This window comes from Agrobacterium sp. CG674 (genome assembly GCF_053521645.1).
Genome location: NZ_JBNWDZ010000010.1, coordinates 1 through 55562, shown reverse-complemented (window position 1 = coordinate 55562; position 55562 = coordinate 1). Strand labels below are relative to the sequence as shown.

General features: G+C 56.6%; 64 protein-coding genes and 1 tRNA gene (1 of these 65 running past the window's edge). 62 read left to right on the top strand and 3 right to left on the bottom strand.

Annotation, left to right across the window (positions count from 1 at the left end; all coding sequences use genetic code 11):
- From ACQZ51_RS21030 to ACQZ51_RS20990, 9 genes are all read left to right on the top strand, one after another.
- Nucleotides 1–2511, top strand: partial view of a phage tail fiber protein gene (locus tag ACQZ51_RS21030; RefSeq protein ID WP_448780249.1) — the 3' portion only. Its footprint begins 468 nt before the window's first position; 2511 of the gene's 2979 nt are visible here — the last part of the coding sequence; its start codon lies off the left edge, out of view; the stop codon is at nucleotides 2509–2511.
- Nucleotides 2511–3614, top strand: coding sequence for a hypothetical protein (locus ACQZ51_RS21025; RefSeq protein ID WP_448780247.1), 1104 nt, complete (start codon nucleotides 2511–2513; stop codon nucleotides 3612–3614). The genes ACQZ51_RS21030 and ACQZ51_RS21025 overlap by 1 nt, the downstream gene beginning before the upstream one ends.
- Before the next feature lie 94 nt (nucleotides 3615–3708).
- Nucleotides 3709–4461, top strand: coding sequence for a PhoH family protein (locus tag ACQZ51_RS21020; RefSeq protein ID WP_448780245.1), 753 nt, complete (start codon nucleotides 3709–3711; stop codon nucleotides 4459–4461).
- 90 nt (nucleotides 4462–4551) lie between these two features.
- On the top strand, nucleotides 4552–5295 hold the full coding sequence (locus ACQZ51_RS21015) for a hypothetical protein (RefSeq protein ID WP_448780243.1): 744 nt from the start codon (nucleotides 4552–4554) through the stop codon (nucleotides 5293–5295).
- Between the two features lie 96 nt (nucleotides 5296–5391).
- A complete protein-coding gene (locus ACQZ51_RS21010) occupies nucleotides 5392–6738 on the top strand; it encodes a DnaB-like helicase C-terminal domain-containing protein (protein WP_448780241.1) in 1347 nt (448 codons plus the stop codon).
- 2 nt (nucleotides 6739–6740) lie between these two features.
- Nucleotides 6741–7883 (top strand): hypothetical protein, encoded by a 1143-nt coding sequence (locus ACQZ51_RS21005; protein ID WP_448780239.1) that lies wholly within the window; start codon nucleotides 6741–6743, stop codon nucleotides 7881–7883.
- Between the two features lie 101 nt (nucleotides 7884–7984).
- Nucleotides 7985–8509, top strand: a complete 525-nt coding sequence (locus tag ACQZ51_RS21000; RefSeq protein ID WP_448780237.1) for a WGR domain-containing protein — start codon at nucleotides 7985–7987, stop codon at nucleotides 8507–8509.
- Nucleotides 8509–9066, top strand: a complete 558-nt coding sequence (locus tag ACQZ51_RS20995; protein ID WP_448780235.1) for a hypothetical protein — start codon at nucleotides 8509–8511, stop codon at nucleotides 9064–9066. Before ACQZ51_RS21000 ends, ACQZ51_RS20995 begins: the two co-directional genes overlap by 1 nt.
- Nucleotides 9067–9076: 10 nt before the next feature.
- Nucleotides 9077–10588 (top strand): ATP-dependent DNA ligase, encoded by a 1512-nt coding sequence (locus tag ACQZ51_RS20990; protein ID WP_448780233.1) that lies wholly within the window; start codon nucleotides 9077–9079, stop codon nucleotides 10586–10588.
- 383 nt (nucleotides 10589–10971) lie between these two features.
- On the opposite strand, the gene repC is transcribed toward ACQZ51_RS20990, so the two are convergent.
- Together repC and ACQZ51_RS20980 are read right to left on the bottom strand one after the other, a co-directional pair.
- Nucleotides 10972–12087, bottom strand: a complete 1116-nt coding sequence (gene repC, locus ACQZ51_RS20985; RefSeq protein ID WP_448780231.1) for a plasmid replication protein RepC — start codon at nucleotides 12085–12087, stop codon at nucleotides 10972–10974.
- Between the two features lie 167 nt (nucleotides 12088–12254).
- Nucleotides 12255–12452, bottom strand: a complete 198-nt coding sequence (locus tag ACQZ51_RS20980) for a ribbon-helix-helix domain-containing protein (protein ID WP_448780229.1) — start codon at nucleotides 12450–12452, stop codon at nucleotides 12255–12257.
- A gap of 343 nt (nucleotides 12453–12795) precedes the next feature.
- Here ACQZ51_RS20980 and ACQZ51_RS20975 point away from each other — a divergent pair, with 343 nt between their 5' ends.
- The 21 genes from ACQZ51_RS20975 (at nucleotide 12796) to ACQZ51_RS20875 (ending at nucleotide 32086) form a co-directional block, all read left to right on the top strand.
- The gene (locus ACQZ51_RS20975; RefSeq protein ID WP_448780227.1) at nucleotides 12796–13248 is read left to right on the top strand and encodes a helix-turn-helix domain-containing protein; all 453 of its coding nucleotides are present in this window, start codon (nucleotides 12796–12798) and stop codon (nucleotides 13246–13248) included.
- A gap of 110 nt (nucleotides 13249–13358) precedes the next feature.
- Entirely contained in the window at nucleotides 13359–13571 is a 213-nt protein-coding gene (locus ACQZ51_RS20970; RefSeq protein ID WP_448780225.1) for a hypothetical protein, read from the top strand.
- Nucleotides 13572–13613: 42 nt separating this feature from the next.
- Nucleotides 13614–15947, top strand: coding sequence for a cobaltochelatase CobT-related protein (locus ACQZ51_RS20965; RefSeq protein WP_448780223.1), 2334 nt, complete (start codon nucleotides 13614–13616; stop codon nucleotides 15945–15947).
- A gap of 124 nt (nucleotides 15948–16071) precedes the next feature.
- Entirely contained in the window at nucleotides 16072–17328 is a 1257-nt protein-coding gene (locus tag ACQZ51_RS20960; RefSeq protein WP_448780221.1) for an AAA family ATPase, read from the top strand.
- Nucleotides 17328–17990: a sigma factor gene (locus ACQZ51_RS20955; protein ID WP_448780220.1), complete on the top strand. Its 663-nt coding sequence runs from the start codon at nucleotides 17328–17330 to the stop codon at nucleotides 17988–17990. Before ACQZ51_RS20960 ends, ACQZ51_RS20955 begins: the two co-directional genes overlap by 1 nt.
- Nucleotides 17987–18520: a hypothetical protein gene (locus ACQZ51_RS20950; RefSeq protein WP_448780218.1), complete on the top strand. Its 534-nt coding sequence runs from the start codon at nucleotides 17987–17989 to the stop codon at nucleotides 18518–18520. Before ACQZ51_RS20955 ends, ACQZ51_RS20950 begins: the two co-directional genes overlap by 4 nt.
- A 2-nt stretch (nucleotides 18521–18522) precedes the next feature.
- Nucleotides 18523–21921 carry a DNA polymerase III subunit alpha gene (gene dnaE / locus ACQZ51_RS20945; protein ID WP_448780216.1) on the top strand — a complete coding sequence of 1133 codons (3399 nt, stop codon included), beginning with the start codon at nucleotides 18523–18525 and terminating at the stop codon, nucleotides 21919–21921.
- A complete protein-coding gene (locus ACQZ51_RS20940) occupies nucleotides 21918–22274 on the top strand; it encodes a hypothetical protein (protein ID WP_448780214.1) in 357 nt (118 codons plus the stop codon). The genes dnaE and ACQZ51_RS20940 overlap by 4 nt, the downstream gene beginning before the upstream one ends.
- 10 nt (nucleotides 22275–22284) lie before the next feature.
- The gene (locus ACQZ51_RS20935; protein ID WP_448780212.1) at nucleotides 22285–22869 is read left to right on the top strand and encodes a hypothetical protein; all 585 of its coding nucleotides are present in this window, start codon (nucleotides 22285–22287) and stop codon (nucleotides 22867–22869) included.
- An 82-nt stretch (nucleotides 22870–22951) separates the two neighbouring features.
- Entirely contained in the window at nucleotides 22952–23260 is a 309-nt protein-coding gene (locus ACQZ51_RS20930; protein WP_448780211.1) for a hypothetical protein, read from the top strand.
- Between the two features lie 124 nt (nucleotides 23261–23384).
- The gene (locus tag ACQZ51_RS20925) at nucleotides 23385–24488 is read left to right on the top strand and encodes a hypothetical protein (RefSeq protein WP_448780209.1); all 1104 of its coding nucleotides are present in this window, start codon (nucleotides 23385–23387) and stop codon (nucleotides 24486–24488) included.
- A gap of 128 nt (nucleotides 24489–24616) precedes the next feature.
- Nucleotides 24617–25603 (top strand): 5'-3' exonuclease H3TH domain-containing protein, encoded by a 987-nt coding sequence (locus ACQZ51_RS20920; RefSeq protein WP_448780207.1) that lies wholly within the window; start codon nucleotides 24617–24619, stop codon nucleotides 25601–25603.
- A gap of 10 nt (nucleotides 25604–25613) precedes the next feature.
- Nucleotides 25614–26732 (top strand): hypothetical protein, encoded by a 1119-nt coding sequence (locus ACQZ51_RS20915; protein WP_448780205.1) that lies wholly within the window; start codon nucleotides 25614–25616, stop codon nucleotides 26730–26732.
- 58 nt (nucleotides 26733–26790) lie between these two features.
- Complete coding sequence (locus tag ACQZ51_RS20910; RefSeq protein WP_448780203.1) at nucleotides 26791–27261, top strand: hypothetical protein; 471 nt, start codon at nucleotides 26791–26793, stop codon at nucleotides 27259–27261.
- 66 nt (nucleotides 27262–27327) lie between these two features.
- Nucleotides 27328–27837, top strand: coding sequence for a hypothetical protein (locus ACQZ51_RS20905; RefSeq protein WP_448780201.1), 510 nt, complete (start codon nucleotides 27328–27330; stop codon nucleotides 27835–27837).
- Nucleotides 27755–28159, top strand: coding sequence for a hypothetical protein (locus ACQZ51_RS20900; protein ID WP_448780199.1), 405 nt, complete (start codon nucleotides 27755–27757; stop codon nucleotides 28157–28159). Before ACQZ51_RS20905 ends, ACQZ51_RS20900 begins: the two co-directional genes overlap by 83 nt.
- Nucleotides 28160–28235: 76 nt before the next feature.
- Nucleotides 28236–29318 carry a metallophosphoesterase gene (locus ACQZ51_RS20895; RefSeq protein ID WP_448780197.1) on the top strand — a complete coding sequence of 361 codons (1083 nt, stop codon included), beginning with the start codon at nucleotides 28236–28238 and terminating at the stop codon, nucleotides 29316–29318.
- A gap of 64 nt (nucleotides 29319–29382) precedes the next feature.
- Nucleotides 29383–29706 (top strand): hypothetical protein, encoded by a 324-nt coding sequence (locus tag ACQZ51_RS20890; protein ID WP_448780195.1) that lies wholly within the window; start codon nucleotides 29383–29385, stop codon nucleotides 29704–29706.
- Nucleotides 29703–29930, top strand: a complete 228-nt coding sequence (locus ACQZ51_RS20885; protein WP_448780193.1) for a hypothetical protein — start codon at nucleotides 29703–29705, stop codon at nucleotides 29928–29930. The genes ACQZ51_RS20890 and ACQZ51_RS20885 overlap by 4 nt, the downstream gene beginning before the upstream one ends.
- Nucleotides 29927–30145, top strand: a complete 219-nt coding sequence (locus tag ACQZ51_RS20880; protein WP_448780191.1) for a hypothetical protein — start codon at nucleotides 29927–29929, stop codon at nucleotides 30143–30145. The genes ACQZ51_RS20885 and ACQZ51_RS20880 overlap by 4 nt, the downstream gene beginning before the upstream one ends.
- Before the next feature lie 3 nt (nucleotides 30146–30148).
- The gene (locus ACQZ51_RS20875) at nucleotides 30149–32086 is read left to right on the top strand and encodes an AAA family ATPase (RefSeq protein WP_448780189.1); all 1938 of its coding nucleotides are present in this window, start codon (nucleotides 30149–30151) and stop codon (nucleotides 32084–32086) included.
- A gap of 13 nt (nucleotides 32087–32099) precedes the next feature.
- Here ACQZ51_RS20875 and ACQZ51_RS20870 read toward each other — a convergent pair whose 3' ends face one another.
- A complete protein-coding gene (locus ACQZ51_RS20870) occupies nucleotides 32100–33215 on the bottom strand; it encodes a hypothetical protein (protein ID WP_448780187.1) in 1116 nt (371 codons plus the stop codon).
- 185 nt (nucleotides 33216–33400) lie between these two features.
- Between ACQZ51_RS20870 and ACQZ51_RS20865 the strand changes: the two genes are divergently transcribed.
- From ACQZ51_RS20865 to ACQZ51_RS20710, 32 genes are all read left to right on the top strand, one after another.
- Nucleotides 33401–33892 (top strand): hypothetical protein, encoded by a 492-nt coding sequence (locus ACQZ51_RS20865; protein ID WP_448780185.1) that lies wholly within the window; start codon nucleotides 33401–33403, stop codon nucleotides 33890–33892.
- 34 nt (nucleotides 33893–33926) lie between these two features.
- A complete protein-coding gene (locus ACQZ51_RS20860; RefSeq protein ID WP_448780184.1) occupies nucleotides 33927–34505 on the top strand; it encodes a hypothetical protein in 579 nt (192 codons plus the stop codon).
- Between the two features lie 99 nt (nucleotides 34506–34604).
- Nucleotides 34605–35597 carry a ribonucleotide-diphosphate reductase subunit beta gene (locus tag ACQZ51_RS20855; RefSeq protein WP_448780182.1) on the top strand — a complete coding sequence of 331 codons (993 nt, stop codon included), beginning with the start codon at nucleotides 34605–34607 and terminating at the stop codon, nucleotides 35595–35597.
- A gap of 13 nt (nucleotides 35598–35610) precedes the next feature.
- Nucleotides 35611–37293 carry a hypothetical protein gene (locus ACQZ51_RS20850; protein WP_448780179.1) on the top strand — a complete coding sequence of 561 codons (1683 nt, stop codon included), beginning with the start codon at nucleotides 35611–35613 and terminating at the stop codon, nucleotides 37291–37293.
- 1 nt (nucleotide 37294) lies between these two features.
- Nucleotides 37295–37513 (top strand): glutaredoxin domain-containing protein, encoded by a 219-nt coding sequence (locus ACQZ51_RS20845; protein WP_448780177.1) that lies wholly within the window; start codon nucleotides 37295–37297, stop codon nucleotides 37511–37513.
- Nucleotides 37514–37599: 86 nt separating this feature from the next.
- Entirely contained in the window at nucleotides 37600–38466 is an 867-nt protein-coding gene (locus ACQZ51_RS20840) for a hypothetical protein (RefSeq protein WP_448780175.1), read from the top strand.
- Entirely contained in the window at nucleotides 38463–38714 is a 252-nt protein-coding gene (locus ACQZ51_RS20835) for a hypothetical protein (RefSeq protein WP_448780174.1), read from the top strand. The genes ACQZ51_RS20840 and ACQZ51_RS20835 overlap by 4 nt, the downstream gene beginning before the upstream one ends.
- Entirely contained in the window at nucleotides 38707–38892 is a 186-nt protein-coding gene (locus ACQZ51_RS20830) for a hypothetical protein (protein ID WP_448780173.1), read from the top strand. The genes ACQZ51_RS20835 and ACQZ51_RS20830 overlap by 8 nt, the downstream gene beginning before the upstream one ends.
- A 12-nt stretch (nucleotides 38893–38904) precedes the next feature.
- Nucleotides 38905–39399 carry a dUTP diphosphatase gene (dut, locus tag ACQZ51_RS20825; protein WP_448780171.1) on the top strand — a complete coding sequence of 165 codons (495 nt, stop codon included), beginning with the start codon at nucleotides 38905–38907 and terminating at the stop codon, nucleotides 39397–39399.
- Nucleotides 39399–40019, top strand: a complete 621-nt coding sequence (locus ACQZ51_RS20820) for an AAA family ATPase (protein WP_448780169.1) — start codon at nucleotides 39399–39401, stop codon at nucleotides 40017–40019. The genes dut and ACQZ51_RS20820 overlap by 1 nt, the downstream gene beginning before the upstream one ends.
- A gap of 184 nt (nucleotides 40020–40203) precedes the next feature.
- Nucleotides 40204–40563, top strand: coding sequence for a hypothetical protein (locus ACQZ51_RS20815; RefSeq protein ID WP_448780168.1), 360 nt, complete (start codon nucleotides 40204–40206; stop codon nucleotides 40561–40563).
- 1129 nt (nucleotides 40564–41692) lie between these two features.
- Nucleotides 41693–41762 (top strand) — tRNA-OTHER (locus ACQZ51_RS20810).
- Nucleotides 41763–41850: 88 nt separating this feature from the next.
- On the top strand, nucleotides 41851–42693 hold the full coding sequence (locus ACQZ51_RS20805; RefSeq protein ID WP_448780166.1) for a hypothetical protein: 843 nt from the start codon (nucleotides 41851–41853) through the stop codon (nucleotides 42691–42693).
- A gap of 11 nt (nucleotides 42694–42704) precedes the next feature.
- Nucleotides 42705–42938 (top strand): hypothetical protein, encoded by a 234-nt coding sequence (locus ACQZ51_RS20800; protein ID WP_448780164.1) that lies wholly within the window; start codon nucleotides 42705–42707, stop codon nucleotides 42936–42938.
- 11 nt (nucleotides 42939–42949) lie between these two features.
- A complete protein-coding gene (locus tag ACQZ51_RS20795; RefSeq protein WP_448780162.1) occupies nucleotides 42950–43606 on the top strand; it encodes a hypothetical protein in 657 nt (218 codons plus the stop codon).
- Between the two features lie 30 nt (nucleotides 43607–43636).
- Nucleotides 43637–43882, top strand: coding sequence for a hypothetical protein (locus ACQZ51_RS20790; protein ID WP_448780160.1), 246 nt, complete (start codon nucleotides 43637–43639; stop codon nucleotides 43880–43882).
- The gene (locus ACQZ51_RS20785; RefSeq protein ID WP_448780159.1) at nucleotides 43848–44153 is read left to right on the top strand and encodes a hypothetical protein; all 306 of its coding nucleotides are present in this window, start codon (nucleotides 43848–43850) and stop codon (nucleotides 44151–44153) included. Before ACQZ51_RS20790 ends, ACQZ51_RS20785 begins: the two co-directional genes overlap by 35 nt.
- Nucleotides 44153–44770, top strand: a complete 618-nt coding sequence (locus ACQZ51_RS20780; protein WP_448780158.1) for a hypothetical protein — start codon at nucleotides 44153–44155, stop codon at nucleotides 44768–44770. The genes ACQZ51_RS20785 and ACQZ51_RS20780 overlap by 1 nt, the downstream gene beginning before the upstream one ends.
- Nucleotides 44767–45333, top strand: coding sequence for a 3'-5' exonuclease (locus ACQZ51_RS20775; RefSeq protein WP_448780157.1), 567 nt, complete (start codon nucleotides 44767–44769; stop codon nucleotides 45331–45333). Before ACQZ51_RS20780 ends, ACQZ51_RS20775 begins: the two co-directional genes overlap by 4 nt.
- Before the next feature lie 86 nt (nucleotides 45334–45419).
- Nucleotides 45420–46217 carry a hypothetical protein gene (locus tag ACQZ51_RS20770; protein WP_448780155.1) on the top strand — a complete coding sequence of 266 codons (798 nt, stop codon included), beginning with the start codon at nucleotides 45420–45422 and terminating at the stop codon, nucleotides 46215–46217.
- 123 nt (nucleotides 46218–46340) lie between these two features.
- Entirely contained in the window at nucleotides 46341–46847 is a 507-nt protein-coding gene (locus ACQZ51_RS20765) for a hypothetical protein (RefSeq protein ID WP_448780154.1), read from the top strand.
- Nucleotides 46848–46871: 24 nt separating this feature from the next.
- Nucleotides 46872–47477, top strand: coding sequence for a hypothetical protein (locus ACQZ51_RS20760; protein WP_448780153.1), 606 nt, complete (start codon nucleotides 46872–46874; stop codon nucleotides 47475–47477).
- Nucleotides 47478–47551: 74 nt separating this feature from the next.
- Nucleotides 47552–47938: a hypothetical protein gene (locus ACQZ51_RS20755; protein ID WP_448780151.1), complete on the top strand. Its 387-nt coding sequence runs from the start codon at nucleotides 47552–47554 to the stop codon at nucleotides 47936–47938.
- A complete protein-coding gene (locus tag ACQZ51_RS20750; RefSeq protein WP_448780149.1) occupies nucleotides 47931–48206 on the top strand; it encodes a DUF7352 domain-containing protein in 276 nt (91 codons plus the stop codon). The genes ACQZ51_RS20755 and ACQZ51_RS20750 overlap by 8 nt, the downstream gene beginning before the upstream one ends.
- An 11-nt stretch (nucleotides 48207–48217) precedes the next feature.
- Complete coding sequence (locus tag ACQZ51_RS20745; RefSeq protein ID WP_448780148.1) at nucleotides 48218–48727, top strand: hypothetical protein; 510 nt, start codon at nucleotides 48218–48220, stop codon at nucleotides 48725–48727.
- Nucleotides 48727–50187 carry an RtcB family protein gene (locus tag ACQZ51_RS20740; RefSeq protein ID WP_448780146.1) on the top strand — a complete coding sequence of 487 codons (1461 nt, stop codon included), beginning with the start codon at nucleotides 48727–48729 and terminating at the stop codon, nucleotides 50185–50187. Before ACQZ51_RS20745 ends, ACQZ51_RS20740 begins: the two co-directional genes overlap by 1 nt.
- Before the next feature lie 64 nt (nucleotides 50188–50251).
- Nucleotides 50252–51859 (top strand): hypothetical protein, encoded by a 1608-nt coding sequence (locus tag ACQZ51_RS20735; protein WP_448780144.1) that lies wholly within the window; start codon nucleotides 50252–50254, stop codon nucleotides 51857–51859.
- A 122-nt stretch (nucleotides 51860–51981) separates the two neighbouring features.
- Complete coding sequence (locus ACQZ51_RS20730; RefSeq protein ID WP_448780143.1) at nucleotides 51982–52413, top strand: hypothetical protein; 432 nt, start codon at nucleotides 51982–51984, stop codon at nucleotides 52411–52413.
- Nucleotides 52414–52497: 84 nt separating this feature from the next.
- Complete coding sequence (locus ACQZ51_RS20725; protein ID WP_448780141.1) at nucleotides 52498–52716, top strand: hypothetical protein; 219 nt, start codon at nucleotides 52498–52500, stop codon at nucleotides 52714–52716.
- Nucleotides 52716–53759 (top strand): adenylyltransferase/cytidyltransferase family protein, encoded by a 1044-nt coding sequence (locus tag ACQZ51_RS20720; protein WP_448780139.1) that lies wholly within the window; start codon nucleotides 52716–52718, stop codon nucleotides 53757–53759. The genes ACQZ51_RS20725 and ACQZ51_RS20720 overlap by 1 nt, the downstream gene beginning before the upstream one ends.
- On the top strand, nucleotides 53759–55204 hold the full coding sequence (locus ACQZ51_RS20715) for a nicotinate phosphoribosyltransferase (RefSeq protein ID WP_448780137.1): 1446 nt from the start codon (nucleotides 53759–53761) through the stop codon (nucleotides 55202–55204). The genes ACQZ51_RS20720 and ACQZ51_RS20715 overlap by 1 nt, the downstream gene beginning before the upstream one ends.
- Nucleotides 55205–55307: 103 nt before the next feature.
- Nucleotides 55308–55550, top strand: a complete 243-nt coding sequence (locus ACQZ51_RS20710; RefSeq protein ID WP_448780136.1) for a hypothetical protein — start codon at nucleotides 55308–55310, stop codon at nucleotides 55548–55550.
- Nucleotides 55551–55562 lie beyond the last annotated feature (12 nt).

Sequence of the window (55562 nt, the reverse complement as noted above, 5' to 3'; positions counted from 1 at the left end):
GCCTTTTCAAATACGAACGCCGCACGCGCCGATGTTTTCGATGCCCGTGATGCGACCCAGACCGCTCGTGATATTGCCCTTGGTGCCGTTACGGCTGCCGAAGGCGTGCGCGACGAGACCGCGGATCTTCGTGATGAGGCCGCAGAGAGCGCCCGTGCCGCGGCTCAGTCAGCTCTGGATGCGGCAAACTTCGATCCCTCGTCCTATCCGCTCAAGAGTAACAACGGCTCTGATTTCACCGATCCTGCCGCGTTTCGTGAGAACATTGGCGCGGCCTCTGCGCTTGAGTTGGTCACGAAGGAAGATGCAGAGGGTGGCGTATCGACCGAGATCGTCAACTGGACCGCTGAGCGGGTAGCGCAGGCTATTGTCGCGCTGGCTTCGGCAAAGGTCCACGGTCATACGGTCTCCGATATTGCAGGTCTTCAGGATCTTCTCGATGGTATCCTGGTAGACTCCGTTCTCACTGGCACGCCGGTTGCACCCACGGCTGGCCTGGGTGATGTATCGAAGACTGTCGCAAATACTGAGTTCGTCAAGAACGCACTTGATGCACTGATCGGTGCTGCACCTGGAACTCTCGATACTTTGCAGGAAATCGCCGATGCCCTTGGTGATGATCCAAACTTCGCTGCGACCGTCACTCAGCAGCTCGCCGGCAAGGCTGACAAGGTTCATGCCCACGTCGTCGCCGACATTACCGATCTTGCAGCTCTGCTTGATGCTAAGGCGACAAAGGTATCTCCTGACTTCACCGGCACACCTACCGGCCCAAACGCCCCTGCGAACGCGAACGATAATCAGCTCGCCACGACCAAGCACGTCAAGGACGCGCTTGCTGCTGCTGGTCTGGCTGGTGAGAACCATGGTCATGCGATCGCCGACACTGCCGGGCTTCAGCAGGCGCTAGATGGAAAGAGCGCGGTCGATCACAAGCACGTTGCAGCTGACATTACGGATCTTGCCGCGTTACTGAATGCAAAGGCCACGCTTGCCTCGCCGACCTTCACGGGCACTGTTAGCGTGCCCTCTCCGGCGGTAGGCGACAGTTCGCAGAAGGCAGCTAATACCTCCTGGGTTGCGACTGCCCTAGCGAACGCGCTCTCTGGCAAGGCAAACAGCGCCCATAACCACACCATTGCTGATGTGACGGATTTGCAGTCCGCTCTTAACGCAAAGGCTGCGCTCGCCTCGCCGGCTCTCACGGGCACGCCCACCGCTCCAACTGCTGCCGAGGGCACCAATAATACGCAGGTCGCAACGACCGGCTATGCCGATCGGGGTCTCGCCAAGAAGCTGAGCTTGGCGGGCGGCATTATGTCCGGCTATCCCATTCTGGGCTTTGATTATGCACAGCTCTGGTTCGGCCAGGCTGCGACCGGCACTGGCTGGAGGATGATCAAGGATACCGCTGAAGGCTCTGTGGGTAATCTTGTCTTCCAGTGGTCGAACGATCGGTGGAACAATTCGTATAATACCACGATGTTTATGGCGCCGGGAGGAACTGTAACGTTCAACGGCCAGATCCAGGCGCTCGGTGGTCTGAAGTCCAGCGCTGAAATCGTCGCGACATCGCCGAACAACTATCGAACCGTCTATGGAAACTACGGTCAGTTTTGGCGGTTTGATGGTGGTAACATCTATCTCATGTTCACCAATTCTGGTGATCAGTATGGCGGGTATAGCGACCTGCGCCCGATGTATGCGAACTCCGCGACGGGTAATGTGACATTTGGTCATCGTGTCGATGTGCAGGGTGACTTTTATGCGGCCAAGCGTGTCTACGTCGGCGCTGGTGGATCCTTCCTTGAGACGGATGGAAATATCGCGTTCAGTGGGGGTCAGGCAACTCTTTACGGAGCAAATCTTGGTTATGCTCTCGGCGAACGCCTCCTGAAGTCTGGCGGATCGATGACCGGTCATCTCACCACTCGATCCGTCAACTGTGTTACCGGTCAGAATGATGCGGGAAACAACTTCGAGGTTCGTAACGAAAGTGGCGATGGTGATGCGGCCGTAGCAGCCATGGCATTTCATTGTGTGGGACGCTACGGCATCAAGATGCACCTTCGTCCTGACGGCTACTTTGGCCTCGGCGGTTGGTCGCGACCTGCCTGGTCGTGGTATTCCGGCCCTAACGGCGATATGGTTGCCGCTGGCAACGTGGCAGCCTATTCGGATCCGCGTCTGAAGGATGATGTCGAGGTCATCGAGAACGCCCTCGACATTGTCGAGTCTCTGCGCGGCGTGCGCTTTACCTGGAACGGCAAGACAACGCTTATCGGAAAGCCTGGTGAGCGTGATATCGGCGTTCTGGCGGATGAGGTGGAAGCTGTGCTGCCTGAGCTGGTCGGCCGCTCGATCCCTGATGAAGATAATGACGGCACTCAGTGGCGCACTGTCGCCTACGATAAGCTCACGCCCGTCATCATTCAGGCTACGAAGGAGCTGCGTGCAGAGGTGCAGGCACTGCGTGATGAAATCACCGCTCTGAAGGGGAGGGCTGCCTAATGGCCCTTCCTAGCTCTGGTATCATCTGGATGAGCCAGGTCAACGTCGAGCTTGGCAAGAGCGCGGCTGCTTATATTGGTCTGAATGACGCAGGAGTGCGATCTCTTGCAGGTAAGTCCTCCGGTGCAATCAGTCTGGCTGACCTCCGGGGTAAGTCCTCAATCCTGTCCAAGACGGTTTCGGCCAGCGTCAACAACCTGATTATTCAGAACCTGTTCACGACTGCCGAATGGACTTCTTCAACGCCGAAGGAAGTCGTGATCAACTCTGGCGTCATCGTTGGATCCACGACGCCTGGCACCGCAGCACTGCGCTCCGGTTCTGGCAATAGTGGCACTGTCCTGGTGACGAATAAGGGCTCCATTCGCGGCGCGGGCGGCTTGCTGAACTCTGGCGCTGGTGGCAATGCAATCGAAACCTCGATCGCGCTCATCATCGACAACCAGGGTGACATTCGTGGCGGCGGTGGCGGTGGTGGTCGTGGCGGCACGGGCGGCGCAGGTGGTGGTGGCACGGTTACGAGCGCCGTTCGCGAGCCGGCATCCGGAGAACACTACACTCTTGGCGTAACTGACTGGAGTCTATACTACGTTTCGGCTGGCCCTGCTGGCATTATGTGGAACGGGGCAATCATTTCAAGTTCCGTTCCGTGGAGTGCGACCAGCTTTACCGTGGGCGAATACACGTATTTTAAGGGCTCTTATAGATACTCTGACCGAGGCGATTACGACTATTACGCCGTCTACCGCACGTCGAACTCCTCGGTCAGCACCAACGGCGGCGCCGGCGGTGCAGGCGGTAACGGTGGTCGTGGGATCGGCTCCGACGCTGCTGCTGCCAATGGTTCAACGGGTGCTGCTGGCGCGGCTGGCGGCGCAGGCGCAGGGGCAGGTGGAACAGGTGGCGCAGGTGGCGCCGGTGCAACATGGGGCACCGCTGGTGCAGGTGGAGCAACTGGCGGAACTGGCGTCGCTGGTAACAGAACGGCAGGTGTCGCAGGCTCGGCGGGTGCTGCTGGTGGTGGAGCTGGTCGAGCTGTCGCTTATCTGTCCGGTGGCTCCGCAAGTTGGCTCTCTACGGGAACTCGCTCAGGCGTATTCTAAAAGTGTCACGTATTGTAAGTAAACACTTACTTACAATGTTGTTTTGAGCTACAGTGCAGGGGTAACGATTGCCTCTCCACTGGAGTCTTCCCAAATGACCAAGACCAAGAAGAACGTCGCACGCCAGACCCGCCGCGACGTTCGCGCTTCCGCACGTAATGACTCCAAGCTCATTGCATCCATTGACCGTAATCTCCCTCCTTCGCCTGTTCCACCTCGCCGCGATCCCGTTAAGCCGCTGACTCCCGGCCAGAAGCGTTATGATGTGGCGATCGCAAGCAAGGATATCGTGTTCGGCGCAGGCCCGGCTGGCACAGGCAAGACCTGGTATTCCGTGCAGAAGGCAGCCGAAGCCCTCAAGAATGGCGACATCGATAAGATTTACGTCACACGCCCTGCAATTGAAGTCGGCGAAGGCATGGGCTTTCTGAAGGGCGACCTGGCAGAGAAGTTTGCACCATACCTGATCCCGCTGCGCGAAGCCTTCTGTGAGGCGCTCGGCACCAGCTTTTACGAATACTGCCTGAAGGTCGGCAAGATCGAGCCCATCCCTCTTGCGTTCATCCGTGGTCGCACGCTGAAGAATGCCTGGGTTCTGGCTGACGAAATGCAGAACGCCACCAAGGGCGAGTTCAAGGCGTTTCTGACCCGTATTGGAGAGCACTCCAAGTTCATCATCAATGGCGACTCCACCCAGATCGATGACAAGATCGGTCACACTTCCGGCCTCGAGGATGCGATCAAGCGGATTGGCAACCACAGCCAGGTCAGCGTGATCACTTTCACCAAGGCCGAGATCGTTCGGTCCGGACTTTGCCAGGACATCGTGGAAGCCTACGACAACTGATCTACCTCAAGGGCGCTTCGGCGCCCTTACTCATCCACGCCAAAAATGCGCTTTGCCATGTCTCGTTCGCTATAAAGAAAGTAACACGAAATGACAGACGAGCAGAACATGCACATCAACGCCGCATTCTCAACAGAGCTAGACGCTCCTCGCGTCCTCACGCTTGAGAGCGACTATTACTCCAGCGTCATCCCAAAGAAGTATTCGGAGTGGGATCTCGACCTCTACGCGACCAAGTGGTTCGACTATCGGATGATGACGCCGTTGCAGGCCACGAAGGTCTATATCGACTGCTACGCCGCCGTCTATAAGCGCATCTACGCCCGCGAATTCGATCGTGAGCGCGCCGAACACATCAAGCCGATTGACTTCGATAAGCTGCGGATCGGTATTCAGAAGGGCGCGACTAAGGAAAAGACCAAGTTCGTCGGCTGCTGGCACGGCCGCCAGATCGCGGACTTCATCGGTATCCCCTACATGGATTACATCGATCTCGCGATGACCTTCCGGATGCGCCGCTGGAAGCAGGGCTACATGCCTCAGCCGCAGCACCTCTACCACGAATACGATGTCGAGAAGATTGTCGATCGATGGGAAGAAATGAAGAAGGGCAGGCTCTATCTGGCTGACCATCACGCCTATCTCAATCAGAACTATCAGGGCATCGCCCATCAGGACGCTTACCACGAATACCTTTTCATGATGGCCGAGCTTCGCGCCAATCCACACCAGGCGCTGGCAAACATGATCGATAACGATCAGCTGCTGCCTGAGAAGGTGCAGAACCGTCTTGGCGCTGAACTTTATAAGCGCGTCGAACGTCACCTGAGCTAACCCACACGCGCTCACGCTATAAAGAGAGCATGAGCGCATTTCTATGCGCGCCGATGTAAGTAAACGTTTACTTACCATTGAGTAAGAGGAGCCACTGTGTCCGCAGTTGCAGAATTAGAGCCTGAAACTTTCGAGCCAGGTCAGTATGATTTCGATGATGATATGCAGCGCAAGATCGCTGCTATGTTCATGCGCGACACCACGTTCGCGATGTCCACAAAGGATCTGATCAAGCCGGAATACTTCACGGACAACTCCATTGGCGCGCTCGTGCGCATCGTCCAGGAGCATGTGAAGGTCTATCGGTCAGTCCCTGACATGAAGATCCTGCCGACGATTTTGAAGGATGAGATTGCTGCGAAGCGGATTCGTCCGGACATGATCGATGGCGTCAAGGAAATGGTCCGTGACGCACTCAGCGCCGATCTCTCCAATCCAACCTTCGTGACCGATCGCGTGGCTGACTTTGCCAAGCATCAGGCATTGCAGGGCGCGATTTTCCAGGCCGTCGATTATCTGGAGAAGGGCAATTTCGAAAAGATCGCCCAGGTCATGAAGGAAGCGCTCGCAGTGGGCGCAGTCACTGATGGTGGCGACTACAACTATTTCGAGGAGATCGAGACACGAACTCAGCAGCGCCACGACACGCTCGCGGGCAAGATCGTCCGTGACGGCATCACGACCGGATATCCCGGCATGGATGCGTGTCTCTATCACATGGGATGGGGCCGAAAGGAACTGTCGTGCGTGATGGGCGCTGCCAAGGCCGGTAAGTCGATGGCTCTCGGCGACTTTGGCAAGAACGCCTCCCTCGCCGGCTACAACGTGTTTTACGATAGCCTTGAAGTGGCAAAGGAGATCATCGCAGCACGTATCGACGCGGCGCTCTCCGACACCATGATGCGTGATCTGCACAAGGATCCGGACAAGGTCCACGACGAGATCCTCAAGATGCAGGCAAGGGCGGGCCAGTTCCGTCTGCGCGATCATCCTTCCGGCACGCTCAAGCCATCGCAGCTTCATCGCTTGCTCGAGTCCTACCGCGCCGACGGTCTGATGTTCGACCTCGTGATCGTGGACTACGCCGACATCATGGCGTCCGAATATCGCTCGGACAGCCTGATCGAGAACCTGCGCACGATCTATATCGACCTTCGTGCCCTGGCGCATGAAATGAACTGCGCGGTTCTGACCGCCACCCAGACCAACCGCGACGGTGCCAAGGCTCACACCGCCAAGGCAACCGACGTTGGTGATGACTGGAATAAGGCCAGAACGGTAGACATTCTGATCGGCATCAACGCTACAGACGCCGAAAAGGCTGCCGGCGAAGCGCGTCTGTCCTGGCTCTTGTCGCGTAACACTGCCGATGGCTTCAGCCTGCGCATCAAGCAGGACCGCGAGAAGATGCAGTTCCTCAATAAGATCCTCGCAAAGGAGTAGTCATGTCTACCCGACTGTCGATCGCCGAGATCAACGCCGACCTGGATATCGAGTATTTCCTCCAGCGTGAGAGCCTGGCATACCGTGAAACCCGCGGTGTGTCAGGCATTCAGCTCAACATCAAGAATTGCCCTAACCCTGCCTGCCAGGACAGCCGCTGGCGCACCTATTATGGCGTCGAGACAGGTCGCGGAAACTGCTTCGTCTGCTCGGAAAGCTACAACGCCATTTCCTTCGTCCATAACTATTACGGCCACGGTGCTGGTGATTGGGGCCAGACGTTCAAGGAATGTGAAGAGATCATGCGTGAGCAGGGCTGGCGGCCCAAGCGAGCGGCGATCGCAGCTGTAGACCACGGAGAGGTCAAGCTGCCGGCATCTGACGTGCTGCCCCTCGAGACAGGCGAGAACCTTCTCTATCTGGAGCAGCGTGGTTTCGGCGACGACATCTGCCGCTACTTCAATCTGCGCTGGTGCCAGTTCGGATGGTGGATGTTTAAGGATCCGGAGGGCAACACCCAGACGCAGAACTTCTCCGATCGCATCATCATTCCGGTCTATGACCTGGACGGATCCCTCAAGACCTTCCAGGGTCGCGATCTGACGGGTGAAAGCTCCAAGAAGTATCTGTTCCCAATGGAGCTGCCAGGAACCGGGCGTTATCTGCTGAACGGGCACAATGTTCACGCAACCGATCATGTCGTGATGGGTGAGGGCGCTTTTGACGTTGCGGCCACCAAGCTTGCCTTCGATGAAGATCCGTCTTTGCGCAATATCGTGCCGATCGGCTCCTTCGGAAAGCATCTGTCCTACGGTAACGCGCAAGGCGATGACCAGCTCGGGCGCTTCATTCAGTTGAAGGCGAGGGGCGTCAAGATCGTAACGATCATGTGGGACGGCGAGGAGAAGGCGCTGCTGGCTGCCCTCAACGCCGCCAAGCTTCTGACAGGTATTGGCTTGATCGTTCGGATCGCGCTGTTGCCCTATGAGAAGGATCCGAACGAAGTCACCGGCGATGTCGTTCGCGCCGCCCACTACGCCGCCAAGGTCTACACCCCGAAGCTCGATATCCAGTGGCGCATGAAGAATCCATACACCGCTGCACGCCGTGCCGCAGAGGCAGCCGAGCTCGCTATGGCAGGGTAAGTAAGCACATACTTATCACCTGCGCTTTTCCACATGTGAACACGCTATAAAGAACTCACAAGCAATCGAAACGCGCACGCGAGACGATGAAAGGAGAAGATATGTCATACCCCATCAAGGTCTATTCGCAGTCGTATGACCACGCAAACGGGACCAAGTCCTACCATCTAATGATGATCGAGGCTTCGAACGGCCACTGCGTCTTCATCAATCGATGGGGCAAGAAGGGCACGTTCGGTGAAATGCAGGTTCAGACCTTCGCAACGCCAAAGGCTGCCTGGAAGGCATACGAGAAGAAGGAAACTGCCAAGACCCGTTCCGGATATGCGCCGCTCGGCTCGCAGCGAACCAATGAAGCGACCGACGCAAAGACGCTCGGGGCAGCGATCGGCATGGTCGTCCTGAACAAGATGGGTGCTTCCAACATCAAGCACCTCGATCCGGACTACAACACGGCCGGAATGCGCGAAGTCGATCCGCCTCGCACTGACGAGGAAACCGGCAAGCTCGTGGGTGACACATCGCGCAAGGCAGATATTGCCGCCCAGCTCGAGGCGGAGCGCGAGGAGCGCCGAAAAGAGGCTGCGATGGCCTACGATGACAACGAAGAATTCGGGATATTCTGATGGGCACCGCGCACAGCTACGTCAACCTGGACGACAACCGCAACCTCTTCTCTTTCGTCTGCCCTATTTTTGAGGTGACGACCAAAATCAGCCTGTGCTTCAAGCTGCGCGAGCTTCATTGGGCCGGTAACTCGCCCGAGGTTCGCAAAGGCTGCCAGGCGTGCATGAGAGCCGGCAAATGCCCTGCCGCTGCAATCGTCTCCAAGAAGTGGCCGACCGGTCGCAAGTGGCAGGACGAATACGCCTCTGACACGCCGGTCGTCGGCAAAATCCGCAAGGATATTCTCGAGCGCATCCACCGCCCAATGGTGATGGAGCGAACGATGAATGATTTCGGATGCAGTGACGCCGAGCGCATGAAGATCGCAACGGCCTCTGATCGGATTGGCAAGATGATCGGGGCAGCGCCGCTGCCTGACGATGACATTCCAAGCTACGCCGAGCGTATCGAAAACAGCGGTCAGCCTGCGCCGAAGAAGCGCCGCGCATCGACCAAGTCCCCAACCAAGCACACAGCAGCTGCCACCGGCGATCTTGCCGCAGCTATCAGCGCATAAGGAGAATTCAATGGACGCTTATGAAGTCGCTCGCCTGATCGAAGATATCGGCGCAACCTCATCGCGCGGCGAAAAGGAGAACCTGGTCAAGCAGCTCGCAGAATCCGAGATCGGACTTTTTGTCATCAAGTGGGCCTATGATCCGTTCATCACGTTCGGCATCACCGCCGCTCCCACCCAGAGCGACGATGGGCGCTTCGAGTTCCGTCCGTCTCTAGTCGAGCCGCTGCTGAAGAAGCTGGCGTCCCGCGAGCTGAGCGGTATGGCCGCAGAGCGCGAGATCGGCGATGTTATGCGCGTCCTCAATGCCGACGGAGCACGTCTGCTGTTCCTGATCCTTTCCAAGGATCTCAAGTGCGGCATTGGTGAAAACACGATCAACTCCGCTGTGCCTGGCACGATCCCGACATTTGCAGTCCAGCGCGCTATTACTTACGAGCCGAAGCGCTTCAAGACAGATGAATACTACAAGTCCGAGTTCAAGCTCGACGGCAACCGTAACACCTTCCTCGTGAAGGACGGCAATGGTGGCTTCTTCACACGCTCGGGCAAGCGTGTCGCAGCATTGGACTTCCTGGTGCCAATCGTCATCGAGGCTGCCGTTTATGCCGTGCAGGAATGCAGCGACGAGTTGCGCAAGGTTATGGATCCAGAACTGCGCGGTCAGCGTGAGAGCCTAAGCTTTATGCTCGATGGTGAGGCTATGATGGGTCTGTTCGAAGACACCGGCGCTCTCCGTCGCAAGGGCACTGACGCCGAAGGTGCCGAGCTTCACCTTTACGACATGATGTCATACGAGGATTTCAACACACCTGGTGCAGTGGGTGAGCCGCTCGAAGTCCGTCGCAAGTGGTTGACCGAGTTCGTGCAGCTGGCAAAGGCTGCACTCTCAACCACCGAGCATCCGGAAACCATCCAGATCGTTCCGCAGTTCTTCGTCAATAGCGATGAGGAAGTTCAGGCACTGTTCCAGCGCGCCCGCAGCATGACGCTTGCCGCCTATCTCTCACGCGGTAATCCTGAAAAGGAAGCTGCGCTTCTCAAGGTGCTGATCGACAAGCGCACCAAGAAGCCGGTCGTTCTCGAAGGCATCGTCGTCAAGAACATGAAGGCGAAGTATGAGAAGCGGAAGTCGGCCGCCTGGATGAAGGTCAAGAACGAGGAAACCAAGGATCTGCGCGTCACTGGCGCCTATCCGGGCAAGCCTCACACCAAGTATGAGAACGCGCTGGGCGGCGCCAATGTTGACCACGAAGGCGTCAATGTTGACGTGGGTGGCGGCTGGTCCGATGAGGAGCGTGAGGATCTCTGGGCCAAGTATCACCGCGACATGGCTCGCATCGCGGGTCACGACGACATCACGCCTGCCGAGTATCACGCTCTCGGTTGTGAATTCTTGGGTCGTCTCATCGAGGTCGAATACATGGAAGTGACACCTGATGGCTCACTTCGCCATCCCCGCTTTATTCGTTTCCGCGATGACAAGGACGGCGAAGTCGACAACATGGCGGTCGCCGCGTAACATCAAACGAAAGGGCTGGGTCGCGACCCAGCCCTTTCTTGTTATAGCATAGGCCAAAAATACGGCAGCAGCTCAATGATCCACCCAATGAGGTGAAGCAGTAAGTCTACGTAACGCATCGTTTTCTCCTTCAGGTTCGCATGACCTAAAGGGCTTGAAGTGCTTATTCTTCATTGGTGGCCTCTCGGTCAGCTAATGAAGCAGTTTTAGTGACGTGGTTGCTTTTCACCACTCCCCGCCTAAGTCAGAATTCGCTTGAAAAACCTCGCTACTTGCCGATTAAGGCTACGGTATACAGCACAGCCAACGCCCCCGTTTAGTAGCTATCTCAATTCACGCAAATATTCTGGATCACAGGCACTAAGGGTTAAATTACATTAACCCTATTTTTCCGCAACACGATTCTTTTTAAGTTTGTCTATTTCACGGTCCAGCCTGAAGCGCCCATCAAGAATCAATCTTACTAACACGCGGTAGTAACCACCTAGGTTTCGTATTGGTTCTGAGCCAGGTGTCGGCGTCATCTGCAATTGGACCGCATAGACGAGGGTCGCCGCTGCTAGTAACGGCCCAATTTCGCGCCGGGCCTCCTCCCAAGCCGACGGAGAAACGCCCACCATGCCGCGGAACCGCCCGGCCGCCGCGATCAACTCGCCGTCAGACCGGATTTCGCCCATAAACTCCACCGCATCAGGGCAGGCTGCAACCAGATCCCTCGCATTGGTCCTCGGCTTCGCCTCTTCAACATTCTCATGGCCGTTGTTACAAGGATTCTCAGGGGCATATTTGTTGTTGTCTTTGTGACGGTCGATATTGCCGCCACAGGCGGAATAATATCTTGATTCAGTCTCCATCCTTAGCTGTGACCATGCGTGTAGCACCGCTTCCGTCGATCCCTTTGATGAGCGGCGAGGAGTGACTCTCACAAGCTCCAACGCGCGTTTCATTAGATCTTCGGCGTCAGTGTCAGGGAATTGCTCGGCAAGCGCTCTGAGGGCCTCCTGCGTCGATCTGCGATGCACGGTCAGCTCGTCGTGGGCGGCCAGGCGCAAACGCTCCTGTTCCTTCATGTCAGTGACGATGTCCATGAACTCGGAATAGCGATTGAGGAGAGGGGAGAGATCAAAGCCGAAAGCGGAGACGATCTCACCTGCCGCGTTCCGGCGGGCGAACCTCTTTCCGTTTGGACTATCGACGGCCGCGATCGCTCCCAGCTCCAGTAGGCGGGCGAGGGCGAAACGGATCGTGCGTTCAGAGATTCCGGTGCGCTCCTCGAGGAACTTGTTCGCCGGCCACACCATCATTCGACCACCCACTAGCTTGCCGCCGTAGACGCCTACCAGATGCTCGAGGACGAACCTGCAAGCGGGAGCTAGGTTGAGAGCACGCATAGCGAGCCGTGATGCCTCAAAAAGGTCTTGCTTATCGCTGGTATGCGGTTCCGCTGCCCGTGGCACCACAGGCTTTAGAGCACGCCAGCCGGATGACTGCGCCGACATTGGTAGATCCCCTCGATCAAGGGCAAAGCTTCGCCAATCTCCTCAAGAGAAGAGTTGACAAATCAGCGCTGATTCGGGATAACCAAGGTGTAGCGAGGCGATCCGAAGTCGCTGAGATTTTAAAAAGGCTCCTAGTTTGGCGACTAGGGGCCTTTTACTTTGCCGGTTTAATGTTCCTCAAACTGTGCGACCGCGTGTGCGATCAAATCCGAACGGTTCTTGAACTTCCCGGCCGAAACCAGGCTATCCAGTTTATCTTGCAGATCGGCATTCAGCCACACAGTTACCTGGCTTTCGCCTGCTGCTATGCGCTTCTTGCGATACGTTGCTGCCCGACGGGCATTTCCATTTTCTTCGATTTCCATCGAGCAAAGACTCACTGCGAACCAATCACGTTACCAGTGATGCCACGATTCGGATGAGTGATAAACCCCCACTTACATTTTCCCCAAGTGGCTCTAAGTGATTTGCCGATACGCGTTATAGTGGCATAATCTATTTTATGGAACTTATGCGGGCATTCACGCGTGATTTATGGTCTGCTTAAAGACCAAGACTTGTGCAATAACAATGACCTGATATCGAAAAAGTAAGTATGTGTTGACTTATTTTTTGCTCCGCGTATGAGTCGCTCTGCGTTCCCATCTTCGTCTCGCTATAAAGAAAACAACGAAGCAAGAGCTTCTAGTGATCAGATGGGGGAATACAATGACAACTTTAACCGAAGGTAGAGAGAGCACCGTGATAGCAATCGACACCAAGTCCACAAAACTCAGCCGTAAGGGCGAACCGCTGAGCAGACTGGCACTATTGATAGAGAAGATCACCGCTACATCTAACATAAGCCAGAGAGAAATAGCTGCTGCTGCTGGTTTTAAAAACCAGAACATGATCACCATGATCAAACAAGGCGACGCAAAACTCCCTCTCGACCGTGCGCCAGCGATGGCACGCGCACTGGGTGTAGATCCTCTCCAATTCCTTGACATGGCATTCGAGCAGTATTTCTCGGATGAGGCTCTTCAAGAGCTTCGCTCCATTATGCCTCCGTCTCTCACTCCCGAGGAACGAAAGCTAATCGACTTCTTCCGCGAGAGCGGCAAGAAAGGCAAGGGTCTAAACACCGAGCGCATCAAAGCCATTCGCGACCTTTTCGAATAAGGGTCGCGCTCCCCGCTTCTGCAGGACGATGCGGAATCCGCTATATAGGAATGTAGCGGGTTATTTTTATGCCCTACGAAGTAAGTAAACACATACATATGAGGAATACCATGACCGAGTCTAGCGGCAGTCTCCGTAACATTTCCGTATCGTTTGAGGCCGCCTATGAGGCTGTCGCTCTTCTCGAAAATAGCCAGGTCGAAGAGAGCGGCGGCGTCACAGTCTATTCCGGGCGCCACCCGGAACACGGAAATATTCACATCGCGATTCCGGCAATCGGCAACGGCATGTTGCTTCTCCCTTTTGCTCTCCACGATTTTTGAGCTTAAAAGTAAGTAAGTAGATATTTACAAGCTGGAGTCAAAATGAATAGAGAAATCACTGAACTTCGGGAAGTAGTGCAGAAGCTTGTGCCTATGCTTGCCGGCCGAGGACTGACGGTCACTCAGCGCGGAAGCCAGGCGTATGTGAAAACCAACACTAAGACGCGCAAGCCCGAAATCGTCAACATTCCGAACATCAGTGATAACGCCAAGCCCGACTTCATTGAGGCCATTCAAGGCTTCATCGATCACGAAGTCGGTCACGTCTTACACACGGACTGGAACTTCTATGGTCGCGCACCAACAAGCGAGGATCTCGCCAAGGTGTCGGTTCAGCAGTTCATGAACTCCCACAACATCGTTGAAGACGTGATGATCGAGCGGGAAATGGGCAAAACCTTCCCTGGCTCCAAGCGCAACATCAGCCGCACTCGCAAATACTTCCTGTCCCGCATCACCGAGCCTGCAGTCAAGTCGGCCGGCGCGGATGAAAAGAAGCAGTTTATCTATCTCCTCGTTCCCACCATGCGGGCCCTCGGCGGTCATGAGGAAATGATCGAGTGGATGGACGAAGGCGGCTACTGGAAGAACAAGTATGTGGCTGACGTGGTGCGTCAGCTCAAGCCCGAGACGATCGAGCTCCTCAAGAGCTGTTCCAACACGGAGCAGACACTTGCGATCGCCGAAGAAATGCACGCGATCCTTTACCCACCCAAGCCGCCTGCCCCACCTGCCCCGCCAGAGCCCGATCCTTCCGAGGAAGAGGAAGGTGATGAAGCAGCTGCGCCGTCGTCCCCAAAGAAGCCATCTGCCAAGCCGGCCGATCCCGAGCCGGAAGACAAGCCCGACGAAGAGGCTGGCGGAGGTGACGGCACTGGCGAGCGCGATCACACCGAACCAGCCGAGAGCGGTGAGAAAGAGACCGGCTCCGTCGGGAAGGACGATGATGAAGACGACACGCCTGGAAAGGCAAAGACCACTGAGCCAGAGACGGAAGAGGAAGAAGACACTTCCGGTGGCGACACTGATGACGATGATGATGAACCGTCGTCGTCCGATGATGACATGCCCGAAGTCGATGGTGGCGATCTTGCTTCTGCACTCCATTCGCCCCCCGAGCCCGAGGAGGATGACACTGATGGCGCAGGCGAAGATGGCAGCGATGAGGAAGAAGGCGCAGGCTGGACACCGCCTGGTTCGGCCGGCGGCGACGTCAGTGAAGATGATGACGACGACACGCACGGCGACGATAGCGACGATGGCGGCTCTTCGGGCTTCCGTTCGGAAGGTGATGAAGGCGGCGGCGTAGGTAATATCGACGTTGACGAAGACGGTGACGAGTCCAAGGGTGGTCATGGCGGTGGCGTCGGTAACGAAGCCGCAAAGAGCCTCTTCGACTTTGACGAAGACGCCTTTGACGAAGCTGATATGTCATCCCAGATTGGTATTCTGATCTCGGAAGAAGCGGTCCTGGCGATGGATCCGAAGCAGTATCTGGTCTTCACCCGTGAAGCCGATCGCATCGAGCCCATTGAGCCACCAGATGAAATGAATGAGACCTGGGTTCCGAAGATGGAAGACGAGGTTCGCCAGATGACAGCCAAGATGCGCAAGGATATCGAGCGCATTATGGCTTCGCAGAGCCACGTCATCCGCACACCTGGTCACAAGCGCGGCAAGCTCCATTCTCCGTCGCTGTTCCGCGTCAGCCAGGGCGACCCGCGTGTGTTCTCGCAGAAGCAGGAACACACATCGAAGGACACGGCTGTCTGCCTTCTGGCTGATAACTCCGGCTCCATGTGGGGCGAAAAGATGAAGCTCGCCATGATCGCGTCCTACGCGCTGATGGCTACGCTTGATGCGGTCAAGATCCCGCACGAAGTCCTCGGCTTCACGTCCGGCGACTATTCCGACATGCCCTACTCGCTGCGCGAAGCCATGCAGGCTGACATCGAGAAGTCCAAGATCAACTATGATCGAATCGAGCCGATCATGATCCCGATCTACAAGGCGTTCGATGAGCGCCTGAATGCGACCGTCAAGCGCCGGTTCGCCTATATGATGAACGCGCAGAACGGCTTGAACGGCAACATCGACGGCGAGTCCCTCGAATATGCCGCCGAGCGTCTGATGAAGCGCCGCGAAAAGCGCAAGGTGATGATCGTTCTGTCCGATGGGCAGCCGGCCGGATCCGACAAGAGCGGCCCTCACCTATCCTATGTGACGCGCCAGCTTGAAAAGCAGGGAATTGAGTGCATTGGCATCGGCATTCTCGATGGCTCTGTGCGCAAATATTACAGCAAGCATGTGGTTCTCCGTAACGTGGAAGAGCTACCCAACGAGGTTATGACGGAGATCAAGAAGCTCCTGATGTGATTTCATTTGGCTCGAAAAAATAAGTAAACACATACTTATTTTTCGTATTGCGTCCCACGTCGAATGTAAGTAAACACATACTTAGCGAAACGCGAAATCGCTAAACAATCTGAGGGAAATTTCAATGAGCGAAGCTGCTGAAATGTCCGTCGCGCCAGCGACGGACGGTAAGATCGTTTGCCAAATTGACAACGTGCGCGTCCACTTCGTGCAGGCGCATATCAAACAGAACCACCCTGACTGGTCCATCGAGCGCTACAAGGCTGAGTTTCCTGGCGAGCCGCTGATGTCCGAACACGGCCGCATCATGTATGAGCGGGAAGTCGCCAAGAAGGCTGCTGCAAAGGCAGAGGCCGAAGCCGCCCCAAAGCTTGCTGCGCCAGCTACGATCGCAGGACAGCCTGAAGTCCAGGTTGGCTTCGTCCACACGGCATTCGAAACCCGCAAGGTTCCGATGTTTGAGCTTTTCGAGCTGGGTGCGACGCCGCCACCCGCAACACTCAACAAGAAGAAGCTACCCATTAGCGTGGACGTGTTCTCAGGTCATGACATGGAGAGCATCAACTATCTGGAAGCGGTGGATGACCAGTATGTCTGGAACATCGATCTTCTTAAGAAGGTCATCACCGGTCTGGCGCTGAACAAGAACATTCTTCTCTGGGGCTATCACGGCACCGGCAAGACTTCGGTCATCGAGCAGGTCTGCGCGCGCACCCAGCGTCCGTTCATCCGTAAGCAGCACACCATCAACATGCAGGAGTCCGATGTCCTGGGACAGTGGACAGTGAAGGATGGCTCGACCATCTACCAGCTTGGCCCTCTCGCAATGGCGATGATCCACGGCTGGGTTTACTGCGCCGACGAATACGACGTGGCAATGCCGTCCGTTCTGGCCGTCTACCAGCCGGTCATGGAAGGCAAGCCGCTTCTGATCGCTGACGCTCCGGCTCACTTCCGCAAGATCACGCCGCACCCTGACTTCCGCTTCGTCGCAACCGGCAACACAAACGGCACCGGCGACGAGACTGGTCTCTATCAGGGCACGATGATCCAGAACTCTGCGAACTATTCGCGTTTCGGTATCACCGTCGAAGTCGAATACATGGAGCCGAAGATCGAGGAAGCAATCCTCGTGTCGCGCACCAAGATCGACAAGGTCGCCGCAGGCAAGATCGTCAAGCTCGCCGGCAAGATCCGCGATATGTTCCGCGACGGAAAGATCAGCGCGACGGTGTCGCCGCGTGAAATGATCAATGCCTCACAGCTTGGTATCGCCTACGGCGGCGAATGGCAGCTGGGCATGGAGCTCGCATTCACCAACCGTCTGTCGCGTGTCGATAAGAAGACGCTCGACCAGTATATGCAGCGGGCGTTCGACTAATGGCACAGCGCATCCAATATCGCGATCCAAAGGATAGCGAAAAGGCTATCTCGAAGTTCTCCTCCAAGGTCTTGCGCCGGCTGCATCAGCTGGGCGCCAGGTCACACAGTATCGATGATGTGAAGCAGGAGCTCTGGATCGCGTGGTGCAAGGCCTGTGAGAGCTACGACCCGGCAGCCGGTGCGCAGTTCTCGACCTACCTTCACCTGGGAATGCAGCGTCATATCAACCGCTACATCGAAAAGAACTTCGAGCGTTTTTATGACGGCACCATCGCCCTGTCGCTCGATGGCACAGAGACAGGCGAAGACATGGGCGGCGTTGGAACGCTTGCTGATGTTGTCGCTGACCCGAATGCCCGTCAGGACACGGAGGTCGAACAAGAAAGCTGCTTCGCCTATGCGCTGACACGTCTGTCACCGCGCGCCAAGCAGTTCATCACGATCCTGAAGGAACAGCCGAAGGATCTGATCGAGGAGGTTCGCCGCCTCGAGGACAAGGCAGAATACGCGAAAGAGCGTGGGATCACTTTCGCGACTGCACACCGCATTACGACACCGATGGTCTTCGACTTCATGGGTGCCTCACGAACCGAACGCAAGCAGATCATGGACGAAGTGACCCAGATCGGTGAGCTCATTTCTAATCAGGTAGCAGCATGACTTTCATTCCTCCATTCTCTCCCGGTTGCTTCGGCTCCGCTCTTGCATTCAAGGAAGGCGATGTCGCCTGCTCCGGATGCAAGTTCGCCCAAGCGTGCAAGCCAGTCCACCTCGTAGCTCAGGCTGCGCTCCGGGAGCGTTTTGGGGTCACGACGGCCATTCAGGCGAACGCCGAAAAGGTCAAGGCAAAGGATGAAGCCGCTCCGGTCAATCCCGCGGCCCTGTCGTTGCCTAAGAAGACACAGGAGCTCGTCGCCCGCCTCGATCGCGGTCAGTATGACGTGGTCGGCAGCTTGCAACGCGGTGAAAACCCGTTCGGCTCTGCAATTCCTTTTATGAAGCTCGCTTGCCACCTGCTTCTGCGACTAGCGCAGCCATTGTCTGCCAAGGGTCTCGCCACTGCATATGCCACCAAGTTCGAGTGGCAGCAGGGCACAGCCGACGCACATGCCCGGATGGCAATCCAGGCGCTCACCCATGTCGGCGCGGTCGAAAACCGTGACGGTCTTATCTCCATCCGCAAGGGTTAATCATGCACTCAATTCTCGCAGCGCGCACCGATTTTTCAGTCGGTGAAAGCATCCTCACGACCGAATTTCTGGTCAAGCACGCGGTTGATGCCGGTGCCAAGGCCGTCGCCATGACAGACACAATGTCTATCACCGGCATGGTTGATTTCACGAACCGTTCTTTGAAGGCTGATCTGAAGCCAATCATCGGCGTCCGTCTGCGGTTGAGCGACAATCCTTGCTGGCGCCCAGGTCCAGGTGAGAAGAAGAAGGACATGCCACGCTTCTACTTCCTCACGCTTTATGCGCTGACCGAGCCAGGCATGAAGGCGATCTTCCGCTTGCTGACGCTCGCCAATGAAGACGAGTCCGTAGATCCTGCCACTGGTGAACCAGCGCCGGGTCGTTACTATTATGTTCCAAAGCTTGGCTTTGATGATCTCTATGCCGAACTGCGTGCGCACGGCGAGGATCTCGCAGTGGTCCTGGGTGACGCTCATTCGGTTCTGGAGCATCCAGCTGCTGAAAACATCGTCGCCGTGATCGGTGGTTTCTGCCGTCACACCTATGCGCCCCTCGTGCCCGTCAATACGCCCTACTATGGCAGGCTGAATGAGCTGGCGCTGGGTGCGATCGGCACTGGTTATGCGAAGCCGATTGTTGTGCGTCCTGCTTTCTACGGTCAGGACGAAGCCGACAGCCAGGAAATCATGACGGCCGTGGCTGAGAACCACAAGATCACCGATGGCTGGTTCAAGTCTCGCCATAACCGCGACATGCACGTTATGAGCACGCCGGAACTCGTCGGTGAAATGAAGAAGGCGATCCAGCACCTCGGTCAGCGCGGTGTTGATATCGGTCACGTAACGGCTCGCTTCAAGGAAGGTCTGCTCAACACGGGCGTCCTGGTTGCGGCGGTCACTTATGTCTGGTCGAAGGCAGAGGTTTCTCTCCCCAAGATGGCTGACGACGAATTTCATGCCGTTATGATCGAGTGCATGAAGGGCTGGAAGACGCGCTTCGCCGCTGATGTCTTTGGGCACACCCCGACACAGGCAGAGCTGGTGGAAGTCTATAAGCCGCGCCTGGCATATGAGCTGGAAGTTCTCAAGCGATTAAACTTCTCCGGCTACTTCCTGCTCGTGCAGGACGTGGTTCAGTTCGCCAAGTCGAGTGACATCATGGTTGGACCTGGTCGTGGTTCGGTCGGTGGCTCCCTCGTTGCGTATCTGATGGGTATCACAGAGTGCGATCCGATCCGGTTCGGCCTACTGTTCGAACGCTTCATCAATCCTGAACGTATCGACTTGCCCGACGCCGACCTAGACTTCATGTCTACCCGTCGTCACGAGGTGTTTGAATACCTGACCAAGAAGTATGGCCCTGCCCGCACGGCCGGCGTCAACAACTTCAGCACGCTCGGCTCCCGGTCGGCACTCCGCGACGTTGGGCGCGTGTCTGGTATTCCCGAGAAGGACTATTCTGTCTCGAAGTTCGTTCCCAAGCTGCACGGTAACGATCTCACCCTGTCCGAGGCGCGTGAAAAGGTTCCAGAGATCGACGCATTCGCGACCAACTACCCCGACTTCTGGCCGGTCATGGAACGTCTTGAAGGCACTATGCGCGGCTTCTCCAAGCACGCAGGCGGCTTCATCGTCGGTGGTGTCGATCTCGTGGAGCGTGCGGTTGTCGAAAAGCGTAAGGATGGCAATGTCGTCTGCTGGGACAAGCGGATCGTTGAAGATCAGGGCCTGGTCAAGATGGATATCTTGGGCCTCACAACGCTCGACCTTATCACGACGGCGCTGACCTATATTCGTGAGCGCACCGGCAAGCGTATCGATATCGGGCGGATCCCGCTTGACGACGCTGCGGTGCTGGAGAACTTCGCCAAGGGCAACACGACGGCTATCTTCCAGTTCGAGTCCGGCGGTATGCGCCGCCTGCTCAAGGAGCTCGGCTCTGACGGCCTCATTACCTTTGACGACATCACGGCCGCAACCGCTCTTTATCGTCCTGGTCCGATGGAGTCGGGCATGATGGACAGCTTCTATCTGCGTAAGCAGGGTCACGAGGCGGTCGAATATGACCATCCGCTCATGGAAGATGTGCTGAAGGAAACCTTCGGCGTCATCGTCTACCAGGAGCAGGTTATGAAGATCTCCCAGGTCATCGCTGGCTACTCTGGTGCGGCCGCTGACAAGCTCCGTAAGATCATGGGTAAGAAGCTGCCCGAGGAAATGAAGAAGGAGCGTCAGAAGTTCTGTGACGGCTGCGTTGCGACGATCGAGGCGACTGAAGAGTGGGCAGGCGCGCTATTCGACAAGATCGAAGGCTTCGCCGGCTACGGCTTCAACAAGAGCCACTCGGTCGAATACACGCTCGTTTCCTATATGGCGATGTATCTGAAGGTGAACTACGGCGTCGAATTCTATGCCGCAGCTCTGACCGTGCTGGGTGAGGACAAGCTGCCGGGCATCATCCGCGATGCGAAGAGTTTTGGGATCGATGTCGGCTTCCCGGATATCAATATCTCAACCAACCGGTTCGAGATTGCGACTGACGTGCGCCTGGTTATGCCGCTTCAGGCGATCAGGGGCCTGTCGGACAAGGCAACGAACGCGATCATGAAGGCGCGTGAGGCTGGGCCGTTCGAAAGCAAGGCAGATTTCATCGGCCGAGTTGAGCGCCGCGTCTGCAACATCAAGGTTCAGACGGCGCTCGACCTCGTCGGTGCATTCTCACGCATCGAGGTAGGTCAGCTTCCGGCAAACGATCCCACGCGCATCAAGGATCAGATCGAGCTCCTGCCAGGTCTTGTCGCCGCGCATGTGCCGATCGACCGCGAAATGGATACGAGCAAGGACGCCAAGGAAGATATCGGCGTGCTGGTTGGTGAATATCGCACGGATCACGGCCCCGGCTCTGGTCAGGTCGATGGAATGCCGGTCAAGCCGTCGTTCGGCCGCAACGCTGACTTCATGCTGATCCAGGACGCGCCAAACAACGAGGACGACGGCCAGGGCTTCCTTGGTCACTCCATGTCGTGCATCAGCGTCATCGAGGCGATGTCCGAAGTCGGTCTGGGTCGTGACAACGCCTATTGGACATCGCTCATCAAGCGCCCCAAGCGTGGAAAGCAGGTGTCGCCCGACGAGATCGCGACCTATGCGCCATATCTGGAGCGCGAGATCGAGATCCTGAAGCCTGCAATCATCGTCCTGCTTGGTTCGATGAGCGTTCGCCACTTCCTGCCTGACCTGAAGGGCAAGGCATCCGACAGCGCCGGCAAGGTGGTCTACTCCAAGAAGTATGACGCCAATCTGATTATCGGCTTCTCACCGGGTGAAATCTACCATGATCCGGACAAGCAGGTGAACATGAATGAGGTGTTCGGCTCAGTCGCGGACTTGCTGGCATGAGCACGGTCACTGCCACGGTCGAGCGGAGGCGTATGACGCGCGTTAAGACTGCGGCTGGCTGGAGCGCGTGGGTAAGGACAGAGGATATCCCGGCAGTGCCGGGCGATCACCTCCTCTACTACGAGGATCTGCCTGTCACCGATGTCGAACACAAGATTGTTTCAGATGACCCGATGGAGGGTCTTCGCGAGTCTCTAGCGCAGGACGTTGAGCGCCAGATGGTAAATCTGTTGAGCGGCTGGACACAAGGCGCGGTCGCCGGGAGCAAGTTGACCAGTGCCTTCGACAAGGCGTTGGAGCGAGATAAGGAAGAGCAACTTTATGCCGGAGTCGATGGCTTCGGTGAATTTTAAGGAGAAGAAAATGACGACCCCCACGACCGCTGATCCCGCGACGGCAGCGACCGTCTATCAGGTCAAGGACTTCATCGATGCCCAGCTGCTGCGCCGCGATCAGGCTATCAACGGCAACGATCTGTCCTCGGCGATGATGGAGCAGGCAGCAATGTTCTCCCACTACGGCGTCCTGGCGGCTGAAGCCTCAAAGCAGGTTGATGTGGTGAAGATGCTGCTCGAGAACACCGAAGCGGCTGTCTATCAGCTCGAGCGCGCCGCTGCCAACCAGGCCGCCGTAGAAGCCGCTGCCACCAAGTCTCCGGTTGAGAAGGTGACGGAAGCGATGCTCGAAAAGAAGATCGCACGTCATCCCCGCGTCATCGCCATGAAGAAGGCACTCAACGACGCAAAGCGCATCGAGGCGACCGGTAAGATCGCCGTCGAAAGCTTCCGCCACCGCCGCGATATGCTGGTCCAGCTCGGTCTGATTTCCCGCGAGGAAATGAAGGGTGAGTTGAAGATCGGCGTTGCAAATGCCCGTGAAGAGGCAACAAAGATCCAGGGCGAGCGTGCGCTCTCGGCAATCCGCAATCGTCACACAACCGACGAATAATTCTCTGCAATCCCATTTCATTTGCGTTATAAAGTAAGTAAGCACTTACTTACAACGTGTGAAACTTCAAAGGACGATCCTTATGGACGCAATCATCGCATACCTCCGCAAGCTGGTTGGCCTCGAGCTGACTATCGACAGCGTTACCGCCCGCCAGAGCAAGGTCGTCCGCGATCTCGACAAGCTGGAAACGATCTACAAGGGCAAGTGCGACAAGGCAACAAAGCGCGCCCAGAAGGCCGCCAAGGCTGCTGAGCTGGCACGCCAGGAAGCTGACGAAGCCGCCAAGTTGTCCAGCAACTGGAAGAATTCGGGTCTGGTTCGCACCCCACGTTCCGCCAACACCAACGCTGAAGTCTCCAAGACGGAAGCCGACGTAGAGGCTGCGTAAAAGCGAGCTACCTTAGCGACCCCACATCAAAGTTCGCTATAAAGAAATAGCTAGATACTGAAATACTGATTTCAGTGAAGGCAGCACAAAGCACCAAAGCGCAAAGCACGAAAGGCACAAAGCAATGGCTCTTAATCCCGCACTCCGTAAGATGGTCTCGACTGCAAAGGCCAAGTATGCAGGCAACTCCGGTTCCTCGGCCAAGCCCAAGGACGGACGCAACGTCTACCGCCTGCTGGCACCGACCAACGATCAGGCCGATTGGGTTCCTGAAGGTGGTCAGTTCTGGGCCGACCTCGGCGTTCACTGGATCAAGCCCGGTAAGAACGACAAGCCCGTAGCTGTCGTTGGCGACTGCGATACCGTTTATCAGCAGCCGTCTGTCATCAACACCGCGATCGAAATGGCTATCAATTCGGCCCACGACGAAGACTCCAAGAAGCTCTACGAGGAGTGGAAGGCCCGCAAGTCGGTCCTGGTCAACGTTATCAATCGCGACGGTGACGAAACCGAAGTCCTCGAACTCACCCCGACCACATGGGGCAAGGTTCTCGACCTCATCATGCTCTACGCAGATGCCGGTCAGGACATCACCGACCCGAACGAAGGCGCTGATATCGTCATCACGCGCACTGGCAAGGGTCTGAACACCAACTACGACGTTGCAATCGCTCCGGTCATCCCGTCGGCACCTTTCAAGGCTGTCCCGCTGGAAACCGTCAAGCGTGCGACCGACCTCAATGCCTTCATCGCATCGAACTTCTTCCGCGGTGAAGAACAGAAGGCGCTCAACTTCATCGCGCAGATTGCCGGTGTTGCTGTTCCCCGCCTGGGCGGTCCTACGGGTGCATCTGGCGTGAAGACGCCGACTGCTGCACTCACCTCGTCCTCGGCATCCGTCGATGGTGCGCAGGTAGACGCTGAAGCCGAAGCCGCAAAGGTTGAAGCCGCACGGGTCGCTGCTGCCAAGAGGGCTGCCGCAGCAGCTGCTGCTGCAAGCACGACTACCGCAGAGACTGCGGCAGTTGATCCGGTCGCTGCAAAGCGCGCCGAAATCCTCGCCCGTCAGAAGGAAGCGGAAGCTGAACTCTTGGCGATGGAAGCTGCTGCTGAAGCAGCAAAGGCACCGGTCGTAGACGCTGCATCCGCGGCTCCCACTTCCGGTATCTCCTCGCTGCCTACTTCAGAGCAGGACGCGATCCTCGCTGAGCTTGACGGCCTCATGTGATCTGTCAGTCGCGGTCCCTCCCGCGACATGACCGGAGCCTCAGAAGTCGCGTTCTGAGGCTTCACCTTTGGCCCTCGTGCTAACTGTCCAGGTCCGCACGAGGGCCTCTTATCTGAGTTGAGGTTCTCATGTCCAAGAATTATTTGCTGATCGACGGAAATAGCCTCGGTCACTACTACAATAATGGAGCCCAGCTCTCGATCGGCGGCACGCATGTCCAGGCCATTTATGGCTTCCTGCGCGGTTTGCGGTCTGAGATCGCGCTCTACCAGACCTATTCCCCAATCGTTCTGTGGGACGGCGCTTCGTGGCGCAAGATGATGTTTCCAACCTACAAGGAAATTCGCGACCGCGAAGAGACCAAGGCCGAGATCAAGCTGAAGGCGATGAAGGAGGGCTACAAGAAGCAGGCTCCCTACATCAAGAAGGCGTTGCGCTTCCTGGGTATTCCGCAGGTTTCAGCCATGAACATGGAAGCTGACGATCTCGGTGCCATCCTCACCGATCGCTACTCCGGACAGGGCGGCAAGATCGTTCTCCTCACCGGTGACAAGGACTGGCTTCAGCTCGTCGGGCCGAACGTGTCCTGGAAGGATCCGCTCAACGGCCGGATGGTCAATGCGACCAAGATGAACAAGGAAGGCACCAAGACCATGTTCGAGGAGCTGACCGGCGTTGATACCGTCGAGAAGTTCGTTCAGGTCAAGGCGCTCTGCGGTGACGCTGGCGACAGTGTTCCCGGCGTCGGTGGCATCGGCCAGAAGGGCGCAGTCGATTTCATCAACGAATACGGCACGTTCTCCAATTTCCTGAACGAAGCACTCCTCGGCACCTCCATCGATGTGAAGAAGCTGCCGAAGAAGTTCCGCAACCTGGTCGAAGACGAGGAAAAGGGCATCACCTTTAAGCGCAACATTGAGCTGATGGATCTGCGCTCACCGGCGCGTCCCGCTCCCTTCAACCTGGTCGTGGACAAGGGCGATCCTTCCTACGTGAAGTTCCACCAGTTCTGCGAAGTCCTTCTCTTCAAGTCCATCACACAGGAGCTCGCGGACTGGCTCCGTGTGTTCCCGGCATTCCGCGAAATTGAAAGCATCGGCGACCTCGCCGCATAAGGAGAATCCATTGAGCAGCGCAGAAGAAATCATGAAGGCCCTTGTCGGCGAAATCGGCAAGAACGACAACGAAGCGACAGTGAAGACCTATCTCGACACCGGGTTCCCTCCCCTCAATCACGGCGCATCGTCCGATTGGGATGGCGGCATCGGCGTTGGGCGCATGGGTGAAATCGCTGGTCCTCCATCTGCCGGCAAGACCGCGATCGCTACCGAGATCATGGCGTGCGCGCAGCGTATGGGCGGTGTAGCGGGCTTCGGCGATCACGAACGTTCCCTGTCGTTCAAGCTGGCTGAAAAGCTCGGCCTTGATACCACTCCCGGCCGCTTCATCTATCGCACGCCGCGCACCTTTGAAGAGAGCCTTCAGATTTGCGTCGTCGCCGCAACCATCATCCGTGAGAAGAAGCTGATCCCGAAGGACGCGCCGATCTGCTGGGTGTTCGATAGCTTGGCCGCGATGGTTCCGCGTTCGGCGCTCTACGAAATGAAGGCAGGCAAGATCGTCGGCGAGAAGTCGCTCGAGGATCGCAACATGAACGATAACACCGCCCTCGCCCGCGCAACGTCCAATGCGTTCCCGGCATTCAACCAGCACGTCGAGGAGCTCGGTATCGCTGCCATCTTCCTCAACCAGCTGCGCACGGATATCAACGTCAAGTTCGGCGACCCGCGCAAGTCCACCGGGGGCAATGCACCCGCGTTCTACTTCTCGTGGCGCCTGTGGCTGTCTGCATCGCAGATCAAGCATCCGAAGGATGGCATCATCGGTCAGGAAGTCACCGGCAAGTTCATGAAGAACAAGATCAGCCGGCCGTTCCAGGAAGCCAAGTGGCGCTTCGTCTACCAGCCTGACGGCACTGGTCGCTTCGATAAGGAACGATCGCTGGTCGAGTTCCTCGCCGAAGAGAACTGCTTCGATGAAAAGGCTGCCGACGGTAAGACGCCTGGTCCCGGCAAGGTCATCTGGGAAGGCAAGCAGATCTTCAAGGAAGCTCTGGCACGCTTGATCGAGGCGGAAGGCCCTGCTGGTTATGATAAGTTGAAGGCGCGTCTGCCGGCCAAGTATGAGCCGCCTGTGGTCGCTGTTGTTGACACCGACGAAGAGGGTCTTGCTGAAGCGGCGTAGGCTTAAAATCAGTAGGCGCTGCACCTAAATATGCAGCGCCTACCAGAAGGAGAACGGCATGAAAACTGCAAACATTGTGTTTGAACCTAATACTCGCCTCGGCACGGAACCTCGCCAGTATAACCTCAAAGTCGGGACGGCGTTCGTGATCGCTGGAACGAGCGAAGCTGAACGTGAGAAAGCCATCCTTTCGCTTGGCAAAAAGGCCATACGTCATGGCGAGGCCACCGATATACTGAAAATGGTTGAACATCGTATTGCGCAAGCCAACAATGCGTATTTGCGCTACGAAATCGAATTCAAACAAGTCCTTGAGGCTGCCCAGCAGGAGCTAGGCTCGATCACTATCAGGAATGCTTTGGTGGCGATGGACGCTACGACTGATGAAGTCATTCGGCTCCGGTTTGAGGCAGCCGAGGGTGAAAAGGTCCGCGTAATTCATATCGAAGCCACAGAAGACGACGGCAAGACTACCTTGAAAGAGATTGATCCTTTTGATCTCGTTGAGGCGATCGAATACAAGTTCTAATCCCGATCAAGCATCCCGTGCCCGATCTGCTATAAAGAAAATAGCGAAACAGATCGGGCACGATACATGAAGGTAATATCCATATCACAGCCCTTTGCCTCTTTGAAGGTGAAGGGCTTTAAGGTCAACGAAACAAGAACCTGGCCCGCGCCACGATCCGTCATCGGACAGATAGTCGGCATCGCCTCAACCAAAACCGTAAAGCCCGTCGGTCACGAATTTTATGCCGACGAGAAGTTCGCCCATTACTACACCCGCACAGGTATGCCGCCGCTCGAGGAGCTACCTAACGGATGCCTTCTTGGCTATGGAACGCTCCTAGACAGCGTGCTGATGACCGAAGAATACATGGACGATGTCTCCGAAGAGGAGAAGACATACGGGTTTTGGGAAGAAGGCTTCTATGCCTGGCAGTTCATCAACATGGTTGAGCTACCAACACCGATCCCGGTTCGCGGCGCCCAAGGTATCTGGGAATGGCATGGAGATCTAAATGCCCCGCGTGAAGAAAATCCGCCCGCTCGTGCGAGTGAAGAAGGGTCGCCGGCACTACGGCAACATCTACGCCTTGTCTGACGGCACGGAAATCTACATCGCGCTCCGTTTCCAGCATCATTTCTTCCGTGGCGGTGAGAAGTCCCTCTCCGCTGCGGCAGCCGCCGGTAAGCTCGAATGGGCACTCGATGACGACACGCTCCGCATGTTGCGCGGTCGCGGTATCGAGACGGTAGGCGTCCGCGTCAAGGACACCAGGGACCACTACATGACCAGTCTGGAGAACTTCTTCAACCCGCTGTTGGTCCGGTTCCATGATTACCGTTCACGCGGCGGCGAACTCCAGCGCTACTTGAATGTCGCCTATTTCCGGGTGAAATACGCCCCGATGAAGATCAAGTAATTTCGCACATCACCTACGCACTCCCATGTGAGATCACGCTATAAAGTAAGTAAGTATTTACTTACGCGAGGACAGCATGATTTACGGCGTCGTATCTGACATTCACGCAAACGCCTGGAGCGTCTTCTCCACGATCAATCCGGACGGCGTGAACTCGCGCCTCCGAATCATTCTCAACGAGCTGCTGCGCGCCGCAAACACCGTCAAGAAGATGGGTGGTAAGACGCTCATCATCGGTGGCGATATCCTCCACACACGCGGCTCGATTGATCCAGAAGTCATCAACCCGGTTCGCGACACATTCAAGCAGATCCTCGCATCGGGTATCAGCTGCTACGCGATCCCCGGCAACCACGACATGAAGTCCAAGACCAGCACCAAGCTGTCGTCATCGATCCAGAACCTCGAGGAAATCTCCCTTGAAGGCACAGAGTTCCGCATCTTCAATGATCCAACTGTGGTTGAAATTGATGGTGACGTCTTTGGCTTCGTGCCCTGGCGCTACACGATGGCAGAGCTTCTGTCCGACCTGAAGAATATGTCCGCGCATCCGAGTGCTGCCAAGATGGACGTATTCATTCACGCCGGTATTGATGGTGTTCTGTCCGGTGTATCTGCTCACGGCCTCACGCACGAAATGCTGGCTGAGTTCGGTTTCCGCAACGTCATGGCCGGGGATTATCACAATTTCAAGCGGATGGGGAATATCTGGTCGATCGGTGCCACCACACACCAGAATTGGGGTGATGTGAACACCAAGGCTGGCTTCCTCACCGTTAATGATGGCGATGTGACCTGGCACGATACGATGGCCCCAAAGTTCATCGATGTGTCGGTGATGGATGAGCTGGAAATGGAGGCCGAGTGCCTCAACAACTATGTCCGTTTTCGTGGCCCTGCGATGTTGCAGTCCCAGATCACTGAACTGCGCAATCAGTTCCGTGCGTGGGGCGCGCTAGGCACCTCCATCGAGGTGCCAAAGGCAACCGCTGCGACACGCCCTTCGGCTGGTCCCACCAAGGCTCTATCGCTCAATGACTCCGTTGAGACCTACGTCCGTGGCCTGAAGACCCTACCCGATCACGTAGATGTTGACCGTGTCGCAAAGCGTTCAGCCGAAGTTCTGAGCGCTACCCAGCTGGTTTACGAAGAAGCCTGACGCTTCCCAGCAGTTGATATGCGAAAGTGTATCAAGTGACTGAAATTATACAGGAAAAGACATCATGCAGCTTGTGACAGTCCGCTTCACAACCAAGAACGTTGTTAGTCAGTTTGACGCACACGGCGTCAAAACTGGCGAATACGAGACCGAGATCCAGCAGTGCATCACTGGTATCCCGAAGTCCACGGCTGATGGCTACAGGAAGTTCGGGAACTGGTCGATCGAACCATACCACGTCGATCCGGATCTGAAGCTGGGCGGTCGCGGTATAAAGAAGGGCGATGTCAAGATCGTCATGTCCTCACGCCGCGCTGGGAAGTCTTTCGTCTCCAAGGTCACAGCCGCAGCTGCCACTGGAGACCTCGCCGCAGCGCTCAACACATGACGAAGGATTGGCGCAAGCGCGACGAACGCCGTCGCGAGGAAGAAGAGAGGCGTGAGCGTGAAAACCAGGCGATCGCTGACGAAATCGCCCGCAAGGACGAAGCCTCGCTCGATTACATCATCGAATACGAAACGAACGACATGGAGGGTGTTCGCTACGTCCTTCAGCGTCTTGCGCGGGCGCAACAGCTCCAGCTCGACCTCATCAAAAGGAATATGAAGTGACGGCATCGCATCCGACATTCGCATCTGGTCATTGCTTTATGGTGGAGACCCTCAACAAACCGGAAGTCGAGTTCCTTGGTGAGCTGCTGCACCGCAGACTTGCCTGTATGCGCGCCACTGTCCCGGCGCGCGTCGAGCCTTCCGAATATAGAATTGAAGTCAAGCGCATCAATGCCATCCTGAAGAAGATGGATCACCCGCTTTTTGAGGAATAAACAATGAAGTTCCCCGAACTCGTCATCCATAACTTTCTGGCGATCACCGATGCCACCATTGACCTCGCCGATCGCGGCCTGGTCGCCATCATGGGTGAAAATCACGCTGACACCTCGGCGCTGTCGAACGGCACCGGCAAGTCGTCGGTCGCGGATGCGCTGTGCTGGTGCTGGTTCGGCGTCACTGCACGCGGTGAGACCGGCGACGACATCATCAACAACCTGACCGGCAAAGACTGCTACGTGCGCTCCACGGTCATCGATGGCCCAATCACCTACGTCGCGACCCGCCATCGCAAGCACAAGGTCTTCAAGAACTCCTTGCAGATCGTCATGACCGACGGCACTACCGAAACGGATCTCACGAAGGGCACTGACAAGCTGACCCAGGAGGTCGCAAACCAGATCATCGGTTGTTCGCTCGACGTGTTCGCAGGCTCGATCTACGCCGGCCAGGAGAAGATGCCTGACCTTCCGGCGATGACCGACAAGGGTCTCAAGATGCTGATCGAGGAAGCAGCCGGAACAACGGTTCTGGAAGCTGCCTACAAGAAGGCACGCGAAGATGCGGCCGCTGTTCACGCCAAGATGTTGGCAATCTCCGCAGAGCGTGACCGTGCATCCCACACGATCGACCTGATGAAGGGTCATCTGGATGGCGTTGAAACCCAGATCATTGGCTGGGACGAAAACCGCGACGTTCGGCGTGAAGATATCAAGACCCAGATCAGCGTCATGATCCCGGCGCTCAAGCGGTTGCAGGAAGACATCGCCGTCTTCGACATTCCCGCCCTGGATGCGTCCATCAAGGAATGCGACGACAAGGTCGCCGCTGTCACGTCGGAACAGGCCGAGCTGCGCAAATACGATCTCGCCGTCGCCGAAGCGCGAGGTATGGTCAACACTGCAATCCACAAGTTCACGCTCGTTTCCAAGGAACACTCGATCATCGAGGCGGAGATCAGCCGGATCAGTCACAAGATCGGCTGCCCTTGCAGTGAGTGCGGCCGACCTATGACAGAAGCAGAGCTTGGCGCTGCCCGAGCGAGTGCCGAAAGCCGGCTTGAGTTCAAGGCCGAGGAGTTGATTGGCGTGAAGACAGAACACGATAGCGCCGTTGACGCACAGGCGCGCGCTGAGAGCGTTCGGGACGTTTTCGCTGCGTCGATGACTGACATCAGCGCGGTCGCAGCCCAGCGCGCTGAATACGTCTCTATGCGTTCAGCCGTGAACGCTCTTGTCGCACGTCAGGCGTCTGTCACAACGCAGGCAAAGGCGTTGCGTGATCGAATGGTTGCGCTGACGGCCGAGGTCAATCCGTATCACGCACAGAAGGAAAAGCTCGAGGCGGATATCACGGCGGCCGAGGATAAGCTGATTGAGATCGAACAGCGCTACCTGGAAGCTGAAACCGATTACGCCGTCGAAGCGGAGGTCGTGAAGGTGTTCTCGCCTGCTGGTGTGCGCGCCCATATCCTCGACGAGGTGACACCGTTCCTCAATGAGCAGACGGCGAAGTATCTCACGACGCTCTCCGATGGGAATATGGAAGCCACCTGGTCAACGCTCACCCCGGACAGCAAGGGCGTGCTGAAGGAGAAGTTCACCATCGACGTGACGCACGCCAAGGGCGGCGGCAAGTTCGGTCTGATCTCCGGCGGCGAGAAGCGCAAGGCGCGCATTGCGACAGCCCTCGCCCTTCAGGATCTGGTGTCCACCCGTGCGTCAAAGCCGATCGAACTCTTCATCGGTGACGAAATTGACGATGCCTTGGACGCCGCCGGTCTGGAGCGCCTCATGATCGTGCTCGAGGACAAGGCGCGCGAACGCGGTTCCGTATTCATCATCAGCCACAATGAGCTGCGCGATCACATTCGCCAGGTCATCAATATCGAGAAGATGGAAGACATGACCACCCGGATTTCGGAGACAAGTTCATAGTCATAAAGTTTGACTAGAAAACCCTGTGCCAATCTCCTTCCTCGGAAACCAACTTGAGATCAGGAACCATACAAGCAAAGAGTTCTAGGGCGTGGGACTTCAGGCAAGCCAGGAATAGCCCCTGAAAGGTCGCTATCGCGGCTGGAAGATTCTGAGATACCGCACCAACCACAATGCCAGCGATTGCAGCGTCTTGTAGGCAGTGTTCGAGAATGTTGACGATTCCGTCTTGGTCTGCCGAGTAGATTAGGGTGGCGTATAGGACGGGATAGGTCTCCTTAGAATACGGAACATCGAGGCAAACCCGCGTCTTGAAGCAGTCGTTCTCTTCCCAATGGCATTCATTCTCTTTCTTTAGTTCAACCAAAGATGGAATTGGTAAGCGAATGATGCGTCTATTGATAGTTCTGAGTGCTTCACACCCCTGGCCCTGCAAGCGTTCTCGATCCTGTGCCAAGGCATTGTCAACCGCCTGTTGTGGATCTTCTCCCGGCCTGATTGGAAGAACGTTTTTGTTGGGAGGTATATTAGGGGAGTCAATCCAGTCCTCGCCGACGTAGACGAGGGAGAATTGCTCCGTTTGCGTATACATTTTGGTGATCTGCTCGTCTTGAGCGAGGTCTAATATTGGCGGCCCCATCAGAACCAGTTCGTATCGGAATATCAGCTCGAAGTCCTTCTCGCTTATTCCATTTACACTAGCGTGCTTCGTGATGAACTCCTCAATCGAGCCATCAGACGAGGGATTAAATGAACCGAAGGCGCTGGAGATCAACGCTGCCTTACTTGGCTCCAGCGCTTCCAAAATAAGTAAGGTTGCAATGTATCTGATAACCAACGAAAATTTCACTGTAACAGTCGTGCTAACCTTGCCGATATAGATTGACCGAGGCTTCCCGTTGTAAATTCCGTTTTCGTAAATATTGTAATTACGCTGCAAAAACAAATACGCACTGACTGATGTGTTGCTTACACCTGGCGGAGTTGGCCTGTCGCCGCTATGTTTGAGCTTCTTTTTGACTAGATAATCAATATCAATTGGAGACTGGTAAGAAGGCATCCCAGATTTCAGGAAATCTTTTACTTCTGGGCTAGAAAGCTCTACGTGAATGCTACGGTCAACTGCCATTATCTTCACTCCGTTGCCTAGTGTTTCTATTACGTAATTAAATACAATGTAGAGTCAACTGCTAGCTGTAACCGCGAGGTAGAAATGATTTAAGATAGCTTCTAGACCGCGCAAAAATTGCGCAATCCCAGCGTCATTTGCGCTATAAAGTAAGTAAGCACTTATTTATCGAAAGGATTATCGAAATGGCTAAGGGAAAGCGTCCTGTCGTATCGACCGTCTCCGCTGAAACGAAGGAATTTATCGAGCAGTGCGGCAAGGAAATCATTGCCAAGCTGGGCGACCAGTTCTTCGAGGTCGATGGAACGCCGACTGCGACGGTGAAATATGCTGACGGTCAGTTCAAGAAGAAGCCGCTCATTGCCGGCTGGAACTTCAAGCTGGAATACTGCTACGTCGGCCAGCGCGGAAAGCTGATCTTCGGCCTGTCGCCGGAAGATAGCCAGGAATACGAGTTCATCGAAATGGATCCGAAGGAGCTGGACTACACGTTTCCGCTTGTCGGCCCTGCGGTGGCTCCCTTGTTCAATCTGGAAGGCGAGAAGCTGACCGAGATCCTTGAAGCCGTGATCGCCCAGAAGACCAGCGACGAAGTCAAGGCCAAGGAAATCGAGAAGATTGAGGCCGAGAAGGCTGTGCTCTCCTACGAGGAAAACGAAGAGTTTGGCATCTTTTGATGTCGAACAAACCTCATTCAGATAGGAGGCTCATATGAGCAAGATCCTGATCGCGGGCCTTGATGGCTCGCTGCGCAACTTCGGCGTTGCGACCGCCTGGCTTGATCTCCAGACCCTTGATCTCGAGATCAAGGAACTCACCATCATCAAGACCGCTAACGAAAAGGGTAAGCAGGTTCGCGTGTCGTCGGACTACATGCGCCGCGCTTTGGATATCCGGACTGGTGTCCACGCTGCACTCAAGGGCGTCACGACGGCATTCTACGAAGTCCCGTCAGGCGGCCAGGATTACAAGTCGGTCATGGGTTTTGGCATCGTCATCGGCACATATGCCGGCATCCCTGTTCCTGGCTCCGAAGTCTCGCCTGGTGAGACGAAGATCGCCGCAGTGGGCACACGCACGGCGTCGAAGGAAGAAATGATCGCCTGGGCTTTCGAAAAGTATCCTGACGCTCCGTGGCGCACCCGCAAGTTCAAGGGTGAGATCGTCCCGACCGCGGATAACGAGCACATCGCTGATGCGGTGGCAATCATGGAAGCTGGAATCAAGACGCCATCATTCCAGCAGACGCTGGCAATTCTTCGGTCACATACACTGGCGAGAGCCGCATAATTATTTGTCAAGTCTAGTAAGTAAACACTTACTTACATATAGTGTGAGCCCGCACCTTCTTTGCGGGTTTGCTCACCTCCAAAATTCACGAGAACCATCATGCTTTTTGAACGCCAGGTCGAGCGATTGCCCGATCACTACCCCTGGGCACAGGACTTCATCGAAGCTATGCAGGAAGGCTTTTGGACCGCCAAGAAGTTCACCTTTGATAGCGACGTAACCGACTTCGACCTTCACCTGCTGCCTTCTGAGCGTGAAGTCATCACCCGTGTTCTGGCTGCCATCGCGCAGATCGAGATCGCGGTGAAGAAGTTCTGGGTCCACCTCGGCGATAACCTCCCTCACCCGTCGATCACTGATCTCGGCATCACGATGGGCTACATCGAGGTCATCCATAACAACGCCTATGAAAAGCTGCTCAAGAAGCTGCGCCTGATCGACGTGTTCAAGGAGAACATGAAGGTTCCGGCTCTCGCTAACCGGGTCGCCTATCTGAATAAGCACAACGAAAAGGTCTATGGCGACGACCGCAAGCAGTATGTCTACAGCCTGATCCTGTTCACGCTGTTTGTTGAGAATGTCAGCCTTTTCAGCCAGTTCTTCGTCATCCTGTGGTTCAACCGGTTCGATAATCGGTTCAAGGATGCAGCTCAGCAGGTCAAGTATACCCGCAACGAGGAGCTGCTCCACGCCCAGGCTGGCATCCGCATCATCAACACGCTCCGGAAGGAATATCCGGAACTGTTTGACGCCGAGCTTGAAGCCAAGATCGTGGAAGAGACCCGAGAGGCGTTCCTAGCCGAGTGCGCCATGATCGACTGGATGATCGGTGATCTCTCCAAGGTTGGGCATGATGAGCGCGGCCAGGAGTGCCACCTCAACAAGCACACCCTCAAGGCATATCTCGCTGACCGTTTCAACGAGAGCCTGATTGCCATCGGCTACGAGCGCCAGTTCGTCGCGCCGAAGGATCTCCTCGCCCAGACCTTCTGGATGACCGAGGGGCTCTATGCTCCGTCCAAGGTCGATTTCTTCCACGGCGAACCTACCGAATACGCGCAGGCTGACCAGTCTGACGAAGACGACTTCTAAGAAAGGAAATTACATGCGTCCCGATTATGCGCACCTCAATACGGTGTCGCTGAAGACCCTCTCGCGCGGGTATCTCGGCGAGGGGATTGCCCCTGAAAATCTCAAGGGTGAAGCCATCAATCGTTCCGAGGCGATGGTTGATGAAGCTGAACGCCGCCTCGGCTTCAAGCTCCCGATGGTTCGCCACGGTATGCGCCGCGGCTGGGTTTCGCCCGCCTCCCCGGTCTGGTCGAACTTCGGCGTGGGCCGTGGTCTGCCGATCTCTTGCAACGGCTCCTACATGGCCGACGACATGGACTCCATCCTCTTCAAGAATGCCGAGATTGGCATGATGACGAAGGAAGGCGCTGGCACGTCGCTGTTCATGGGAGAACTCCGTGGCTTTGGCTCCGATATTAGCGGCGGTGGTCACTCTGAAGGCCCGACCCACTTTGCGCGTCTGCCGCAGGAGCAGGTTACGGTTGTCTCGCAGTCAAACGTCCGTCGCGGTAACTGCGCGGTCTGGCTGCCGATCGAACATGCCGACGCCGATCGTTGGATGGAAATTCGTTCGATCTCCGGCGGCGTTCATCACCCGATCCAGCATCTGTCCTTTGGTGTCACCATTACCGACGCCTGGATGAATGAAATGCTTGCGGAGCCGAAGGGTGGCCCGAAGCGCAAGATGATGGCGAAGATCCGCAACAAGCGCCGCGAAACCGGCTTCCCCTACATCATGTTCACGGACAACGCGAACAATGCACGGCCGGAAATTCTCAAGCGCCTCAACCTGCTGATCTACGCATCAAACCTCTGCACCGAGATCATGCTGCCGTCCTCACCGACGGAAAGCTTCGTCTGTGATCTGTCCTCCGTCAACCTGCTCTATTACCATGAGTGGAAGGGCACGACCTTCGTCCGCGAAATGATCTACTTCCTTGACGCGATCATGTCGGAATACATCGAGAAGACTGAAGGCAAGCGGCTGCTTGCGGATGCGCATCGCTTCGCTGTTCGGTGGCGTGCGCTGGGTCTGGGCACTCTTGGTTGGCACTCGTTCCTTCAGTCTCGCATGATCGCAATCGAGAGCCAGGTGGCGCGCGATTACAACATCGAGATCCACAAGTATGTCGCAGAAGAGTCCCACGCCGCATCCCGCGAGCTGGCTAACCTCTTCGGCGAACCTGAAGGTCTGGTTGGGACGGGCTATCGCAACCTCACGGTCAATGCGATTGCACCGACCACGTCGTCCTCGATCATCTGCGGTCAGGTTTCACAGTCTCGCGAGCCCTGGACAGCCAATATCTTCGAAAACGACAATGCCAAGGGTGTCTTCACCCAGCGTAACGTCCATCTCGAGGAGCTGCTGGAGAACAAGGGTCACAATACCCAGGAAGTCTGGCTCTCGATCCTGCAGAACGCTGGCTCGGTTCAGCATCTGGATATCCTGACGACGCACGAAAAGAACGTCTTCAAGACCTTCGTGGAAATCGACCAGGCTGAACTCATCCGGCAGACCGCTGACTGCCAGAAGCATGTTGACCAGGGCATCAGTCACAACATCATCCTTCCTCCGGAAGCGACGATGAAGGAGGACATCGACCTGATCGTGCTTGCGTGGCAGCTGGGCATGAAGTCGCTCTACTACCGCAAGGGTCTCAATAAGGCACAGGAACTCGCTCGTGCGAACGCCTCGTGCGCAGCGTGCGAGGCATAACATGGCGTATCTGATCATGACCAAGCCGGGTTGCAATTACTGCACCCGCGCCAAGGCTTTGCTCAAGAGCAACCAGCTGACCTTTTCGGAGTCGCACTATGACACGCCGGAGAAGCAGGAGAAGTTCAAGGCCGCAGGTTGGACTTCCTACCCGCAAATCTTCCATGAAGGCGTGCTGGTGGGCGGTTACGACGATCTGGTCGAATACCTGGACTTTTAGTCGATAACAATCGCGAGCATCCCAGCGATGCTCGCGTTATAAAGTAAGTAAGCACTTATTTACACTCAAGTTTAGAAAGACGTTCAATGGCTGGTAAGGAAGAAATGTTCGTCAAGGTGATCCGGGCTTCGAAGTCCGCACTTGGCGGCTCCACCCTGTTCACCGTTCACGCCCGCTACCCACGCATCTTCCATTCGGAACTGATGACGCACCGGGATTTCTCGCGTAACGCCGGTTCCTCACGCGCGAAGCCGATCGCCAAGGTGATCGCCGAAGTGTGGAACAAGCCGTTCATTCCTTGGCATTGGGGTGCCAATCAGAAGGGGATGCAGGCTGGTGCGCCGATCACTGGCTGGAAGCTCAAGGTCGCCCGTGGCGTCTGGGTTGGAATGTCAAAGGTCGCGTGTGTTGCGGCCTATGCGCTCGACAAGCTCGGCTTCCACAAGCAGATCCCGAACCGTCTGCTCGAGCCGTTCACCTACATCGACGTGCTGATCTCCTCAACCAAGTGGGATAATTTCCTCTGGCTGCGTGATCACAAGGATGCTGAGCCGCACTTCCAGGATTTGGCTGCTATGTTCCGCGTGGCACTCGAAGACGCTCTGCCGGAGATCCTCGAGCCTGGTCAGTGGCACCTGCCCTACGTCGCCTGGGAAGAACGCCGACTGATCCTCGATGTCCAGCAGAAGCTGTCCGTCGCCCGCTGCGCCCGCATCAGCTACACGCCGTTCGATGGTGATCCTTCGATCGAGAAGGAATTGCAGCGTTACAACCTGTTGGTCGGATCGTCGCCGCTCCACGCCTCGCCGGCTGAGCATCAGGCAACGCCTGACACCTTCTCTACACGCAACGAGTTCCAGTTCGCGAATGAGGAGCTATCCGGCAATTTCGACGCTGGTTGGATCCAGTATCGCAAGACGCTCAAGGGCGAAGTTGTGAGGAAGGCAGCATGAAGAAGCTTCTTCTGATCGCGGCGCTGGCCGCCTCCCTCACCTCTTGCGGTGTCGATCCTGGCTCTGCCAGGCGCGCACTGGAGGCGCAGGGTATCACCAACGTCACCATCGGTGGCTACGCCTGGTTCGGTTGCTCCAAGGGCGACAACATGCGCTCCAGGTTCGTCGGTATCGGCGCTAACGGCAAGGTAGTCAGTGGCGTTGTCTGTGGCGGCTGGATGAAGGGCACCACGGTTCGCTATGACTGACATGGTGCTCACCTACGAAATGGAAGAGACCGGCGATGGCTGGTTCTTCCGTCAGGATGAGGCCTTGCCTTGGCAGGGTCCGTTCCCGACCCAAGAGGCGGCCAATGCAGCCGCCCTCAAGTTCATCGAATCCCTTCTGACCTACCACGCCGGCGAAATGCTCGGCCTGTCCAATTGAGGAGCCACAATTATGGGCGCATCTATTCCTGCACACGTCATTTCCGTCCCTGTTAAGCGCCTGAGCGAACACGCCAAGCTTCCGAGCTACGGCTCCGCTGAAGCCGCCGGTATGGACCTCTACGTCGATCTGTCCGGCATGAAGGGTTTTACCCCTGAAATTGAGGGGGGAAACGTCGAGTTCACGCTTTACGCCGGTCAGCGGGCGCTCCTTCAGACCAATGTGGCCGTTGAGCTGCCGACAGGAACCTTTGGCGACATTCGCGGCCGCTCCGGTCTTGCCAACAAGAATGGCATCGCGGTTCTGGGCGGTATTATCGACAGTGACTATCGCGGCCCGTTGGGTGTGATCTTGCTCAACACCGGTTCCGAGAACATCAAGTTCAAGCACCATGACCGGATTGCGCAGATGATCGTCACGCCGCACAACACCGCGCACCTGGTCGAGGTTGAAGAACTGTCCGGCAGCGAACGCGGCACCGGCGCTCTGGGCTCAACGGGTCGCTAATGCTCTACGGCATCGCAGGATCATCTGGCACTGGCAAGACCACTCTTGCCAAGGCCGTCGCCGAGTCCCTGGGGATCACGTATATCCCCACCTCCATCACTGAGAGCGCCAACAGGCACGGGTTTAACCCGGTTGGCTTTCTCTCCATTCAGGATCGGCTTAAGATGCAGTGGCACCTTCTTCAGGACCACATTGAGCTGATTACGGCTACGCCTGGCCCTTGCATCACAGATCGCACGCCTATCGACTTCATTGGCTACATGCTCTGCGAACTGGATATGCAGTCGCATATGCGCATTTCGGCCAAGGATATTCAGGAGATCGAGTCCTACAAGGATCGGTGCCTGAAGGACGTGGTCAGATTCTACGACCATATCTTTGTGGCGACCCAGCTCGATGATTATGAGGTTGCAAACACGCGGCCGGCAGACAATCGGGCTTACCAGTCCCACAGTCAGCTGGTCATGGAAGGTGCAATCTACTCACTCACCGGCCAGGTGAACTTCTCTGTCATGCGGCCGCAGGATCGTGATGTTCGTGAAACTCATGTCCACGACACAATCGTCAAGCGGCTCGATGCGATCTGCACACTCAGGAAGTCCGCAGCGCATATCCATTGAGATTTCGCTCACTACCTGACGCATCCCAGCACAGAAGTCGCTATAAAGAAATAGTTAGTAAGTAAGCACATATAGCAGAACACGAGGCGGTGATGAAGATTAGTTTCGGACACTTCATGATCGCCTCGGCCTATCTCTTCGTTCTCGCGCTGTGCTTCATCCAATTTTGAAACCGGAGAAGTTCATGACTGCAACTGATAAGCCCACCGACCCAACTCTCCGCTCGCTCCGTATTGAGCGGACCAATGCGCAAGCTGCCCGTGACGAGGCCGATCGCCTGCGCGTGAAGACTGCCAAGCTGGCGCAGCTGGTGAGCCTTGAGATTGAACTCGACAAGCTTCTCGAGCGCCTGGAGGCCGCAGAGCGCGCCAAGAAGGATCTGGTGGCGATCTCCACCGACGAGACGATTACGTCTGAGCAGCTGGACGTTGTGACGAAGAACGTCACGGACGCGCTCTACGGCAAGGATGGTCCTGTCTCGATCGGTATTCTTGTTGCTGCACCTGCACCATTCGCACAGCCGCCGGCACGCTTCGCCGCATAACACGAATGGCCGGTGCTTCGGACACCGGTCAAGGCAACCACTGCTTCCGAAAGGTGTAAGTCAGGGTAATAGGTTCACGTAGTGGGCCGGCTGCCGCTAGAGGCACCCCAGGGTCGCGCCCAGGGCGACGAGTGAAATCGTGACAAGCAGGGAGAGACCTGCACAAAGTTCAACTGTCGAATCTTCCTTTTCGAAGGAGAAGCGAGTTTTGCCGAGGTGAGTTCGACTAGCCGAAGCCGAGGGATCGCCCTCGTAATGTATAGACCAAACGCGGGCCAGAGACTGGCGATTAAACAGCGTGACTGCGGTGAGAGTGCCGCAAACGTCCCGCCGCTCGAAGGCAATAGGATGAACTGTCCGGACGGTTCGCCTGGCGCAAGGGAAGGCCACAGAGAGCAGTGACCAAGGTAGTGCGCAACGCCAAGGTCCAAGAGGTTCGACTCCTCGGCGGGGCATCAAATTCAAATGTTTAGCCAGCCTCCGGCAAGTTGGAGACTAACGCAGAGTGGGGTGCTGGATCCCTTACTCATCGCCCCAAGTCAGCACGGGCATCGCAGTCGCAAGGTTGAGCGTCGAGCAGCTGATGGAAGAACAACCGATATTCGCTCGATGAGCGTCCGAGGGTGGTCCGGTTCAATTCCGGCTCGCTGACCGAGATCTGGTGAGTAATTAGGGTTCAAGTCCCTACCTGCCCGGCGAATGCTGCGGGGTCACTGTCGCAATGGGTGCGAGGTCTGACGGTTCGGAAAGACGAACTATGGAGTGGCGATACCGTAAGGGTTCGTCCGGCACAGGCTGAGATCGATGCTCTCGGCGCTCCTGGGATTTCGCCCGAATGGGCAACACAGGTTGAGGTAGCTCAGTGCAGAAAGCGAGTAGCCGGCGACGGCTGGCGGAAGCGAGTATGCGGTGATGCAAGGCAAGACAGGCTGGCACCGGTTAAACAGCATGTCCGAAACTGCATTAGGCAAGAGCGTCGTCCTGCTTGGGACGAAGGTCGAACGTTAGAGTCGTTCCCTCGACACCAAATTCGCCCAAACGGGCAACGAGGTGGACAGACGTAGCCGAAGACCAACCGCATACTAAAATGGGTGACGGTGGAGAGGAGCAACTCCGGTTAAACGCTCACGGACTGGTAGCTTAGTGGATAGAGCGCTCGCTTTCCAGCGAGGACGCCGGTTCGAATCCGGCCCAGACCCCTCTCTTTTACGCACATCACCTGCGCAATCCCACGCGATACTGCGCTATAAAGTAAGTAAACATTTATTTATACTCGGAGGTCAGAAAATGGCAAAGCGTCGCTTGAAAAACACAGACAAGGTCGAGCTGTTCGGCCTGGCTATTAGCAAGTTCGTTGATAAAAAGCTGCGATCGGCTGAAGACAAGGCCGGCAAGGCGTTCGCCAAGTCGCTTGTTGCGGACTGGAAGAAGTCGATCAGCCCTGTGGTTCCCTATCTTCAGGCGATGGGTGTCAATTCCACCGTCAAGACCGTCGAGCTTCCCGAACTGGTGCCAGTCATGGCTACCGGCCAGGAGTTCACGCGCCCGGACGGCGTTCAGGTTAAGCGTGACGACAAGATGGTCGCCATGTCTGCTCCGCTGGCGCGCACCATGAACAAGAACGAAGAGACCATGCGGGCATTCGTGAATGGTGGCGAGGATCGCCCTTACCTGAAGGTCAGCTCCTGGAGTTCGCGACACGCCCGATCCCTGATCAGTTCGCTGGAGCTTCCGGAGTCGATCTTCCTGAGCACCAACACCTTGAAGCTGGAATACACCCGCGAGAAGAACAAGGATCCAGAACCATTCGTGTTCCAGGTGAACGGCAAGGTCGCAACCTGGATCTCTCAGAAGACGCTGGATCTTCTGGTGCCTTTCTTCGAAGCGGGTAAGGCCCGCGCGGATGCTGAAAACATTCTGTGGCGCTCGATCGGCAGGTTGATCTGGACCTCCATCAGTTTCGAAGACCTTCTCCACTACTGGCCCGAGGCCAAGATGCTCGAGGCCGACCTATTCCCACCCAAGAGCCTCGGTGCGCTTGTGCCTGTCTCTGCCGCAGAACAGGAAGCTCTCTGCCGAAACATGAGCAGTCGCGGTGTTGAAGCGCCAATCTGCGCCATCGCTGCCTGATGTCTTCGGGCATGGTTCTCCGGATTGGGCAAAGAGTCCGCTGGACCGCCGCCCAGACCTGGCGAGAGGGAATTATCACCGCAATCGTTCCGGCAGGCATCGTTCCAGATGGGCCTGCCGGCTCCACCAAGCCTCGTGACCACGTCAGCTATGTGGTCACAGCACAGAAACTCAATTCCCGCGCACAGCGGCACGGTGGCGCCAGTGAATACTGGCCGAAGATCGAGCTTCTCCGCTGCGTTTGAAAGGACACACAATGATCGAACTTGACGCACAGGGCCGGAAGGCAAATCGCGGCCAGTATATGCACAGCTCCAACGGCCGGAAGATTTTCCCGTTCGACCCGCGCGCCGAAGAGATCGACATCGAGGTCGTGGCGCATCACCTGGCAACCAACAACCGCTGGAACGGCGCAACGCAGCACAAGCGGTTCAAGAGCCGCATCAGCTACTCCGTCGCCGAGCACTCCGTCTATTGCTCCCGCTACATTCGTGACGTGTTGAAGCGCCCGGATCTCGAGCTGGAGGCGCTGCTGCATGACGGCCCTGAATATGTCACCGGCGACATGATCCGGCCTCTCAAGCACGATCCTCGCATCCATCCGGTCTACAAGCCGATCGAGGACAATTGGGAAAAGGCATTCGCTGATAAGTGGAACCTGATCTTCCCGCTGCCCAAGGAAGTAAAGCTTGCTGACGAGGCCGTCTGCGCAGCTGAAGCCGCCCAGATCGTTCCGAAGGATGATCGTGAAGAATGGCAGTCCGGTAAGATGCACAGCGATGTGAATGTCGCACCATACGAAATCATGATGCTCGACGCCTACACCGCCAAGGAATTCTTCCTGATGGAGTATGAAGACGCCGTGCGCCGCCGTGAGCGTTTCCGCGCACTCCCACGTAACTTTGCGCAATAAAGTAAGTAAATGTTTACTTAGGAAGGCGCGATGTTTGACACAAATAATTGGCCGAGCCTCGGTGAGGAGCTCGGTCGAAAGATTACCGAGGTGCTCGAAAAGCGCCTCACCCAATACGAGGAGGGAAAGCTGTCGTTTCGGGAAATCTACCTGATCGTCAGCGACCTCTATGACACCACAAGCGGCCTGGCGCCTTCGGATATCACGAACATGCTGGCCGACGTTCACCAAGGATTAAGACTTGAGCAACAGCGAAAAGAGCGAACCGGCACCTAGCTTCTACCTGACGTGCGACGAGTGCGGTCACAATGTAGACTTTGCCTGCGACATGACACGCGACCACATCGGCTACCCCTGCCCGCGCTGTGCGGCCGATATGCTGACCGAAGAGGACTTTCTCGTCGGTGTGCAGCTTATGGCGATGAACAAGACCCTGATCGCTTTGGGTCTGGCACGCCAGGGTCATCGTGGCGAGGCACCTGGCGAAGGTGAGGAAATGGTCCGCGTTCATCACCACGCTGGCAAGACCACCATCGAGAAGCTTTGATGGCTAGGCCCTTCCCCAAGGACAAGTGGATCATGGCGGCTCTTCGGAACCGCTACCTCATTCCAAATGAGGACGGCACCATTCAGCGCGCCAACAAGGCTGATCCACGGACAGGTATTGTTGATACCGCCCGTGGCTACAAGCAGGTCTCGGTCCAGGTCCACAAGAAGACGGGTCGCGTCTATTTCAACATGACGTTCATGGGCTTCACCAAGTCCGTCCTCGTCAACCGGGTGATTGCGCTGGCCTTCCTGCCTAATCCGAACGACCTGCCGCAGGTGAACCACATCGATGGCGACAAGGAGCACAACTACCTACGCCAGCCGACCAAGGAGCTGCGCGTCAAGTGGGGCGAATACCAGCTCGAATGGTCATCCGGCTCCGACAACGAGAAGCACGCCCACCGCACTGGCCTGAAGTCCGGCCGCGGGTCTGCCAATTCGAATGCCAAGGTCTCTGTGGCTGACGTTCATGCGATCCGTGCAGCGGCTGATCCCGTGCGCGCATCTAATCCGGAGCTATTTCCCGCCTTGGTCAAGTCGATGGTCGAACAGTATGGCGTCAGTCGCTCCACCATCATCAATATCGTAACGCGCGCCACATGGAGCCACGTATGACCTACTTTCCTGTCGTCGCCGGTATCGACCTTGAAACTACCGGCCTCCTCTCGTCGGATCACCGCATCATTGAAGCCTACGTTGGCCTCTGGAAGCGTTCGACGCGCATTTGGCAGTATGACCAGCGGATTGACCCGCAGCGCTCTATCGCCGCCGATGCGCAGCGTGTGCATAAGATCTCCTCGGCTGATCTGATTGGAAAGCCGACCTGGGAAATGGTTGGTCCGACCATCCACTCGGTCCTTCAGCGTGCCGACTATTATGTTTGGCACAATGGCGACGAGTTCGACGGCCCATTCTTGGCGCAGGAATTCAAGCGCATTGGCCTGGAGCTTCCGGACAAGCCGTCGATCGACACGATGCAGGATGGCGTATGGGCCACTCCAGACGGCAAGAAGCCGCGCCTCAGTGAACTCGCATTCGCTTGTGGTGTCGAATATGACCCCGAAAAGGGCCACGCCGCCTTCTACGACGTGGAAGTCATGATGGACTGCTACTTCAAGGGCCTCGAGTGGGGCTTCTACACCGCGCCTGAAATGGCAGGGATCGCTCTCGCAGCGTAATTATCCTGCCGCTCTCCAAGTGTTGCTGCGCTATAACTTAAACATAGACAAAACAAACAGTTAGCGCAGCAGCAAAGGAGCTTCTCATGCCCGTAATGAACAATGTAGCGAACGCAATGCCCGCAGATGACCTCGCAGCCCTGGATGCTGCACTGGCAGACTTTGACCTCGATGGCGACGATGACGCGATCATTGAACCGGATATGTCCGTCGAAAGTGAAGAGCTGGGTGAGCTGACGCTCGCCGATGTCCACGAACTCGCTGCGACTGAGATCGCCGACGAAGACACCCTCGCCGACCTCGACCTCAAGCTTGAAATGCAGGAAGGTTATCAGGACCAGGCGACCACTGGTTCGCTGGAAGATCTGACCAACACAGCGCCAGCCGCCGTGAAGCCTACCAAGGCAGCGAAGGCACCAAAAGCACCCAAGGCGCCGAAGGCAGCCGGTGTCACCCGCACACCACGCGACATCAACGCCGTCACCCCTGAATTCTTCGTCACCTCTGGTGACGTGAGTGTCATGTCGGAAGAAGAACTCGCCGATGCCAAGACACACACCATGTCGCTCAAGCCGACCCAGGTGAAGGTCGCAGAGAAGTTCGAAAACCTCTTCACCGCTCTGTCGGTCAACAAGGCACCCTCGAAGTTCACCATGATCGCATTCGACGCCCTCCAGAAGGGCACTCTGACCTCGACCGAACTCGTCGGTGCCTACAAGGCTTCCGGTCTCGGTGAAGGCACTGCGCGCAGCCAGGCCGGTCAGATGATGAACCTCTTCGCAGCCGTCCGCATCGCTGACCGCAGCGGACAGACACTTGCTTTGCGCGATGACAGCCTCATCGCCCAGCGTATTCGCAACCTCCCGGCCGCTGCTGCCGCTTAACAGCCGAGAGATTGCGAAGCGGGTGGTGGATCCCACGTCTGCCACCCGCTCACTATTTAGCGCATCCCATTTCGTTTGCGCTATAAAGTAAGTAAGCATTTATTTACAAACGGAGACTACAGCATGACCGCCATCAATACCGCCGTTGCAGGCAGCCTCGCCAGCATCCTTGCTATCAACGAAAATATCACCAAGCTTCAGGAGGAGGCAAAGGCCGCTCGCGAAGCCGCGCTTGAGCCCTTCCTGGCGGCGCTTGCCGAATCCGGCGAAGTCTCGTTGATCGTGGTCTATGGCTCCACGCCTGGCTTCAATGATGGCGAGCCCTGCACGCATTCATATGACTACTTCGTCAACGTCGAACAGGCGCGGGACGAAGACTGCTTCGATCGTGGGTTCGATCTTGACGACCTCGAGGAATTGCTCACCGACGAAGACGGCTGCATCACGGAGGAATCTACGAAGGCCGCCGGTCATGTTTACGGAGCGCCGTCGAAGGAAATTAAGACCGCCATCGGTCAGCTCATTGTTGAAACCGTCGATGAGGAAGAAGGCACAGACTATTACGTCACCTATGTCCTCAAGGACGGAAAGTTCGAGAAGAATTCCGGCGAATACGACTGCGGCTACTAATTCCTTGACGGCTGGAGAATTGACATGACCAAGATGACCTTCAACAGCCGTCCACCGATCGTTACCAATCTCAGGTTCACCCCTGAGATTGGCGACTGGCCGGTCGATGATTGGAAATATGCCGACGTGCAACACGTCTACCCGCGCACCAGTGACCTGGTTCGTAAAATTATCGACGCCACGCCGATATCCGCTGAATTCAGGCGCGTCCTGATCGATGTAAAGGTTCAGGATCTGACGCCGGATATCTATTCTTGCATTCCTGGATGGCACATAGACGGTAAGTTTCCCTGCCCAGGCGTAGAGCCTGACCGCCACCACCTCTTCGTTATGAACGGCCCACTGACGGAGTTCATTGCAGAGCCGGTTGATATCGATGTCCGCTACGTGGCTAAGGGAAACAAAGGCGCCGTGCTACCAGACATGGCTGCTATCCTTCGGCAGATCCCTAGCGACGTGAAGGTTGCGACCTGCGCCGAGAATGCCATCACCACCTTTACCAGCTACGATTTCCATCGCGGCGTAATGGCTAAAGAGCCTACGCGCCGGCTGCTGGTCCGTCTGACCGAAACCAACACGGTGATCGCCTACAATAAGCCGAAGGCACCAAGCCAGGGCGCTCGCAAGTAGCGCTCATCACCTTCTGCATTCCACAAACGAGTGCGTTATAAAGTAAATAAGCACTTATTTACACGAGGCATCAGATGTCTAAGAAATGGGCAGTTACAAAGGGCCATGATGCCCTCATCTATTATGAAAAAGTCTTCACGGCTGAAACGGCCGAGGAGGCGAACCAGCTGGCCGACGCCGACAAGTATGGCGAAGGGTGGCACTCCATTCAGGAGACCGCCGAATACGACCACTGCGATATTATCAAGGAGCGGACGGAAGAGTTCGTTCCTGAAGATGAGCCTACCACCCTCACTCTGCTCCCGGCTGAACGCGATGTCATCATCGCTGCTCTTCGCCATTGGCAGGCAGCAGAAGACAGCGTGCCGGAAGCTCTGATTGGTCTCGCCACCAATGGTCGTGAAGATCATCTGACCGATAGCGAGATCGACACCCTCATCGAAGGGAAGATCAATGTCTAGGCGCGTCCTGAAATACACCCACGCTGTCGCCGACCGCTTCACGCTGGACATTCCGCACTGTTCAAAACTGATCCATGTTGACCGTGATACCCGGCATCCGGACGACCTGGCCTTCTGGTTTGAGGTTGACGATCGCGAGTTCCCAACCACGCCTCGCCCTTATTTCGTCGTCGGCACTGGTGCGTTTCTTCCCAATGAAGCCACCAACCATCTTGCCTCGATCAAGATGGGCTACTTCATCTGGCACGTCTACGAAGGTGCTGTCTGATGTGGATCCAGATGAACGACCGACAGGCAGCGATTGTCAAAGCCCTCCTCGGTCAGCAGATCGCGCAGGCCAACCTTGGCGGTGCCACTCTTACGACCGTCGCGGATGAAGTCTCGCTCCTCGATAATATCCGCAATGCGTCAACCGATGACGACCCTCACCGCAATTACCTGAAAGGCAAGGCCGATGACGAAATGGAAGTGGATGACGATGCTGTTGTCTCGCCTGGTAGTGATGCCGGTGCCTTCGTCCATGCCTGGATATGGGTCACGAATGAGCAGGCAGGCATCTTCGTCTGTGACGAGTGTGATGGAGAATTTACCCTCGACCGGCGTGGAAGCCCTGAATGCGATGTCTGTGACGAGTGCTTCGCCAAGGAAGACGACGAAGACGGCTGTAGCGAGTGCGGCGAATCCCTAGACGACGCCGGCGATGGTTGGGACGGCATGTGCCCAAGCTGTGCCGACAACGCTGCGGCGAAAGACACTTACCCTGAAAACTGGACGAAGGACGACGGCTAATGAACAATATCTCTGGAAAAACCCTCGGCTCGTGGGGGCTGGACTCCGGCGCTTGGTTTAAGGACGCCATCCCGGTCGCCAACGAAATGCGCGCGGAAGGTAAGTCCGACAAGGAGATCATCGCACACCTGTTCGTCATGCGCGCCAGGTTCGCGGTCGATGAGGGCCACATGCTGCGCACCAACAATATCCCGTTCAATCAGTTCCTCGATACCCTGTCGATGACTGATCCGATTGAGCAGGCGAACGCCGCCTCAGTTATCGCTCATATGGACGCACTGATGCGCGTTCCGACGATCAAGCACGGCGCGATTATGCCTGACGCCTGCCCTTCCGGCTCACAGATGGGCACCATCCCCGTCGGCGGTGTCGTAGCGTGTGAAGATGCCATTCACCCCGGCTTCCACTCAGCGGACGTGTGCTGCTCGATGGCGATCTCCGTCTTCAAGCGCGGTGAAAGCGTCGGCAAGATCCTCGATGCCGCGATGAAGGCTTCACACTTTGGCCCTGGCGGCCGCAAGGATGCAGGGTCACTCCCGCCTCATCCGGAGCTGGCGCGCCTAGTGGCAGGTTTCGAGGACAACTCCTTCCTGAAGGGCCTCGAGAATTACGCCTTTGACCACTTCATGACCCAGGGGGACGGCAACCACTTCTTCTACGTGGGTGAGCTGGAATCGACTGGACAGACCGTTATCGTCACGCACCACGGCTCACGCGGTCTCGGCGGCAACCTCTACAAGCGCGGCAAGGCTGCTGCGGAACGCCACACGCGCATCGTCGCGCCGCGGATCCCGCTGCACAATGCCTGGATGAAGGCTGACAGCGACCAGGGCCGTGAATACTGGCAGGCGCTCCAGGCTGTTCGCCTCTGGACGAAGATGAACCACTTCGCAATCCACCGTGAGGTTGCCTCCATCATCGGCAACAAGATCGACGGCCAGTTCTGGAATGAGCACAATTTCGTCTTCCAGAAGTCCGACGGACTGTTCTATCACGCCAAGGGCGCGACGCCGTCCTTCCCTGGCTTTGCCAAGGACGATCAGGGCCTCACGCTGATCCCGATGAACATGGCCCAGCCGATCCTGATTGCCGGTCACGCCAACAACGCAGCAGCACTCGGCTTTGCACCGCATGGTGCAGGGCGCAATCAGTCTCGCACCGCACACATCAAGACCTTGATGGAAGAATTTGGCGACACCCGCGGTCTCGGCCCTAATGCCAAGGCGACGATCCTCGAGCGCGAGACAAAGGGTCTCGATATCCGCTTCTACACTGGTGACGCCGACGTGTCGGAGCTTCCGAGCGCCTACAAGAACGCAGATGAGGTGCAGCGTCAGATCGACCTCTACCAGCTGGCCCGCATTCAGGATCGCATCCTGCCGCGTGGCTCGATCATGGCCGGTGAAATGCCCTGGCACAAGGCCAAGAAGCCCAAGAAGGAAGTTGCGCCCGCAGCGTAGCTCCCTCCCGCATCCCAATCAAACCTGAACGATAGTCAATCTATCGACAACGAGAGACATTCACATGACCGCTGTTTCCGGCGTGAGTTCGCACGTCCACAATCACGACGATCCATCCTTCCTCCCGTTCGGCGATGCCGTGCGCCACACCTTTGCCAAGGCGACCATTGCCGGCGATCCTTTGTTCACGACCGACGTGGACGCCGACGAATTGTGGGAAGCCTACCTCTCCGGCTACACGACGCCGCATGACCGCCAGCTCCATAACTGCAATTGCTGCAAGTCCTTCATCAAGCGCTACGGCGCACTGGTGACGATCGAGGGCAATGGTGCCATCCGTGAAGTCATGTGGGACGTGGTCGGCACACCAGCGTATTTCGCACCGTCCGTCGCCAATATGGTGGCGCTCATTCGCAAGGCGAACGTCAACGGCGTCTTCGTCTCGGCCGATAAGGTCTGGGGCAATGCCAAGACGGGTGATTGGAACCACTTTGCTGTCACACCGCCCGCATCCATTCTGCATAAGAACCGCGCCCTTGAGCCGCATCAGGTGATGGCACAGAAGAAGCAGGACTTCGGAACGCTGTCGCACGGCCTGGCTGATTACCCACGCGAGGTCGTAGCCTCTGCGCTGGGTCTGATTCAGGCTGAGGCGCTGTTCCGCTCCGAAAAGGTGCTTGGCCCTGCCGCGTTCCTGCTTGCTCTCCACGACGCTTATACGGGCAAGGATCGCAAGCGCCGCGCCAACTATATCTGGAAGGCTGTCGCGACCGCACCTGTTGGTTTCGCAACGCCGCGCTCTGGTGTGATCGGCACACTGTTGGACGACCTGAAGGAAGGTCTGCCGGTCGAAGACGTGCGCCGCAAGTTTGCCGACAAGCTCGACCCGCTCAAGTATCAGCGCCCGCAGACGGAAGCGTCCGACGGTAACATCGCCCAGGCTGAAAAGCTGGTGGAGAAGATGGGTATCGCGCCTTCGCTCGAGCGCCGCTTTGCGCGCTTTGAAGAAGTCACGACCGTCTGGACACCGACGCCGGACATTCCTGTTGCCCGTGGTGGCGTATTCGGCTCTCTCAAGGGGTCTAAGACACCTGCATCTGGCGGCATTGCCATCCCGGTTCAGAACATCACCTGGGAGAAGTTTGCCCGCACCGTGCTGGCTGGTGCCAAGTCAATGAAGGTGCAGCTTAACGTCGCGCGTCAGCCTTTCGCCGCACTTGTCACGGCGGTCAATGCAGATGCGCCGCCGATCTTTCAGTGGGACTACGAAGAAGCGCGCAATCCGTTCTCCTGGTATGTCTATAACGGCGGCTCCCTTCCGCGTGACTGGAACCTTGCACCCGGATGGGTCGATGTCACCGGCATCACGCTGAAGCCTTCGATGTGGGGCGGCGAGGATAAGCATCGCAATCAGGGCAATGGTGCGTTGTTCCTTCTCAAGGGCGCAGTCGATCAGCGCCAGTCTGGCCTTGCTCTCTTCCCGGAATGCCTGAAGGCCGAGCTCCACCCGATCCGCAAGACCATCGAGAACTTCTCCAGGCGTGGAATGCTCGCGGGCCGCGAAGAAGCGTCTGCCTGCGGTCTGCTCTTCGGTCGGGAAGGCAACACCGCCATCGTTCGTGTCACGACCGAGCACGGCACTGCCGACTATCGCATCGATCGTTGGGACTAATTTATTAGGACGAATCATTTAACGGCTAGGTTGATCTTAATCTAGCCGTTATACACCCCTGCCGCATTCCAACATTGAACGTGCGATAAGTAATTATCGAAACAAAACATAGAGTTAAAGAAATGAAAATTAAGACAATCGTTCTCATCGCCGCAGTGCTCACATGTGCAGCACCAGTAGCAAATGCAGCCCCAGACGCCGTCCCGATGGCGCGTCCTTCTGGTGATGGTCTTGCGGATATGCACTGTAAGTCCAATGGCTTCGGCGGAAAGAAGTGCGTCAACCGTGGTGAATACCAGGCAATGAAGCGCGCCTTCGCTGACAAGATCCTGCCGAAGCTGAAGCGCGACGGTTATCCTGACCGTATCACGGTCAACAAGGCGTCGGAATGGGATACCGTTAAGAGCGGCTGGTATGTCCGTCAGGACTGTAATCGCCTGCCGGAGAAGTATCGCTCTTCCGACTCCCGCGTGAACCAGGCAAAGGTCACGTATTGCGCCTACAAGGCGCTGGGCCTCAACATTCCGAAGCCTGAGATCGCGAAGGGCTACTAATGATATCGGGAGCGCTCATCATCTGCGCGCTCCCGCATTTCTTTGCGCTATAAAGTAAGTAAACGTTTATTTACGAGAGGTCACATGAGCGAAGCACAGTCAGTAGTCGTCACCGCGGTTATCAAGAATGCGCGGTTCTTTGATATCGGGCAGAAACAGGTCGTGATGGGTCAGATTTACGACGATGCGCGTGGGCGTTTTCCCGACGGCCACCAGATCAACACGTCCGAGGTGTTGGACGTTAAGGGTGATATTGTCACCACGAAGAACTCCACCTACCGCATTGAACGGCGGGCAGCCTGATGCGGGACTTTCATTACGGCATCTACATCGGCCGCTTTCAGCCACTTCATATCGGCCACGAGCAGATTATCCGCGGTGCGCTCGAAAAGGTCGAGACGCTGATCCTCATCGTCGGCTCAAGTCACATCGCTCGCAACCCACACAACCCGTTCTCCTATGAAGAGCGCGCCGAAATGCTGCGCTCAGTCTTCAGCCACGAGATCGCCACCGGCCGGATCATTCTGACGCCGCTCTACGATTATGAGCACGACTATGATTGGGCCGCCAATCTCAAGAAGGGCGTCAATGAGGCCATCCTCGAGCACGCCAACAAGGGCGGCGTCCGTCTGCACGGCTTGAATGATTTCAAGATCGCACTCGCCGGCTTCGGTAAGGACTCCTCGTCCTATTATCTGAAGATGTTCCCGGATTGGGCATCGATCCAGGTGGACGCGCAGCACGGCACGATCAACGCCTCTGATATCCGCTACGATTACTTCCGGCGGCTCCCACGTATGCCGCATGACGCCGTGTCCGATCGCATCCTTGCCTGGCTCAAGGGCTTCTCACTGAGCGAGCCCTTCAAGGATCTCGTCGCGTGGAAGCACGCACTCCAGCAGGAATGGACCGACTACGGCAAGGGTCCAGCAATGGCGGGCGATGCGCTTATCACCTGGCGCGGCATGATCCTGCTGGTCAAGCGTGGCAAGGCCATCGGCAAGGGTCAGCTCGCTATGCCTGGTGGCATGGTGAACGATGACGAGCGTGTCTATGACGCCTCTATCCGCGAGCTGCGCGAAGAGACCTCATTTTCAGGGATCGACCTGGATGAGTTTTACGCCGGGTGCCTGTTCAATGACCGGCCGAACCGCTCTACCCGCCGTCGCATGTATTCCATGCTCTATCACTTCGCCATTCCCGACGCGATCGAGGTGAAGCAGGTAGTGGCCGGAGACGATGCGGCTGAAGCAGGCTGGTATTTCTTCGAAGCCTTGTCCTCGAGCGATTTCTTCGAGGACCACTACGACATCATCAAGTCCTATCTCATGGGAGAAAACAACTGATGCACAGCATCCTTCTCGCTTCCGACAGCTACAAGCACAGCCACTTCCTTCAGTATCCACCTGGAACGCAGCACATCAGCTCCTACGTCGAAGCCCGCGCCGGGTCTGACAAGGATCAGATCACCATGTTCCTCGGCATCCAGGCGTTCATCCGTCAGTATCTCACTGATCCTATCACGATGACGGATATCGAAGATGCGGCTGAAATCTGCAAGGATCACGGCGTTCCGTTTAACCAGGCGGGCTGGGAGCGAATTGTCACCCACCACGGCGGCTATCTGCCGATCGAGATCCAGGCACTTCCCGAAGGCACTGTCGTTCCGCGCGGCACACCAATGGTTCAGGTTCATAACTCTGACCCAGAACTGCCTTGGTTGACCTCTTTCATCGAGACGGCACTTCTCCGCTCGATCTGGTATCCCTCCTCGGTTGCCACGCTTTCGTTCTTGACCAAGGCGATCATTTATAACGGTCTGCTTCGCACGTCTGACAACCCGGAAGCCGGTTTGCCATTCAAGCTGCATGACTTCGGCGCTCGCGGCGTATCGTCCGGAGAATCGGCTGCATTGGGCGGCCTGGCGCATCTGGTGAACTTCAAGGGCACTGACACCCTCGAGGCCATTCAGGCCGTCTACGCGCTCTATCCGAGCGTCTACGACATGCCTGGTTTCTCGATCCCGGCGTCCGAGCACTCCACGATGACTGCATGGGGTGAAAGGGGCGAAAGTGACGCCTACGCCAATATGATGGACAGGTTCGGCACCGGAATGTTCTCTATCGTGTCGGACAGCTACGACTTGTGGTTCGCACTCCAGACGGTCTTCGGCGGCACGCTGAAGGAGAAGATTGAAAACCTCGAAGGCAAGCTGATCGTGCGCCCAGATAGCGGCGATCCGGTTCAGACGCCACTGCGTGTTCTCCAGGAACTTTGGGATATGTTCGGCGGCACGATCAACGACAAGGGCTTCAAGGTTCTGCACCCCAAGCTCGGCGTTATCCAGGGCGACGGTATGAACGGTCACACAATCGGTCAGCTGGTCTTTGCCTGTATCGAAGCTGGTTTCTCCCTCGACAACATCGCCTTCGGCATGGGTGGCGGTCTGCTGCAGGGGCATATGCGTGATGACATGCGCTTTGCAATGAAGGCGAACGCTATCGACACCGGCAATGGCTGGCAGGACGTGCAGAAGAAGCCTGCGACCGATCCCACCAAGGCATCCAAGGCTGGCCGGGTTGCGGTCATCCAGAATGCCTACGAGGAATACTTCACGGTTCGTGAGGATGAGTTGCACGAAGAAGACACGCCCAATCTCCTCCGCACGGTCTACGCGAACGGCGAAATCTTCCACGAGGAATCCTTCGATCAGGTGCGTGCCCGCGCACATGCCTCGCTACTGCTGTTCCACGACCTCGTGTTCGCTGAGAAGGCCGCAGAAGCAGCCTAATTCGGTTCGCTCACTACCTGCTGCATCCCAGCTCGCTTGTCGTTATAAGTAAATAGTTACTTACGACTACAAGCAAACAATTCTTACAAAAAGAGAGGCAAGCATGAAGCCTTACATCACTGGCGAACGCCGCATCGATGAGCCCGACAGTGGGCAGACCCGGATCGAGACCACCTGGAGCGATGGCTTCATCGGTAATCGCTACGAGCACCTCGAGCCAACCTCGCCTCTCAGCGTCAACGGCACAGCCTACAATGGCAACCGAGGCGCAATAATCGTCGCTACCCTGTTCGGTGGCGCTCTGGTCCTTGCTGTTGGTTTTGAAGCCCTCAAGGCCGCTTTCTAAGGAACTATCCAT

Excerpts from the sequence above, each read along its gene's own strand:
- ACQZ51_RS21025 (WP_448780247.1), top strand. The coding sequence starts at position 2,511 with ATGGCCCTTCCTAGCTCTGGTATCATCTGGATGAGCCAGGTCAACGTC.
- ACQZ51_RS21020 (WP_448780245.1), top strand. The coding sequence starts at position 3,709 with ATGACCAAGACCAAGAAGAACGTCGCACGCCAGACCCGCCGCGACGTT.
- ACQZ51_RS21015 (WP_448780243.1), top strand. The coding sequence starts at position 4,552 with ATGACAGACGAGCAGAACATGCACATCAACGCCGCATTCTCAACAGAG.
- ACQZ51_RS21005 (WP_448780239.1), top strand. The coding sequence starts at position 6,741 with ATGTCTACCCGACTGTCGATCGCCGAGATCAACGCCGACCTGGATATC.
- ACQZ51_RS21000 (WP_448780237.1), top strand. The coding sequence starts at position 7,985 with ATGTCATACCCCATCAAGGTCTATTCGCAGTCGTATGACCACGCAAAC.
- ACQZ51_RS20995 (WP_448780235.1), top strand. The coding sequence starts at position 8,509 with ATGGGCACCGCGCACAGCTACGTCAACCTGGACGACAACCGCAACCTC.
- ACQZ51_RS20990 (WP_448780233.1), top strand. The coding sequence starts at position 9,077 with ATGGACGCTTATGAAGTCGCTCGCCTGATCGAAGATATCGGCGCAACC.
- repC (WP_448780231.1), bottom strand. The coding sequence starts at position 12,087 with ATGTCGGCGCAGTCATCCGGCTGGCGTGCTCTAAAGCCTGTGGTGCCA.
- ACQZ51_RS20980 (WP_448780229.1), bottom strand. The coding sequence starts at position 12,452 with ATGGAAATCGAAGAAAATGGAAATGCCCGTCGGGCAGCAACGTATCGC.
- ACQZ51_RS20975 (WP_448780227.1), top strand. The coding sequence starts at position 12,796 with ATGACAACTTTAACCGAAGGTAGAGAGAGCACCGTGATAGCAATCGAC.
- ACQZ51_RS20970 (WP_448780225.1), top strand. The coding sequence starts at position 13,359 with ATGACCGAGTCTAGCGGCAGTCTCCGTAACATTTCCGTATCGTTTGAG.
- ACQZ51_RS20965 (WP_448780223.1), top strand. The coding sequence starts at position 13,614 with ATGAATAGAGAAATCACTGAACTTCGGGAAGTAGTGCAGAAGCTTGTG.
- ACQZ51_RS20960 (WP_448780221.1), top strand. The coding sequence starts at position 16,072 with ATGAGCGAAGCTGCTGAAATGTCCGTCGCGCCAGCGACGGACGGTAAG.
- ACQZ51_RS20955 (WP_448780220.1), top strand. The coding sequence starts at position 17,328 with ATGGCACAGCGCATCCAATATCGCGATCCAAAGGATAGCGAAAAGGCT.
- ACQZ51_RS20950 (WP_448780218.1), top strand. The coding sequence starts at position 17,987 with ATGACTTTCATTCCTCCATTCTCTCCCGGTTGCTTCGGCTCCGCTCTT.
- dnaE (WP_448780216.1), top strand. The coding sequence starts at position 18,523 with ATGCACTCAATTCTCGCAGCGCGCACCGATTTTTCAGTCGGTGAAAGC.
- ACQZ51_RS20940 (WP_448780214.1), top strand. The coding sequence starts at position 21,918 with ATGAGCACGGTCACTGCCACGGTCGAGCGGAGGCGTATGACGCGCGTT.
- ACQZ51_RS20935 (WP_448780212.1), top strand. The coding sequence starts at position 22,285 with ATGACGACCCCCACGACCGCTGATCCCGCGACGGCAGCGACCGTCTAT.
- ACQZ51_RS20930 (WP_448780211.1), top strand. The coding sequence starts at position 22,952 with ATGGACGCAATCATCGCATACCTCCGCAAGCTGGTTGGCCTCGAGCTG.
- ACQZ51_RS20925 (WP_448780209.1), top strand. The coding sequence starts at position 23,385 with ATGGCTCTTAATCCCGCACTCCGTAAGATGGTCTCGACTGCAAAGGCC.
- ACQZ51_RS20920 (WP_448780207.1), top strand. The coding sequence starts at position 24,617 with ATGTCCAAGAATTATTTGCTGATCGACGGAAATAGCCTCGGTCACTAC.
- ACQZ51_RS20910 (WP_448780203.1), top strand. The coding sequence starts at position 26,791 with ATGAAAACTGCAAACATTGTGTTTGAACCTAATACTCGCCTCGGCACG.
- ACQZ51_RS20905 (WP_448780201.1), top strand. The coding sequence starts at position 27,328 with ATGAAGGTAATATCCATATCACAGCCCTTTGCCTCTTTGAAGGTGAAG.
- ACQZ51_RS20900 (WP_448780199.1), top strand. The coding sequence starts at position 27,755 with ATGCCCCGCGTGAAGAAAATCCGCCCGCTCGTGCGAGTGAAGAAGGGT.
- ACQZ51_RS20895 (WP_448780197.1), top strand. The coding sequence starts at position 28,236 with ATGATTTACGGCGTCGTATCTGACATTCACGCAAACGCCTGGAGCGTC.
- ACQZ51_RS20890 (WP_448780195.1), top strand. The coding sequence starts at position 29,383 with ATGCAGCTTGTGACAGTCCGCTTCACAACCAAGAACGTTGTTAGTCAG.
- ACQZ51_RS20885 (WP_448780193.1), top strand. The coding sequence starts at position 29,703 with ATGACGAAGGATTGGCGCAAGCGCGACGAACGCCGTCGCGAGGAAGAA.
- ACQZ51_RS20875 (WP_448780189.1), top strand. The coding sequence starts at position 30,149 with ATGAAGTTCCCCGAACTCGTCATCCATAACTTTCTGGCGATCACCGAT.
- ACQZ51_RS20870 (WP_448780187.1), bottom strand. The coding sequence starts at position 33,215 with ATGGCAGTTGACCGTAGCATTCACGTAGAGCTTTCTAGCCCAGAAGTA.
- ACQZ51_RS20865 (WP_448780185.1), top strand. The coding sequence starts at position 33,401 with ATGGCTAAGGGAAAGCGTCCTGTCGTATCGACCGTCTCCGCTGAAACG.
- ACQZ51_RS20860 (WP_448780184.1), top strand. The coding sequence starts at position 33,927 with ATGAGCAAGATCCTGATCGCGGGCCTTGATGGCTCGCTGCGCAACTTC.
- ACQZ51_RS20855 (WP_448780182.1), top strand. The coding sequence starts at position 34,605 with ATGCTTTTTGAACGCCAGGTCGAGCGATTGCCCGATCACTACCCCTGG.
- ACQZ51_RS20850 (WP_448780179.1), top strand. The coding sequence starts at position 35,611 with ATGCGTCCCGATTATGCGCACCTCAATACGGTGTCGCTGAAGACCCTC.
- ACQZ51_RS20845 (WP_448780177.1), top strand. The coding sequence starts at position 37,295 with ATGGCGTATCTGATCATGACCAAGCCGGGTTGCAATTACTGCACCCGC.
- ACQZ51_RS20840 (WP_448780175.1), top strand. The coding sequence starts at position 37,600 with ATGGCTGGTAAGGAAGAAATGTTCGTCAAGGTGATCCGGGCTTCGAAG.
- ACQZ51_RS20835 (WP_448780174.1), top strand. The coding sequence starts at position 38,463 with ATGAAGAAGCTTCTTCTGATCGCGGCGCTGGCCGCCTCCCTCACCTCT.
- ACQZ51_RS20830 (WP_448780173.1), top strand. The coding sequence starts at position 38,707 with ATGACTGACATGGTGCTCACCTACGAAATGGAAGAGACCGGCGATGGC.
- dut (WP_448780171.1), top strand. The coding sequence starts at position 38,905 with ATGGGCGCATCTATTCCTGCACACGTCATTTCCGTCCCTGTTAAGCGC.
- ACQZ51_RS20820 (WP_448780169.1), top strand. The coding sequence starts at position 39,399 with ATGCTCTACGGCATCGCAGGATCATCTGGCACTGGCAAGACCACTCTT.
- ACQZ51_RS20815 (WP_448780168.1), top strand. The coding sequence starts at position 40,204 with ATGACTGCAACTGATAAGCCCACCGACCCAACTCTCCGCTCGCTCCGT.
- ACQZ51_RS20805 (WP_448780166.1), top strand. The coding sequence starts at position 41,851 with ATGGCAAAGCGTCGCTTGAAAAACACAGACAAGGTCGAGCTGTTCGGC.
- ACQZ51_RS20800 (WP_448780164.1), top strand. The coding sequence starts at position 42,705 with ATGGTTCTCCGGATTGGGCAAAGAGTCCGCTGGACCGCCGCCCAGACC.
- ACQZ51_RS20795 (WP_448780162.1), top strand. The coding sequence starts at position 42,950 with ATGATCGAACTTGACGCACAGGGCCGGAAGGCAAATCGCGGCCAGTAT.
- ACQZ51_RS20790 (WP_448780160.1), top strand. The coding sequence starts at position 43,637 with ATGTTTGACACAAATAATTGGCCGAGCCTCGGTGAGGAGCTCGGTCGA.
- ACQZ51_RS20780 (WP_448780158.1), top strand. The coding sequence starts at position 44,153 with ATGGCTAGGCCCTTCCCCAAGGACAAGTGGATCATGGCGGCTCTTCGG.
- ACQZ51_RS20775 (WP_448780157.1), top strand. The coding sequence starts at position 44,767 with ATGACCTACTTTCCTGTCGTCGCCGGTATCGACCTTGAAACTACCGGC.
- ACQZ51_RS20770 (WP_448780155.1), top strand. The coding sequence starts at position 45,420 with ATGCCCGTAATGAACAATGTAGCGAACGCAATGCCCGCAGATGACCTC.
- ACQZ51_RS20765 (WP_448780154.1), top strand. The coding sequence starts at position 46,341 with ATGACCGCCATCAATACCGCCGTTGCAGGCAGCCTCGCCAGCATCCTT.
- ACQZ51_RS20760 (WP_448780153.1), top strand. The coding sequence starts at position 46,872 with ATGACCAAGATGACCTTCAACAGCCGTCCACCGATCGTTACCAATCTC.
- ACQZ51_RS20755 (WP_448780151.1), top strand. The coding sequence starts at position 47,552 with ATGTCTAAGAAATGGGCAGTTACAAAGGGCCATGATGCCCTCATCTAT.
- ACQZ51_RS20750 (WP_448780149.1), top strand. The coding sequence starts at position 47,931 with ATGTCTAGGCGCGTCCTGAAATACACCCACGCTGTCGCCGACCGCTTC.
- ACQZ51_RS20745 (WP_448780148.1), top strand. The coding sequence starts at position 48,218 with ATGAACGACCGACAGGCAGCGATTGTCAAAGCCCTCCTCGGTCAGCAG.
- ACQZ51_RS20740 (WP_448780146.1), top strand. The coding sequence starts at position 48,727 with ATGAACAATATCTCTGGAAAAACCCTCGGCTCGTGGGGGCTGGACTCC.
- ACQZ51_RS20735 (WP_448780144.1), top strand. The coding sequence starts at position 50,252 with ATGACCGCTGTTTCCGGCGTGAGTTCGCACGTCCACAATCACGACGAT.
- ACQZ51_RS20730 (WP_448780143.1), top strand. The coding sequence starts at position 51,982 with ATGAAAATTAAGACAATCGTTCTCATCGCCGCAGTGCTCACATGTGCA.
- ACQZ51_RS20725 (WP_448780141.1), top strand. The coding sequence starts at position 52,498 with ATGAGCGAAGCACAGTCAGTAGTCGTCACCGCGGTTATCAAGAATGCG.
- ACQZ51_RS20720 (WP_448780139.1), top strand. The coding sequence starts at position 52,716 with ATGCGGGACTTTCATTACGGCATCTACATCGGCCGCTTTCAGCCACTT.
- ACQZ51_RS20715 (WP_448780137.1), top strand. The coding sequence starts at position 53,759 with ATGCACAGCATCCTTCTCGCTTCCGACAGCTACAAGCACAGCCACTTC.
- ACQZ51_RS20710 (WP_448780136.1), top strand. The coding sequence starts at position 55,308 with ATGAAGCCTTACATCACTGGCGAACGCCGCATCGATGAGCCCGACAGT.